Here is a 54,575-nt window from a genome sequence, read left to right as displayed (position 1 = left end):
CCACCGCCAATGCCTTCTTCCGGGAACGCCGCTACATCGGCAGCGGCGACCGCCGGTCCGTGGCCGAGCGCGCCTGGGGTGTGCTGCGCCAGCGCCTGCGGCTGGACTGGCATCTCGCCGCCGGCGGCATGCCGGCCACGCCCCGCCTGCTGGTCATGGCCTATCTGCTGCTGGTGGAGCGCTGGGACCGCCAGGGCGTGCTGCAGGCCTTCCCCGGCGGCCGCTTCCACGCCGGGCCGCCCGATCCGGGCGAGATGAGTGTCATCGAAGCCCTGGACGGCCACCCCCTCATCGACCCGGAGATGCCGGAGGGCCCGCGCCACAACCTGCCCGATTGGGCCCTGCCGGGCTACCGCGCGCGCTTCGGCGACGAGCTGCCGGCGGCGGCGGCGGCGATGGACGAGGCCGCGCCGCTCGACCTGCGCGCCAACCTGCTGCGCGGCACGCGGGAGGAGGCGAGGGCGGCACTCGCCGCCGAGGGCATACCGGCCGAGCCGATGCCCTGGTCGCCCTGGGGCCTGCGCGTGCCGGACCGCCGCCCGATTCTGGCCAGCAAGGCCTTCACCGAGGGCCTGATCGAGATCCAGGACGAGGGCAGCCAGCTCATCGCCCTGCTGACCGGCGCGAGGCCCGGCATGCGCGTCGCCGACTACTGCGCCGGCGCCGCGGGCAAGACGCTGGCGGTGGCGGCGATGATGGGCAATCGTGGCCGCATCACCGCCTGCGACGTCTCGGCCACCCGGCTGGAGGGCGCCGCGCGCCGCCTGCGCCGCGCCGGGGTCGACAATGCCGAACGGCACCTCCTGGCGCCGGGCGATCGCTGGGCCCGGCGCCGCGCCGGCCAGTTCGACCGTGTGCTGGTGGATGCTCCCTGCACCGGTGCCGGCACCTGGCGCCGCAACCCCGACGCGCGCACGCGGACCACGGCGCGCGATCTCGGGGAACTGATCACGAAGCAGCGCGCGATCCTCGATACGGCCGCCGAACTGGTTCGCCCCGGCGGCAGGCTGGTCTACGCTACCTGCTCGGTTCTCCCGGAGGAGGATGGGATGCAGGTGCAGGAGTTCCTCTCCCGCCATGCGGGTTTCGTGGCGGTGCCGCTCGCCGAGGCGTGGCGCGAGACCATGCCGGAGGCGGGGCCGCCACCCTGCGAGGGGCCCTGGATGGAACTGGCCCCTCACAGCCACGGCACGGACGGCTTCTTCGCCGCCGTCCTGCAGCGCCAGGCCTGACGAGGCATCGCCGATAGGAGAGGAGGCAAGCGGGATGATCAACATCCGCCGTGCCCGCCCGGCCGATGCCGCCGCCATCGCCGCCGTGCACGTCGCCACCTGGCGCACCTCCTATCCGGGGCTCCTGCCGGACACCTACCTCGCCACGCTCTCCGTGCAGCGCATCCTGCCCTTCTATCAGCGGGCGCTGGTCGAGCGGCGCGATGGGGAGGCGATGTTCGTGGCGGTTGCGACGCCGGCCGAGACGGGGAGCGCGCCGGCCGTCGTCGGCTTCGCGCTCGGCGGCCGCTGCCGGCACCCTGGGCTGGCACAGGGCGAGATCGAGTTGCTCTACGTCCTCGATGACTGGCGCGACCTCGGGCTGGGGCGGCGCCTGATGCGCGCGACGGCCGCCCATCTTTCCGCCATCGGCTGCGGCTCGGCCATGCTGTGGGTTCTCAGCGAGAATCCCTCGCGCTGGTTCTACCGCCATCTGGGCGGCCGCAACGTCGGCGCGGACGAGATCCACTTCGCCGGTCGATCGGTGCGCCGGACGGCCATGCTCTGGGACCCGATCGAGCTTCTTCTCGCCGCCACGGCCCGTGCCGACCGAGCTTAGGCCTGGGGGCGGCGCCGGTCCGGCCGAGTGGGCCTGTGGCATATCCGCATCACTCCTTTGAAGCTTTTGCGCCACACCCTCCGTCATGGTTGACGCTGGACCTCGCTGCCGGTTCTCTTGCAAGAAGAAGGGGTTGCGAGGAGTCTCACCGCCATGGGCCGCGCCTGACCATGAACACGATCACGCGCGCGCAACTGGCCGAGGCCATCTATGCGCAGGTCGGTTTGTCGCGAAACGAAAGCGCCGCCCTGCTCGAGGACGTGCTGGAGCGCATCTCCGCCGCCCTGGAGGGGGGGAAGGCCGTGAAGATCTCGGCCTTCGGGACCTTCTCGGTGCGGCAGAAGGGCATGCGCGTGGGCCGCAACCCGAAGACCGGGGTCGAGGTGCCGATCATGCCGCGCCGCGTGTTGTCCTTCCGGCCAAGCCAGGTGTTGAGGGCCCGCCTGAACGGCGAGACCGTGTCCGCGATTGACGAGTCCTGATCCCGCTTCGCCCCGCCGGCCCCTGGCCGCGCCGAAGCGCTGAGGAATGCCAGCGATGAACGATGGGGTGACGCCGATGCGCGAGGATGCCGACACGCCGGGCCGCCTGCGTAAGGCGCCCACGGCTTTCCGCACCATCAGCGAGGTGGCCGAGGATCTGCAGATCCCGCAGCATGTCCTGCGGTTCTGGGAGACCAAGTTCCCGCAGCTCAAGCCGCTGAAGCGCGGCGGGGGCCGCCGTTACTATCGTCCCGAGGATATCGCGCTGCTGCGCCGGATCGGCGATCTGCTCTACACGCAGGGCTACACGATCAAGGGCGTGCAGCGCCTCCTGCGGGATGCCGGGAGCGATCTGCCCGAGGCCGACCTGCCCGAGGGCGAGGGGCCGGGGGACTCCGCCGCGCCGGGCCTGCGATCGATCCTGGCCGAGCTGGAAGGCCTGGCGGAGGAGTTGCGGACCCTGGCCACGCCGCCTCGCTGAGGGCAGCAGGGCCCGACGCCATTTTTCCCCGGCGGCGAGGCTTGAGGCAGCGGGGCGCCGATGCTATGCCCCGCCGCAACGGAACGTAGCGCAGCCTGGTAGCGCACTTGTCTGGGGGACAAGGGGTCGTGGGTTCAAATCCCGCCGTTCCGACCATTCCCCGCCATCCCGACCACATCAGGATCCGGCCTGCCGCCGCCGTCAGGCGACCAGATCACGGGCCGCTGTCCTCGCGATGCTGGCGGCCCGGGCCGCATCGGCCACCGCCGTATCGATCGCGCGGATATTGCCGGCCACCATCGCCACCGCTTCCGAGGCCTGGCGAATGTTGTCCGACACATCGCGGGTGACCGCGTTCTGCTCCTCCACCGCCGAGGCGGTGACGGCGACGGATTCCCGGACCAGGCCGACCGAGTCGCGGATGGTGCCGATGGTCGCCGCCACGTCCTGCGCCGTTCCCTGGATGGAATCGATTTCCCGGCTGATCTGCTCGGTGGCGCGTGCGGCCTGATTGGCCAGGTTCTTGACCTCGCTCGCGACCACCGCGAAGCCCTTGCCGGCCTCGCCGGCCCTGGCCGCCTCGATCGTCGCGTTCAGTGCCAGCAGGTTGATCTGCCCCGCGATGTCGCGGATCAACCCGACGATCCCGTTCATGGCCTGCGAGGCGCTGGCCATCGCCTCCGTGCTGCGGCTGACCGCGACGGTCTGGTCATGCGCGTTCTCCGCCGCCTGGCGGGACTGGCTCATGCTGCGCGCGATCCCGGCGATCGAGGCGGCGAGCTGCTCCGCGCTGGCCGCCACCATCTGGACATTGCCGAAGGTCTGGCCGGCGGCCTGCCCCGCCGAGCCGGCCTCGCCGTTGCCGCGGCGGATCGCCTCCTCCACCTCCTGGAAGTTCTGCTCGATCAGCGTCTTCAGCCGGCCCAGCAACTGGCGCTGGGCGCTGATGTCGCTGGCGAACTTGACGACCTTCGTGGGCTTTCCGGCCTCGTCCAGGATCGGGTTGTAGGCGCCGTTGATCCAGATGTCCCGGTCGCCTGCGCCGATGCGGCGGAACTGGCCGGCCTGGGGGCGGCCCGCGCGCAGCGCATCCCAAAGGGCGGCGTAGGCGGGGCCGGCGCTCTCCGAGGGATCGACCAGCAGGCGGTGCGGCTTGCCCCGGATCTCCTCCAGCCGGTAGCCGACCAGCGCGAGGTAGTTCTCGTTGGCGTCCACCACCGTGCCGTCCAGGGACAGCTCCACCACGCATTGCGAGCGCCGGATGGCCTCGAGCTGGCCGCGGTAGTCGAGGTTCTGCAGGCGGATGGACGCATCGGCCCATTCGACGACATAGCCGGCATTGGCCTCGCCACCCGGAAGCGGCGAGACGATGAGGTCGAAGCGCCAGGAGGCCACGCTGATCGTCGCGCGGTGGCGCTGCCGCAACTGGCCCAGCAGCTGGCGCTGATGCGCCGGATTCCTGTGGAAGACGTCGATACTGCTGCCGACCAGCCGGTCCAGGGCGAAGGCCGGAAGCGCCTCGCGGAGTTCGGCCTCGGCCCGGGACAGGAGGGCCTTCAGCGCCGGGTTGATATGGAGGATCCTGAGATCCCGATCGGCAACCATGACATTCTGCTCAAGGGCGTCGAGGGCCATGAGCCGCAGATGGTCGCCCTTGTGCTGACGGGACCGGAACATCGTAGCGGATCCTTCGTAGGGGGCTAACTCCCGATGCCCCCGGTATGGACCCGCACGGGTTAAGGAAGGACTTCGCGGCCCCCGGTCACAGGCCGGAAAACAGATCCGTCGACAGGTAGCGCTCGGCGAAGGACGCGGCGATGCCCACGATCAGCCGTCCCTCCATCTCGGGCGCCTCGGCGAGTTCCAGCATGGCGTGCAGCACCGCGCCGGAGGAAATGCCGATGGGCAGTCCCTCGGTGCGGGCGCAGAGCCGCGCCGCGGCGAAGCTCTCGCGCTCGGTGACGCGGCGCACCGTGTCGATCTGCGCCAGGTCGAGCACGGCCGGGCGGAAGCCGGCGCCGATGCCCTGGATCTCGTGCGGGCCGGGATCGTCGCCCGAGAGGACGGCGGATTCGGCCGGCTCGACGCCGATGACGCGCAGCGCCGGCCGTCGCGGCTTCAGCTGGCGGCTGATGCCGGTCAGGGTGCCGCCGGTGCCGACCCCGCCCACCACCGCGTCCACCTCGCCCGCGGTGTCGGCCCAGATCTCCTCCGCCGTGGTCGCGGCATGGATGGCGGGGTTGGCCGGATTGTCGAACTGCCGCGGCATCCAGGCCTGCGGCGTGCCCGCGACGATGGCCTCGGCACGGGCGATGGCGCCGGTCATGCCCTGGCCGGCCGGGGTCAGCTCCACCTCGGCCCCCAGCAGGCGCAGCATCTTGCGCCGCTCCACACTCGCCCCGTCCGGCATGGTGACGATCAGCCGATAGCCGCGCGCGGCGGCGACAAAGCCGAGGGCGATGCCGGTATTGCCGGAGGTCGGCTCGACCAGCACGGATTCGCCCGGCCGGATCAACCCGTCCCTCTCGGCCTGCTCCACCATGGCGAGGCCGATCCGGTCCTTCACCGAGCCCAGCGGATTGAAGAATTCCAGCTTCATCGCCAGCCGCGCGCGCAGCCCCCGCGCCGCCTCGAGGCGGGGCAGGCGGACCAGCGGCGTCTGGCCGATGGTGTCGAGGATGCTGTCATAGATGCGGCCCGGCTTCGGCGAGGTTGCGGCGCCGGTGCCAGGGAGGGTGTTTCCTTCGGGCATAAGCGGATTATATCACGGATCGGAAGCGTGGTTCAGGGGTGATTCGATGCTGCTGCGGCGAGATCGGGCGATGACGGCTGTCTCCATCGTATTGGACGTTGCATTTCACGCGGGCCGGGGCAGCACGGTGCCCGCCGGCGACATCGCCGACCGGTTGAGCGAGGCGCGGCGCGGCATCGAGCCGGTGCTGCAGGCCCTGTCCCGCGCCGGCATCCTGGGCAGCACGCGCGGGCCGAAGGGCGGCTACCGGCTGGGCCGCGCCGCCCGCGACATCACCCTCGCCGATGTCGTGGCCGCCGTGCTGGCGCCGGACGGAACGCCGGAGCCGGAGGCGGCGCCGACCTCGGCGCTGCAGGCCCGGGTCATGCTGCCACTCTGGACCGAGCTGGAGGGCGCGGTGATGGAGGAGCTGTCGCGGCTCAGCGTGGCGGAGCTGCTGCGACGGGCCGCCGCGGCCGGCCTGCGCCGCCCGACCCCCGAGGCGCTCAATTTCGCCATCTAGGTCCGCCCGGGAGAAGGCCTTCCGGCTCCCCAAGCTTTTCTTGCGCTGCCGCCAAGGCCTCGTCATGCTCCGCAGCAACAGGATCGAAATTGATCCACGGAACGGACGAGAAAGCGGAGAGAGCCTCGGGTGCACGAAACCATCCTGGAGACGACAGGCCTGTCCAAGGAGTTCCTTGGCTTCAAGGCCGTCAGCGATGTTTCGCTGAAGGTCAGGCGCGGCAGCATCCATGGCCTGATCGGCCCCAACGGTGCCGGCAAGACCACCTGCTTCAACCTGCTCACGAAGTTCCTGCCGCCGACCCACGGGGCTATCCGCTTCGACGGCCGGGACATCACCAGCCTGAAGCCGGCCGATGTGGCCCGGCTCGGCCTGGTGCGGAGCTTCCAGATCTCGGCGGTCTTCCCGCACCTGACCGTGCTCGAGAACGTTCGCGTCGCCCTGCAGCGCGAGCGGGGGGCCAGCTTCGACTTCTGGCGGTCGGATGCCGTCCTGCGGCGCTACGACGCCCGGGCGCGCGAGCTGCTGGAGGATGTCGGCCTGTCCGGCTATGCCCACCTGACCGCCGGCCAGCTTCCCTACGGCCGCAAGCGCGCGCTCGAGATCGCCACCACCCTGGCCCTCGACCCGGTGATGATGCTGCTCGACGAACCCACCGCCGGCATGACGGCCGAGGACGTGGACCGCATCGTCGCCCTGGTGAAGCGGGTGGCGGAGGGGCGCACCGTGCTGATGGTGGAGCACAACCTCAAGGTCGTGGAAGGGCTGTGCGACACCATCACCGTGCTGACCCGCGGCCGCGTCCTGGCCGAGGGCGGCTATGCCGAGGTTTCGCGCAACCCGGAGGTCATCGCCGCCTATCTCGGCGCCGATCCCGGCATCTCGGGAGGACAGGCGCATGGCTGATCCGTTGCTGAAGGTCGAGAACCTGCAGGCCTGGTATGGCGAGAGCCACATCCTGCACGGTGTCGGCATCGAGGTGCGCGAGGGCGAGGTGGTCACGCTGCTCGGCCGCAACGGCGCCGGCAAGACCACCACGCTGCGGTCCATCATGGGGCTGGTCGGCCGGCGCAGCGGCAGCGTGCGCTTCGAGGGCCGGGAGATGATCGATGCGCGCAGCGACCGGATCGCCCGCGCCGGAATCGCGCTCTGCCCCGAGGAGCGCGGCATCTTCGCCAGCCTCGACGTGACCGAGAACCTCCTGCTGCCGCCGGTGGTCCGGCCGGGGGGGATGGATCTCGAGGCGATCTACACGCTCTTTCCCAACCTGAAGGAGCGGGCCCGCAGCCCGGGCACGAAGCTGTCCGGCGGCGAGCAGCAGATGCTGGCAATCGCGCGGATCCTCCGCACCGGTGCGCGGCTGCTGATGCTGGACGAGCCGACCGAGGGCCTCGCCCCGGTCATCGTGCAGCAGATCGGCCGCACCATCCGCGAGATCAAGCAGCGCGGCTTCACGGTGCTGCTGGTGGAGCAGAACTTCCGCTTCGCCCAGACCGTGGCCGACCGCCACTACGTCATGGAGCATGGCCGGGTCGTGGACGCCGTCAGCAATGCCGAGCTCGCCTCGTCCATGGACCGTCTGCACGAGTATCTCGGCGTCTGAGTGCCCGGCGCCGGGGCAGAGGTTCCCGCCACCAGAAGTATGGACGATGCCGTGCCTGACGGGCCGGAGATGCCCCATGCCACCCGCCCCGCGGGTCTCAACAGGGGAAAAAAGGGAGAGTCCGATGACACAAGACCGCCGCAGCCTGCTCAAGACCGCCGCCGCGGCCGCGCTGTTGCCCGGCCTCGGCGCCGGGCTGGCCGCCATGCCCCGCCCCGCCCGGGCGCAGCCGACGACGCTGAAGATCGGCGTGCTGAACGATCAGTCCGGCGTCTACCGCGAGGTGTCGGGCCCCACCTCGACGGCCTGCGTCCGCCAGGCCATCCAGGACAGCGGCATCGCCGCCAAGGGCGTCACGGTCGAGGTCGTGCAGGCGGACCACCAGAACAAGGCCGATGTCGGCTCGACCATCGTGCGCCAGTGGATCGACCGGGACGGCGTCGATGTCATCGTCGACGTGCCGAATTCGGCGGTGGCGCTGGCGGTCAACGGCATCGTCCGCGAGAAGAACAAGGTCTATCTGAATTCCACCGGCGGCACGACCGAGCTGACCGGGCGCCAGTGCAGCCCGAACACCGTCCACTGGACCTACGACACCTACATGCTGGCGCGGTCCACGGGCGGCGCCATGGTCAAGACCGGCGCCGACAGCTGGTTCTTCATCACCGCCGACTACGCCTTCGGCCACGACCTCGAGCGCAACACCACCGGCTTCATCCAGGCCGCGGGCGGCAAGGTGCTGGGCTCCGTGCGGCATCCGCTGCAATCGACCGATTTCTCCTCCTATCTGCTTCAGGCGCAGCAGAGCCGGGCCAAGGTGATCGGCCTCGCCAATGCCGGCACCGACACCATCAACAGTGTCAAGCAGGCGGCGGAGTTCGGCGTCACCCGGCGCGGCACCAAGATCGCCGTGCTGCTGATGTTCATCAACGATGTGCACAGCCTCGGCCTGAAGGCGGCGCAGGGGCTGGTCTGCACCGAGAGCTTCTACTGGGACCTCAACGACCGCACCCGCGCCTTCACCGAACGCGTTCGCGGGAGCCTCGCCGGCAACTACCCGGCCATGTCGCATGCCGGCTGCTACGCCTCGGTGCTGCACTACCTCAAGGCCGTGGCCGACATGGGCGCCCCGGCGGCCAAGGCCAGCGGCACCGATGTGGTCGCGCGAATGAAGGCCATGCCGACGGATGACGACGCCTTCGGCAAGGGCCGCATCCGCGAGGACGGGCGCAAGCTGCACCCGGCCTATCTCTTCGAGGTCAAGACCCCCGAGGAATCCCGCGGCCCCTGGGACTACTACAAGCTGCTGCAGACGACGGAGGCCGAGGAGGCCTTCCGCCCCCTCGCAGAGGGCAGCTGCCCGCTGGTCCGTAGCTGATCCTGCGGCCGGGCGCCCGCGCGGCCGGCCATCCCGCTCTCTTCTCGCCCAGGAAGCCCACCGGTGTTCGAAGATCTCCTGTTCCAACTCGAACTCGGCTTGCCGCAGGTCGTGCTCGGGCTGGTGAACGGCGCCTTCTACGCGCTGCTCTCGCTCGGCCTCGCCGTCATCTTCGGCATGCTGAACGTCATCAATTTCGCGCACGGCGCCCAGTTCATGATGGGTGCCTTCGTCGCCTGGATGCTGCTCAACTGGTTCGGCATCGGCTACTGGCCGGCGCTGATCCTCTCGCCGCTGATCGTCGGCGCCTTCGGCGTGCTGCTGGAGAAGACGATGATCAGCCGGCTCTACAAGCTCGATCATCTCTACGGCCTGCTGCTGACCTTCGGCCTGGCGCTGATCATCGAGGGGATCTTCCGCAACGAGTTCGGCTCCTCCGGCCTGCCCTATTCGCCGCCCGCCTCGCTCGCCGGCCCGCCGGTCGATCTCGGCTTCATGTTCCTGCCGAAGTACCGCCTCTGGGTCGTCGCCGCGGCGCTGGTCCTGAGCCTCGCCACCTGGCTGGTGATCGAGAAGACGCGGCTCGGCGCCTATCTGCGCGCGGCGACCGAGAATGCCGCGCTGGTCCAGGCCTTCGGTGTCAACGTGCCGCGGATGGTCACGCTGACCTATGCTGCGGGCGTGGCGCTCGCCGCCTTCGCCGGCGTGCTGGCGGCGCCGATCTACTCGGTCAATCCGCAGATGGGCTCGAACCTCATCATCGTCGTCTTCGCCGTGGTGGTGATCGGGGGCATGGGCTCGATCCTGGGCTCGGTGCTGACCGGCTTCGGCCTCGGCCTGGTCGAGGGGCTCACCAAGGTCTTCTATCCCGAGGCCTCCTCCACCGTGATCTTCGTCATCATGGCCATCGTGCTGCTGGCGCGGCCGGCCGGCCTGTTCGGGAGGGCCTGAACCATGGCCAGCCATGCCAGCACCATCGCCGCGCCGGTGGCGCAGGACGCGCCGGGCCTGCCGGGCCTCTCCGCGCTCGGCTTCAACCGGGCGCAGAGCATCGCCTTCCTGATCCTGCTCGCCCTGCTGATCGCCGGGCCGTTCTTCCTCTACCCCGTCTTCCTGATGAAGCTGCTCTGCTTCGCCCTCTTCGCCTGCGCCTTCAACCTGCTGATCGGCTATGTCGGGCTGCTCTCCTTCGGCCATGCCATGTTCTTCGGCATGGGCGGCTATCTCGCGGCGCATGCGGCCAAGGTCTGGGGCTTCACGCCGGAGCTGGCCATCCTGACCGGCGGCGCGGTGGGGGCCGGGCTCGGCGTGGTCGCCGGCTGGATCGCCATCCGGCGGCAGGGCATCTACTTCGCCATGATCACCCTGGCGCTGGCGCAGATGGTCTACTTCTTCTGCCTGCAGGCGCCCTTCACCGGCGGGGAGGACGGCATTCAGCGGGTGCCGCGCGGGGCGCTTCTCGGCGTCATCGATCTCGGCCGGGACATGAGCCTCTACTGGGTCGTCGCCGCCGTCTTCCTGGCCGGCTTCCTCTTCATCAACCGCGTGGTCCATTCGCCCTTCGGCCAGGTGCTGACCGCGATCCGCGAGAACGAGCCGCGTGCCATCTCCCTCGGCTACCGGGCGGACGACTACAAGCTGATGGCTTTCACCCTCTCGGCGACGCTGGCCGGCATCGCCGGTGGCACCAAGGCGCTCGTCTTCGGGATCGCCACGCTGACCGATGTCTACTGGGCCATGTCGGGCGAGGTGGTGCTGATGACGCTGCTGGGCGGCCTTGGCACGGTCTTCGGCCCGGTGGTCGGTGCCGCCGTCATCGTGACCATGCAGAACTACCTGGCCGAGTTCGGCGCCTGGGTGACGGTGATCCAGGGCGGCATCTTCGTCGCCTGCGTGCTGGCCTTCCGCGCCGGGATCGTGGGTGAGCTGGCGCGGTTGCTCAAAGTCCGGCTCTAACACTTAGCGCGGAGGGGCGAGACCGAGCCGCAGCGCCTGGTCGGCGATCAGCGCCAGCCAGGCGGTGAAGACCGCGCCCTGCAGCACCCAGGCGGTGTTGCCGTTGGCGAGGCCGGTGACGATCGGCGTGCCGAGGCATTGCGCCCCGGCCACCGCGCCCACCGCCGTGGTGGCGATGGCGAGCACGACCGCGACGCGCAGCCCGGCCTGGATGACCGGCAGGGCGAGCGGCAGCTCCACCCGCGCCAGGATGCGCCCCGACCCCATGCCGAGGCCGCGCGCGGCGTCCAGCACGGTGGCCGGCACGGCATCCAGCCCGGTCACCGTGCTCCGCATCACCGGCAGGGCGGAGTAGAGCACCAGGGCCAGCAGCGTCGGCGCCGCGCCGAAGCCGAGCAGGGGCAGGGCAAGCGCGATGACCGCCACGGGCGGGATGGCCTGGGCCAGCGCGAAGGCGGCGTCGAAGACCGGGCGCAGCCGGCGCCCCGCGCCGCGGGTGCAGGCGATGCCGGCGCCGAGCCCGATCAGCGTGGCCAGGGCAGCGGCGCCGAGCGCCAGCAGCAGATGTTCGAAAAGCAGCGCGAACCAGCCCTGGCTCTCCCAGACGGGCCGGGCGATCTCCGGGAACAGGGCGCGCCACAGGCCCGGCAGGCGCGGCGCCGCCCAGAGGGCGAGAAGAAAGCCCGCCAGGTTCACGCCCAGCCCCGCCAGCCCCGGCCGCCTCATGCCGCCCGCACCAGATCGGCCCAGTACAGGGTGCCGCCGCCATGCGGGCCGTCGGGGAGGACCGCCACCCGGTCGGCGCCCAGCTCCAGCATCAGCAGCAGCGCCTGCTTCAGGCTGGCCCCGGCCGGCAGCACGGGCAGGTCGTCCTCCGCGTCCTCCGGCTGTGCCAGGGCCTGGGCCGGGAGGGTGGCGAGGCGGTGGAAGGCCATGCTCTCCTCGCCGAAGAGGCGGCGCACGCTGCGCTCGCCGTCCTGCTCCATCACCTGGGCGGGCCGGCCCTGCGCGATCAGCCGGCCATCCTCCAGCACGGCCAGGAGGTCGGCCAGCGCCAGCGCCTCCTCGACGTCATGGGTGACGAAGAGGATGGTCTTGCCGGTCTCCCCATGGATGCGGCGCAGCTCCCGCTGGAGGTCGCGCCGGGTGCCGGGATCGAGCGCGGAGAAGGGCTCGTCCATCAGCAGCACCGGTGGGTCGGCGGCGAGCGCCCGGGCCAGCCCCACGCGTTGCGCCTGGCCACCGGACAGCTCGTGCGGGTAGCGGTCGCGGAAGCGGGCCGGGTCGAGCCCGACCAGCGCCAGCAGCGCATCCACCCGCGTGGCGATGCGCCCCGTCTCCCAGCCCAGCAGGCGCGGCACGGTGGCGATGTTCTCCGCCACCTGCCAGTGCGGGAACAGCCCGACCGACTGGATGACATAGCCGATCCCCCGGCGGAGCGTTTCCGGCTCGATCCCCGCCACGTCGCGTCCGCGCAGCAGCACGCGGCCGGCCGAGGGCTCGGCCAGCCGGTTCACCATCCGCAGGAGCGTGGACTTGCCCGAGCCGGATTCGCCCAGCAGCACGCAGAGCCTGCCCTTGGCCACCTCCAGCGTGACATGGTCCACCGCCGCCCGTTCGCCATAGCGCCGGGTCACCCCCTCGAAGCGGATCACCGGCCCGGACTCCCCGCCGCGCCGAGGCGGGCCTGCAGCGCCGCCAGCCCCGCATCCACCAGCAGGGACAGGGCCACGACCGGCATCACGCCGAGCAGGATCAGATCCGCGGCGAGCTGGCCGATGCCCTGGAAGACCAGCCGTCCCAGTCCGCCGCCGCCGATCAGCGCCGCCAGCGTGGCGAGGCCCACAGCCTGCACCGCCGCCAGGCGCAGTCCGCCGAGGATGACGCCGAGGCCGAGCGGCAGGCGCAGGCGCAGCAGGATCTGCCACGGCGTCATGCCCTGGCCCCGGGCGGCGTCGACCAGCGCGGGGGGCGCGACCCGCAGCCCCGCCAGCAGACCGCTGGCGAGCGGCAGCAGGAGATAGGCGGCGATTCCGAGCGTCGCGGGGGCGGCGCCGATGCCGCCGATGCCCCAGCTCCGCAGCGCCGGCCAGGTGGTGGCGAGGCTGGCCAGGGGCGCCATCAGCAGGCCGAAGAGGGCGATGGACGGCACCACCTGGAAGCCGTTGGCCAGGGTCATGAGCGCCATCTCGAGCCGCGGTTGCCGCAGGGCCAGGAGCCCGAGCGGCAGCGCCACCAGCAGCGCCAGCCCCAGCGCACCCCCGGCCAGCGCCAGATGGCCGACCAGCGCCGTGCGCAGCTCCTCGCCCCGCGCCTGACCCTCGCGCACCACCGACAGGCCGTCGAGCAGGCCGAGCGCCAGCAAGAGGCCGCCGCCGACCACCGCCAGGGCCAGGAAGCGGGACGGAGTCGCGCCCCGCCCGGCGGCGCAGCTTCCGGCACCGAGGGCCAGCAGCAGAACGGCCAGCCAGAAGCCCGCCGCCGGCATGGCGCGGGCCATGCGGGGCGCCTCCCCGAGCACCGCGCCGGCGCCCAGGCCGATCGCGCCGAGCAGCCCGGCGAAGGCCAGGGCGGCGGAAAGCTCGGCCCAGGGCAGGCCGCGCCCGCGCCGCGAGAGCAGCACCATGCCGAGGCAGCCTGTGAGGAAGCAGGCCACCGCGATGCCGGTGCCCGCCTGCATCGGTAAGGCCACGGGCCGGGGGCTCAACAGGCGGTTGGGCGCGAGGGAGATCCAGCCCAGCAGGAAAGGGCAGAGGGCGGCGAGCGCGGCCAGGATGGCCACCGCCAGGGCCTCGCGCGGCGGCGCGGGCCGGGCGCGGCCTTCCGGCACCGCCAGCGCCAGGGGACGCGGCATCTCAGCGGGCCGGGCCGAGGCCGCCGAGATGGGCGCGCGCCACCTCCTGCGCCGGCTGGCCCTCAACCACGATGCGGGCATTCAGCGTCTGCAGGGTCTCCAAGCCGAGCGAGGCGAAGACCGGATCGAGCCAGGCGGCCAGCTCCGGCAGGCGCTCGGCCACCGGGCGGCGCACCACCGGCGCCGGCCGGTAGACCACCTGCGCCCCCTTCGGATCGTCCAGCACCACGAGGTCGAGCGCCTGGATGGCGCCGTCCGTGCCGTACACCATGGCGGCGTTGACGCCGTTCAGCCCCTCCGCGGCGGCGCGCATGGTGACGGCGGTGTCGCCGCCGGAGAGAACCAGCAGCCGCTCCGGCGGCAGGGTGAAGCCATAGGCCTTCTGGAAGGCGGGAAGAGCGGCCGGGCTCTCGACGAACTCGGCCGAGGCGGCCAGCTTGAAGGCCCCGCCGGCGGCGAGATGCCGTGCCAGATCCGCCATGCCGGCCAGCTTCGCCTGCCGCGCCAGGTCACGCCGCACGGCGATGGCCCAGGTGTTGTTGGCCGCGGCCGGGCGCAGCCAGACGAGGTTGTTGCGCTCGGCATCCAGGGCCCGGACCTTGGCCGCGCCCTGCTCGGCGTCGTGCCAGGCCGGATCGGTTTCCATCTGGAAGAAGAACGCGCCGTTGCCGGTGTATTCCGGATAGATGTCGACCTCGCCGGCCAGGATCGCCTCGCGCAGGATGCGCGTCGGGCCGAGCTGAAGGCGCCGCCGCACGGCGACCCCCTTCGCCTCCAGAACCTGCGCGATCATCTCACCGAGGAGGGCGCTTTCCGTGTCCAGCTTGGAGGCGACGGTGACCGGCTGCCCGGTCTGGCCCCGGGCGGAGCGGGACATCGGGGTGAGCAGCCCCAATGGTAACCCGGCGGCCAGCGCGGCGGTCAGGAGGGTGCGGCGGGCGGGGCGGGAAGGGTTCACCGGGTGCTCTCCGATCGTTGGCCCACCGGTCGGCCTCCTTGGGGGGCCCTCTTGGGAGGCCGATGGGCATCATGACAGCGGCAACGCCTGAGCCGCCCGATGGTGGCGGCCCGTCATGCTGCCGGCTGGACGCGGCCGCTGCCAAGCCCGCGCGGCGGTGCGCCCTCCGGGGCGCGGCACACGTTTCCGGCACCGATGGGCACCGTGAGAGGCGGGGTTTTCCCTTGCGCTTTCCGGCGCCTGCGGCCTCAAACTGGCGGTATGCGCGCCGGTCCGCTTCTGTGCTCCCTGCTGCTGTCCGCCCTTTGCCCGGTACTGGCGCCGGCTCAGACGCTCGTCCAGACACCCGCGCCGGAGGCGCGACGGGGCGAGGTGGAGCGGCTGCTGGACGCCCTGCCGGCGGCGCCCGACGAGACGGCGGGCCGGGCGCTGGAGGCCCGCATCCGAGGGCTCTGGGCCCAGCAGGCCTCGCCGACGGTCGCGCTGCTGATGCGGCGTGGCCAGCGCAACCTGGAGACCGAGGCCGCCGGCGACGCCGTGGAGGATTTCGATGCCGCCCTGGTGCTGCAACCGACCTATGCCGAGGCCTGGCTGATGCGGGCGCAGGCGCTGCTGGTCCTGGGCGACCTCGCGGCGGCGACACAGGACCTGCGCCAGGCCCTGGTCCTGCAGCCGCGCCACTTCGGCGCCCTGACCCTGCTCTCGATGGTCCGGGAGCAGGCCGGCGATCGGGAGGGGGCGCTGCGGGCCATGCAGGAGGCCGTCTCCCTGCATCCCTGGATCAGCGGCGGGGCCGAGCGGCTGCGCGCCCTGCGCCGGCGGGCGCTGGGCGAGGACGCCTGAGCCGCCTGCCCCCTACTTCACCGTCGCGACCCGCAACGCATTGGTGGTGCCGGGCGTGCCGAAGGGCACCCCGGCGGTGACGACGATCTCCTGACCGCTCTGCGCGAAGCCCTCGGTCTGCGCCGCGCGCACCGCCTTCTGCACCATGTCGGTCATGCTGTGCGGCTCGTGCGAGAGCAGCGGATGCACGCCCCAGATCACCGCCATCCGCCGCGCCGTGGCCTCGCTCGAGGTCAGGCCCAGGATGGGACAGGCGGGGCGCTCGCGCCCGACGCGCAGCGTCGTGGACCCGGTGGCGGTGAAGGTGGCGATGGCCTCGGCGCCGATCGTCTCCGCGACCTGCCGTGCCGCCGCGGCGATGGCGCCGGCGGAATTCTTCTCCGGCGCCGGCCGGGCGGCATCGGTGATCTGCCGCCAGCCGCCGTCCTGCTCCACGCGGGAGAGGATGCGGTCCATCATGTTGACGGCCTCGTAGGGGTACTGCCCGGCGGCGCTCTCGGCCGAGAGCATCACCGCATCGGCGCCGTCGAACACGGCCGTGGCGACGTCCGAGGCCTCGGCGCGGGTGGGCGCCGGCGCGGTGATCATGCTCTCCAGCATCTGCGTCGCGACGACGACGGGCAGGCCGCGCGCCCGCGCCTCGCGCACGATGCGCTTCTGGATCAGCGGCACCTCCTCGGGCGGGCATTCGACACCGAGATCGCCGCGCGCCACCATCACGCAGTCGGTCTCGCCGAGGATGCCCTCCAGGTTCTCGACCGCCTGCGGCTTCTCCATCTTCACCATGACCCAGGCACGGCCATCGGCGATGCGCTTCGCCTCGGCGACATCCTCCGGGCGCTGCACGAAGGAGAGGCCGATATACTCGATGCCGAGCGGCAGCACGAAGTCGAGGTCGGCGCGGTCCTTCTCGGTCAGCGCCGGGATCGGCAGCGCCACGTCCGGCACATTGACCCCCTTGCGGTCGGAGAGCGGGCCGCCGACCAGGATCTCGGTCTCCAGATGGTCGTCCCGCTTGTGCAGGACGCGCAGCCGGAGCTTGCCGTCATCCAGCAGCAGGGTGGTGCCGATGCGGGCGGCATCGATGATCTCCGGATGCGGCAGCTGCACGCGGCGTACGTCGCCCGGCGTGGCGCTCAGGTCGAGGCGGAAGTGCTGGCCCGATTGCAGCTGCACGCGCCCGCCCTGGAAGCGCCCGACGCGGAGCTTCGGCCCCTGGACGTCGGCCAGGATGCCGATCGGGCGCCCGACCTTCTTCTCCAGCGCGCGGATCATCTGGATCCGCTGGGCGTGGTCCTCATGGCTGCCATGGCTGAAGTTGAGCCGGAAGACGTCTGCGCCGCCACGATAGAGACGCTCGATGACCTCCGGCGTGGAGCTGGCGGGGCCGAGCGTGGCGACGATCTTGGTGCGGCGGCGGCGGCGAAGCGGAATGCGCGGCGGCAAAGGCGGAAATCCTTCTGGAAGTCGGGCCGGAGGCGGATCGGGACCTCAGGCGATCAGGATGGCGCGGAAATCATTGACGTTGGTCAGGGTCGGGCCCGTCACGATGGTATCGCCCAGCGGGCTGAACAACCCGTGACTGTCATGTGACGCAAGCAGCGCCCGCGCATCCAGCCCGGCGGCGGCCGCCCGCGCCAGCGTGTCGGGCGTGGCGATGGCGCCGGCATTGTCCTCCGAACCGTCGATCCCGTCGGTGTCCCCCATCAGCGCCCAGAGCTCCGGCGCGCCGGCGGCGGCCAGGGTAAAGCCCAGCAGCGCCTCCAGGTTGCGCCCGCCCCGGCCGCTCCTCTGGCCGGGGCGGAGAGTGACGGTGGTCTCGCCGCCCGAGAGCAGCACGGCGGGGGCGGGCAGGGGGTGGCCATGGGTGCGGACGCTGCGGGCGATGCCGGCCAGCACGGTGCCGAGCACGCTGGCCTCCCCCTCCAGCGCGTCGCCGAGCAGCAGCGGCGTCAGGCCGAGCGCGCGGGCCTCGGCGGCGGCGGCCTCCAGCGCCCTCTGCGGCGCCGCGATCAGACGGAAGGTAGCGCGGTCGAAGCAGGCGTCGCCGGGCTTCGGCGTCTCCCCGGCGGCGGCCTCCAGATGCGCGGCCACGGCGGGCGGGAGGTCGATGCCGTAATGCGCCACGATGGCGCGCGCCTCGGCGAAGGTCGAGGGATCGGGCACGGTGGGGCCGGAGGCGATCACCGCCGGGTCGTCGCCCGGCACGTCGGAGATGGCGAGCGTCAGCAGCCGGGCCGGCGCCGCCGCGGCCGCCAGCCGTCCGCCCTTGATGGCGGAGAGATGCCGGCGGACGCAGTTCATCTCCTGGATGGTGGCGCCGGATGCAAGCAGGGCGCGGTTCACCGCCTGCTTGTCCGCGAGCGTCAGGCCGGCCGCGGGCAGCGCCATCAGTGCCGAGCCGCCGCCCGAGATCAGCGCCAGCACCAGATCCTCGGGGCCGAGGCCCTGGACCGCGGCCAGCACCCTCGCCGCCGCCGCCTCGCCCGCCGCGTCCGGCACCGGGTGGCTCGCCTCCACCACCGCGATGCGGCGCGTCGGCACGGCATGGCCGTAGCGGGTGATCACCAGCCCCGACAGCGCCACCTCCGGCCAGGCCGCCTCCACGGCCGCCGCCATCACCGCCGCCGACTTGCCGGCGCCCACCACCACCACCCGCCCCGCCGGGGGAGCCGGAAGGTGGCCGGCCAGGATGGCGCGCGGATCGGCGGCGCGGACGGCCGCGTCGAACAGGCGGCGCAACGCGTCGCGGGCGGTGTCGTCGGTCCAGCTCATGCGGCATCCCCCGGGAATCCTCGCCGCCATACTGGCCCGAAGCCCCGCCGCGCGGAAGGCGGGGGGCTCAGGCCGCTGTGCCGAGGCGGGCGGCGACCTCGGCGGGCGGCAGCCGAACCAGCGTCTCATAGTCGCCGAGCAGGGCCTTGGTCATGGCGGAGGTGGTGAAGGTCCTGTCACCGATGGCGCGCACCGGCGTCACTTCGGCCGCCGTGCCGGCCAGGAAGGCCTCGCTGGCGCGTGCGATCTCCTCCGGAGCGATGCGGCGCTCGACCACGTCGATCTGTCGGCGCCGCGCCAGCGCCATGACGCTCCGCCGCGTGATGCCGTCGAGGAAGCAGGACGGCTCCGGCGTGTGCAGCGCGCCGTCCATGACGAAGAAGATGTTGGCGCCGGTCGCCTCGGCCACATCGCCCTTGAAGTCGAGCATCAGCGCGTCGTCGAAGCCTTCCTCCTCCGCCGCGTGCTTGGCGAGCGTGCCGATCATGTAGAGGCCCGAGGCCTTGCTGGCCGTGGGCGCGGTGTCCGGCGCCGGCCGCCGCCAGCGCGCCATGCCGAGGCGGATACCGCGCAGGCGGTCCTCGCCGAAGAGGTTGGGCCAGGCCCAGGCGGCGATGGCGAGATGGATGCGCGTGTCGCGCGCCGCGATGGCGAGCCGCTCCGAGCCGCGCCAGGCGACGGGGCGGAGATAGCCATCGCTCAGGCCGTTGCGGGACAGCACCTCCCGGCAGGCGGCGTCGATGGCCTCGGCGGACCAGGGAATCTCGAAGCCCAGCAGGCGGCCGGAAGCCAGCAGCCGCTCGGTGTGCGCGCGCAGACGGAAGATATTTCCGCCATAGGCCCGTTCGCCCTCGAAGACCGCGCTGGCATAATGCAGCCCGTGCGACAGAACGTGCAGGCCGGCCTCCCGCCAGGGCACCATCCTGCCATCGAACCAGATCCAGCCGTCACGATCGTCGAAGGGGACCAGACTCATGTTCATGCTCCTTGAACCATTGAGTAAGAAATTTTATTTCCTTATCAGCTAAAGGAGTAAAACTATCGGCAATAATATGTCAACAAATCTGACCAAACGGGGACGCATGCCAGGAATGCCCGAGACACCGGACGCCAAGCCCGTGGGCGCCGGCCGCCAGCTCCTTTTCCTGCGCGAGGAGGAGTTGCGGCTGGCACAGGATCTACTTTTCTTCGGCTATCGCGACTTCACGGCGGGGCCGGACGCGCTGCTGGCCGAACTCGGAATGGGCCGCGCACATCATCGTGTGCTGCATTTCGTCGGCCGCCGTCCCGGCATCACCGTGGGTGACCTGCTGGCTATTCTCGGCATCACCAAGCAGTCGCTGGGCCGGGTGCTGACGCCGCTGGTCGAGGAGGGCTACGTTGTCCAGACGCCGGGCCGGAACGACCGGCGCCAGCGCCTCCTCTCCCTGACCGAGGCGGGGCAGGCGCTGGAACGCCGGCTGTTCGAGCGGCAGAAGGAGTGGGTGATGCGGGCCTATCGCGAGGCCGGGCCGGTGTCGGTGGAGGGCTTCCGCCGGGTGATGCGCGGCCTGATGGGTGAGGATGCGCGGACGCAGCTCGACCGCGCCCTGCCCGAGACCCGGCCGGTGCCGCCTGGAGGCGCGGGATCGAGGAAGGTCGCATGAGCCAGCCTGGCAGCGCGCCGGCCGCCCTGCCGGCCGCGGGCGCCGAACCGCATCTGCTGGTCGTCGATGACGATGCCCGGCTGCGCAACCTGCTGCAACGCTTCCTGGCCGAGCAGGGCTTCCGCGTCACCGCCGCGGCGGACGCCGCCGTGGCCCGGCAGGCCCTGCAGTCCATGGCCTTCGACCTGCTGGTGCTCGACGTGATGATGCCGGGGGAATCCGGCCTGGAGCTGACCGAACGCCTGCGGCGCGAGGGGCATGAGGTGCCGATCCTGATGTTGACCGCCGCCGGCGCGCCGGACGACCGCATCGCCGGCTTCGAGCACGGCGCGGACGACTATCTGGCCAAGCCCTTCGAGCCGCGCGAGCTGGCGCTGCGCATCCGCACCATCCTCAAGCGCGCCGCGCCGGCGCTGCCGGCCAACCTGCCGCTGGCCCCGGTGCAACTCGGCGCGCACTGGTTCGACCCGGAGCGGGGAGAGCTGCGCGGCCAGGACGGCACGCAGCGCCTGACGGGCGGCGAGGCGGCGCTGCTCTGCGCCCTGGCCCGACGCGCCGGCGAGGTGCTGACACGCGAGGAGATCGCCGCCGCCCTGGGCACGCCGGAGGCCGGCGAGCGCGCCATCGACGTGCAGGTCACCCGCCTGCGGCGCAAGATCGAGCCCGATCCGCGCGAGCCGCGCTTCCTGCAGACCGTCCGGCACCGGGGCTATGTGCTGAGGCCCGGAACCTGAGCGCGATGCGCATGATGCCGCCGTTGCGCCGCCTGCTGCGGGCGCCGCTGCGGGCCCTGGGCGCGCCGCTGCGGCTGATCCTGCCGCGCGGCCTGCTCGGGCGCGCCCTGCTCATCATCCTGCTGCCGCTGCTGATCCTTCAGGGCGTGGCGCTGCAGCTCTTCTATGGCGGGCATCTCGACGTCATCTCGCGGCGCCTCGCCGGCGGCGTCGCCGGCGATGTCGGCATGGTGGTCGAGCTGCTGTCGCGGCATCCGCTGGAGAGCGAGCGGGGCTGGATCTTCCGCGAGGCCGCCTGGCGGCTCGACCTGTCGCTGGCCTTCGAGCCGGGGGCGGTGATCGCGCCCGGCGCCGCGCGCCAGAGCTGGCTGCCGATCCTGCCGCTGGAGGGGGACCTGAACCAGGCGCTGCAGGAGCGCGTCGGGCTTCCCTTCGACACCGACTGGCAGAGCGACCCGCGCAGCGTGATCATTCGCGTGCAGATGCCGGACGGGCTGCTGCATGTCGAGGCGCCTCGCAAGCGCCTCTTCTTCGGCACGCTCTACCTTTTCGTCATTTGGCTGGTGGGCACCTCGCTGCTGCTCTTCATCGTCGCCGCGCTGTTCATGAAGAACCAGGTGCGCGCCATCCGCCGGCTGGCCAGCGCGGCGGAGGCCTTCGGCGTCGGGCGGGAGGTGGGGCCCATCAAGCCGGAGGGCGCCCGCGAGGTGCGTCAGGCGGCGGCCGCCTTCAACCAGATGCAGAGCCGCATCCGCCGCTTCATCAGCCAGCGGACCGAGATGCTGGCCGGCATCAGCCACGATCTGCGCACGCCGCTGACGCGGCTGCGGCTCGGCCTCGCCATGTTGCCGCCCGGCGCCGAGGAGGACGCGGCCGCCATGACCGAGGATGTGGCGGAGATGGACCGGATGATCGCGACCTACCTCACCTTCGCGCGCGGCGAGGGGCTGGAGCAGTCGCAGCCCGCCGATCTGGCGGAGATGGTGCGCGACCTTGCCGAACGGGCCCGCAAGGACGGCGCGGCGGTGTCCGTGGACACGCCGGAGGCGCTGGTCCTGCCGGTGCGGATCGACGCGCTGCGGCGCTGCCTCGGCAACCTGCTGGACAATGCCCGCCGCCATGCCCGGCGCATCGCCGTGGCGATCGACGAGACCATGCGCCAGGAAGGCGGACGGGCACCGGGGCGCTGGGTGCAGATCACCGTCGATGATGACGGGCCCGGCATTCCCGAGGTGTCGCGCGAGGAGGCGTTCAAGCCCTTCACCAGCTTCTCGAGCGGCGGCACCGGGCTGGGGCTGGCCATCGCGCGCGACATCGCGCGCGCCCATGGCGGCGATATCTCCCTTGAGGCCAGTCCGCTCGGCGGGCTGCGGGCGCGGGTGCGTCTGCCGGCATGAGGTGAGGGGCGGCCCCGGGCCTGGCGGCCCGGGGCCCGGGCGATTCAGCCCGGCTTGGACATGATGCCCTTCACCTCGTCCATCGCCTCGGCGAAGCGCCTGTTCAGCAGGCCGAGCGCCTCCGCGTTCGACTTCTGGATCAGCTCGGCGATCTCCTGGATGTTCGACACCGCCTTGCCGTATGTGGACTTCAGCAACTCGGCCTGGCGCGCCGCCTTGTCCTGCGGGTCGCCCTCGGCGGTGACGCTCTGCATCGCCTGGGTCATCTCCTGCATGGATTGCTGCAGGATCTCCATATGCCGGCGGGCGACGGCCTGGGCGCCCTCGATCGCGATCCGGTTGGCCGCCGAGAGGGCCTCGAAGTTCCGACGCTGCGCCGCCGCCAGGGCCTCGGCATCGGGCATGGCGGGGAGCCTGAACTCCGAGAGCATTCGCATGATGTCCGTCTCCGGGCCCGAATTCTTGGCGTCAGACATGGTCGCGTCCCTTCTCTGTTCCTGCGGGTCTTGTGTGCCGGCCATCTCCGCCAGGAGGCGGGATGCCCTCAGGCGGCGGCGCCTCCCGCGGCGGCGGCCTCCTCCGGCTGGGCGCCGCCCAGGCGCAGCAGGCGGGCGGCGCGGTCGGCTTTGTCCAGGGCGCGGTCGAGCGCCGCCATGGTCGGGCCGAGATCCATGCTGTCGTCGCGCTCCCAGGCGTGCAGGGTGGCGAGCCAGACGGTCACCAGCCCCTTGGTCCGCAGCAGCCCGGCGGGGCCGCAGGCGCCGAGCCGCGCCGCCTCCAGCATCCAGGCCATCGAGCCGGCCAGGACCGGGGCCAGGGCGAGGGCCAGGGCCGGGTTGCTCCGCATCTCTCGCCCCAGGCGGAGAATGCCGGCGCGGTGCGGCTGCAGCAGGTCGATGCGTCGCATGAGGGCATCGAAGAGGAGGTCGCGCGGGGTCCCGTTGGGATTGAGGCCGGCATCGCGCAGAACGGCCTGATCGACGAGCCGCGCATGCAGGCAGAGCAGGGCGAACTTGCCGGGCACCCGTCCGCGCAGCGCTTCCAGCGTGATGCCCGCGCGCCCGGCCAGGTCCTGCAGGCCGAAGCCGTTCCAGCCGCGCTCGGCCACCAGCGGCCAGAGGGCATCGATCAGCGCCTCGTCGCGGATCGGGGATTGCGTGTCGTTCATGCAGGGAGTGTGGGCCCGCCGGCCGGTTTCGCCAATGGGGCGTCCGGCCGGAATGCCCGGGAAAATCGCCCGGCCTATCCGGCCAGTTCGCGCGAACGCTCGGTGGCGGCGGCGATGGCCTCCGACATCAGGCGGGGCCAGGCCTCGGGTGCCATCAGCACGGCGAGCGCCCGTTCGGTGGTGCCCTTGGGGCTGGTGACGTTGCGGCGAAGCTCGGCGGCATCCAACGGGCTGGCGGCCAGCAGCGCGCCGGAGCCGGCGACGGTGCGGCGGGCCATGCGGCGCGCCAGATCCGGCGGCAGCCCCTGGGCGACGGCAGCCTGCTCCATCACTTCGGCGAGCAGGAAGACATAGGCGGGTCCGCCGCCCGAGACGGCGGTGACGGCATCGAGCAGGCCTTCCCGCTCCACCCAGGCGACCTCGCCCACCGCCGCCAGCAGCGCATCGGCGAGCTGGCGCTGGGGTTCGGTCACGCCCGGTCCGGCGCAGGCGCAGGTGAAACCCTGCCGCACCGCCGCCGGCGTGTTGGGCATGGCCCTGACCAGCCGGGCGTCACCTCCGAGCAGGCCGGCCAGCCCCGCCACGGTCTTGCCGGCCATGATGGAGAGGAACAGGGTTTCCGGCCCGGCGAGGCGGGCGAGGGCGGGCAGCGCCGCCTCCGCCTGCTGCGGCTTGGTGGCCAGCACCACGGCGGCCGGGCGGAACTCCGCCGGCAGCGCCGCGGCCTCGGCCAGGCGGGTGACGCGGCCGGCGAAGGCGGCGGTTGCCTCGCCATGCGGCTCGATCACCACCACCCGCTCCACGCCGCGCTCCAGCCAGCCCTGCAGCATGGCGCCGCCCATCTTGCCGCAGCCGATCAGCAGGATCGGCGGCAGCGGGGCCGGAGGGGCGGCGGCCTCCTCGTTCATGCCTCGCCGACGCAGTCGAGCATGGCGGCGGACAGCGCCTCGGCCGGCGGCTTGCCACCCCAGAGCACGAACTGGAAGGCGGGGAAGAACCGCTCGCATTCGGTGATGGCGATGTCCACCATGTCCTCCAGGCTTTCCGCGCTGGCGCCGGAGGCGCCGCGCAGCAGCACGGCATGGCGGTAGACGGGGGTTCCGTCATCGCTGTCGATGCCGAAATGGCCGATCCAGAGCTTCTCGTTGGCGAGCGCCAGCAGTTCGTAGAGCGGGCCGCGGCGGTTGGCCGGCACCTTCAGGTCGAAGGCGCAGGTGAAATGCATGGCGCTGATCTCCTGCGACCAGGAGAAGAACAGGCCGTAGTCGCACCACTTGCCGGGAACCTCCACGGCCATCTCGCCATCGGAGCGGCGTTCGAACACCCACTCATTGGCGGCCACGATCTGCTCCAGGACGTCGAGCGGGTTGATTGCACGCTCGCGGTCGACGGTTTGCAGGCCGGACATCGCGGCACCTCCTTCCCGGGTCGAGGGGGACAGGGCCACCCAGATCTTGGGTGAAGCCAAATGCCCGCACCACAATGGATTGCTTATCGCGCCGGCAATTCCCGCCGCAAGAGCGAAGAGACGAGTCTCCTGCTGCGGCGCAAGGTTTTTTTGGCGCTGCAGCATGCCGGTGACACAGGCCGGCCATCCCGCCGCGGCGGGGGGCCTGGATACGGGGTCGGGAAGCCCTAAGCTGGCCGGCATGTCCGCCGACTCCGCCAGCCTGGCCGCCCCCGCGCTCGCCGCCCGCCGTGAACGGGGCATCGGCCTCGCCTGCGCCCTGGGCGTGCTGGCGATCTGGACCGGCTTCATCCTCTCCGCCCGCCTCGCCACCCAGCAGAGCCTGCTGCCCTGGGACCTGGCGGCGCTGCGCTATCTGGGTTCGCTGCCGGTCGGGCTGGCCATGGCCGCGGCCTTCGGCTTGCCACGCCTTCCCTGGCGCCGCACCCTGGCGCTGATGGCGACCGCCGCCTTCGGCTTCCCCTTCGCCGCCTATGTCGGAACCCGCTACGCCCCCGCCGCGCATGGCGGCGTGCTGATGACGGGCCTGCTGCCCTTCGCCACGGCGCTGCTGGCGGCCCTGGTGCTGGGCGAGGGCTGGAGCCGGCGGCGCCTGCTGTCGCTCGGCGTGGTCGGGCTGGGCATCGGCCTGCTGGCCCTGGGCAGCCTTGGCCTGCACCCCGGCGCCTGGCGGGGGGATCTGATCTTCCTGCTGGGCTGCCTGTCCTGGGCGGCCTTCACCGTCATGCTCCGGCTGTGGCGCGTGCCGGCCACCGCCGCGGCCACGATCCTCGCCCTCTACCCGCCGCTGCTCTACCTGCCCCCCTGGCTCCTGCTGCGCGGCCTGCCGTTCGAGGGCGTAGGAGGGCTCACCCTGGCCTATCACCTGGTCTACCAGGGTGTCCTGGCCGTGGCGGTGGCGGGCTTCCTCTTCACCCGGGCCGTGACCGCGCTGGGGGGCGCCACGACAACGACCATCACCGCCCTGGTGCCCGCGCTGGCGGCGCTGCTGGCCTGGCCGCTGCTGGGCGAGCCCCTGGGCGCGGCCGGGCTGCTCGGCGTCGTGCTGGTCTCGGCGGGCATGATGCTGGGCGTCCTCGGCGGCGGGCGCTGAGCCGTGCAGCGCCTCCTGCTGCGGCCCTTCGCGCCGCGCCCGGGAGACCCGGACGGCAATGCCGCGCGGATCGCCGCCGCCCTGCGGCAGGCCGCGGGGGCCGATCTGCTGGTCCTGCCGCGCGCGGCGCTGACCGGCGCGCCGCTCGGCGACCTCGGCCGGCAGCCGGATTTCCTGGCCGGCTGCGAGGCCTGCCTGCGGCGCCTCGCAGCGCTCACCGCCGGCGGCGGGCCGGGCCTGCTGCTGGGCGCGCTCTGGCCAGAGAGGGGGCCGGACGGCGAGGCGGCGCGGGAGGGCGCGGTGCTGATCGATGGCGGCCGCATCCTGGCCCGGCGCGCCACCCACGCGCCGCCCGGCGCAACGCCGGATCCGCCCGTGCCGGCGCCAGGGCTGGCACCCGGTCCGGCGCCGGGGCCGATGGCCTTTCGCGGCCTTCGCCTCGGCGTCCTGACCGGCGCCGATGCCGAGGACCCTGCCGTGGCCGAGACCTTGGCGGAGACCGGCGCCGAACTCCTGCTCCACCTGCGGGCGCGGCCCTTCGACGGCGCGCCACCGGACGGCGCCATCGATCGTGCCGTGGCGCGGGTGGTGGAGACTGGCCTGCCCTGGCTGGCGCTCGGCCTGCTGGGCTCGGCCGAGGGGCTGATCTTTCCCGGCGGCGCCTTCGCGCTGAACGCCGATCGGCGTCTGGCGGCGCGCCTGCCGGACTTCACGCCGGAGGCCCTGCCGGTCACGCTGGAGGCGGAAGCCGGCGGCTGGCGGGCCGGGATGGCGCCGCTGCCGCCGGAGGAGACGGCGATGGACCGGCTCTGGCGGGCGCTGTGCTGCGGCCTGCGGGCGGAGATCCGGGCGGGCGGCCATGACGGCATCACCGTGGCGACGGAGGGCGAGGCCGCCCCGCTGCTGGCCGCCCTGGCGGCGGCCTGCGCTCCGGACCGGCCAGGGCTGCGCCAGCCGGAGCCGCGCCAACCTGGGCCGCGCCACCCTGGGCCGCGCTGGCCGCTGCGGCTCCACGGCCTCGACAAGACCGCCATGGCCCTGGAGCTCCGGGCTGTGGGCGGATCAGGGGCGGGGGCGGGGGAGGGCTTCGCGCCCCTGCGGGATCTGTGGCGCGGCGAATGGGCGGCGCTGGCCCGGGCGCGCGGCCTGCCGGCACCGCCCGCCGATGCGGCCCTGGAGGCGGTCCTCGAGGCCCTGCTGCGGGGCGAGAAGGGTGTGGACGCCATCGCCGCCGGGGGATACGACCCCGCCGGGGTGCGGTCGCTGTGGCGGCGGATGCTGGCGGCCGAGGCCGCGCGGCGCCGGGCGCCGCCGGGGCTGCGGCTGAGCGGGCGGGCCTTCGGCCATGACCGGCGGTATCCGCCGGCGCTGCCCGGCCCCGATGAACCAGATGAATGGGCGTGACGGCATGAGCGGCGATTTCGACACCACACTCTTCGCGCCGCAGGGCGGGTTCAGCGTGCATATCCGCGACCTCTCCGGGGCCAATGGCGCCGAGCCGCTGGAGACGGTGCGCGGCTTCCCGAGCCTGGCCCAGGCCAATGCCTTCGCCCGGCGCTATGTGCGCGACAGCATCGAGCGCTGCCGCGCCCCTGACCTGACGCCGGAGGAGGTGCTGGCCGCGTGGTTCGCCTTCGGCGAGGATGCCGAGGTGGTCGGGGCCGGGGACAGCCAGGGCTGGCAGAGCGGCGGCGAGATCCGCGGCTTCGCCGCCGAGCCCTGCCGCGACGCGGAGGAGCGCAACTGGCGCGTGCTCGACCCCCGCCGCCAGGAGGATGAGGACGGCGAGGCGGGAGAGGAGGCGTGAGGCTCCGATTCGCTCCGAGCCCCACGGGCTATCTCCACGTCGGCAATGCCCGCGTCGCGGTGGCCAACTGGCTGCTGGCGCGGCGGCATGGCGGCCGCTTCATCCTGCGCCTTGATGACACCGACATCGGGCGCAGCAAGCCGGAATACGCCACGGCCATCGAGGAGGACCTGCGCTGGCTCGGCCTCGACTGGGACGAGAGCTTCCGCCAGACCGACCGGCTGGAGCGGTACGCGGCGGCGGCCGAGCGGCTGAAGGCGAGCGGCCACCTCTACCCCTGCCTCGAGAGCGAGGAGGAGCTGCGCTTCAAGCGTGAGCAGCGCCAGCGCCAGGGCCGGCCCCCGGTCTACGACCGCGCCGCCCTGAAGATGACGCCGGAGCAGCTGCAGCGCGCCCTCGACAACGGCAAGCAGCCCTACTGGCGCTTCCGGCTGTCGCTCCGCACGGTGGAATGGCAGGACGGGGTGCTGGGCCGGCGGCAGGTCAAGCTGCCCGCCATCTCCGACCCGGTGCTGATCCGCGCCGACGGCTCCTTCCTCTACACCTTCACCTCGGTAGTCGACGATCTGGAGACCGGCATCACAGATATCCTGCGCGGCGAGGACCATGTCACCAACACCGGCGTGCAGATCGATATCCTGGAGGCGCTGGGTGGCCGGGCGCAGGGCAGGCCGGGCGCCCTCCGCTTCGCCCATCTGCCGCTGCTGACCGATGCCGAGGGCGGCCAGCTCTCGAAGCGGCTCGGCTCCATGGGCCTGCGCCAGTTGCGGCGGGACGGCATCGAGCCCGCCGCGCTGGTGGGCTATCTGGCAAGCCTCGGCTCCTCACGCGATCCGGTCGCCGCCGCGCCGGCGGAACTGGCGGGCGACTTCGATCTGAGCCGCTTCTCGCGCAGCGCCGCCCGCTTCGATCCCGCCCAGCTCCTGGCGCTGAACCGCCGCCACCTGCACGGGCTGGACTTCGCCGCGGTGCGCGACCGCCTGCCCGAGGGCGCCGACGAGGCCTTCTGGCTGGCGGTGCGCGGCAATCTCGACCTGCTGGCCGAGGCGCGCGACTGGTGGGCCGTGGCGCGCGAGCCGATCGAGGTGCCGGCGCAGCCGGAGGAGGCGGAGTTCCTGCGCGCCGCCCTGGCCTGCATGCCCCCCGGTCCCTGGGACGAGACGAGCTGGGGCCACTGGACCCGTGCCCTGGGCGCCGCGACGGGCCGCAAGGGCAAGGCACTGTTCCTGCCGCTGCGCCGGGCCCTGACCGGCGAGGAGCACGGGCCGGAGCTGCGGCTCTTCCTGCCGGTGATCGGGCCGGAGCGCGCGGCCGAGCGGCTCCGGGCGGCCGCGTGATCGCCGTCATCGGCGCCTCCGGCCGCTCGGGGGCCGCGCTCTGCAAGGCGCTGGCGGCGCGCGGGCTGGAGTATGTTCCAGTGGTGCGCGATCCGGCGCGCTGGGCGGCGCTGGGCCTGGGCGGGACGCCGCGCGTCGCCCGGCTGGAGGATGCCGGCGCGCTGCGCGCCGCGCTGGCTGGTGTCGGGCGGGTGGCGAGCTGCGCGCATGCGCGCTGGACCCCGGCCATCCTGGCGGCGGCGCCGCCCGCGGCGCAGCTCGTGCTGATGGGCTCCACCCGCCGCTTCTCGCGCTGGCCGGACGCACATGGGGACGGCGTGCGGGCCGGCGAGGCCGCCTTCCTGGCCGGGGCGCATCGCGGCGTGATGCTGCACCCGACGATGATCTACGGCGCCCAGGGCGAGAACAACGTGCAGCGGCTGGCCGCGCTGCTGCGCCGCCTGCCGGTGGCGCCCCTGCCGGGGGGTGGCCGCGCCCTGGTGCAGCCGATCCATCAGGGCGATGTCACCGCCAGCCTGCTTGCCGCCCTGCTGCGCGACTGGCAGGGGCGGCAGGCCCTGGTCGTGGCCGGGCCGGAGCCGCTGGCCTATCGCGACTTCCTGGCCGCGGTGGCGGCGGCGGCCGGGCTGCGCATGCGGCCGGTCCTGCCGGTGCCTGCGGCGCCGCTGCGCCTCCTGGCGCGCCTGAGCGCGCGGCTGCCCGGCCTGCCGGAGATAGGCCCCGACGAGATCCGCCGGCTGACCGAGGACAAGGCCTTCGACATCGGCCCGATGCGGCGGGAGCTTGGTGTCTCGCCGCGGTCCCTGACGGCCGGCCTGTCCGAGACCTTCGGGGCGGCCTGACCGGACTGCTTTTCTAGCCGGGCGCCGCGTTCCGCCAGCGGGCGGCGGCGGCGTCGTCGCCGGCACGGGCCTCGACCCAGCGTTCCCGGCCATCGGCGAATTCCTCACGCTTCCAGAAGGGGGCGCGGGTCTTCAGCCAGTCGATGAGGAAGGCGCAGGCCTCCAGCGCGGCGGCGCGATGCGCGCTGGCCGCCAGCACCAGCACGATCGGCTCGCCCGGCAGGATGCGCCCGACGCGGTGCACCACGGTGCAGCCGGTCAGAGGCCAGCGTGCCTCGGCCTCGGCGGCGATGGCAGCGAGCGCCCGCTCGGTCATGCCGGGATAGTGCTCCAGCACCAGGGCGGCGATGCCGTCATCGGCGCGGCAGAGGCCGAGGAAGCTCGCGATGCCGCCGACGTCCGCCCGGCCGGCCGAGAGGGCGGCGCTCTCCCGGCCCAGGTCGATCGCCGCCTCCTGCACGCGGATTGTCGGCATGGCTCAGCCGCCCGTCACGGGGGGGAAGAAGGCGACCTCGTCCCCCGCCGCGACCGGCTGCCCCCGCCCGCAGAACTCCTGGTTCACCGCCGCGCGGATCTGATCCGCCTGCGCGAAGGCGGCGGCGTGACCGGGGCTGCGCCCGGCGAGCCAGCGCATGAGCCCCTCCACGTCCCGCACCTCGGCCGGGGGCTCCAGCCGCTCCTCGGCCAGGCCGACCTTCTGCCGCACCCAGGCGAAATACAGGATCTGCATGGTCAACGCGGCGTCGGAACCTGGGTGATGCTGCCATCGGCGCCGAGCAGGGTGGTGGTGCCGCCCTGCTGAGTCGCGATCCCCGAGCCGCCGCCAGGCAGGTTGTAGGTACGGTAGGCCGGTCCGCCGCCGCTGGTCACGGCCGGGCCGTTCGGCGTCTGGATCACCTGCCCGTCATAACGCGGCACGGGCGCGGCGGCGGGCGGCGGGGGCGGCGCCATCAGCGTCATCGGCGCCTGCTGGTCCACCATGCGGCGGCCCACCGTGGTGCCGGGCTCCAGCAGCGCGGGGGGCGTGGAGGAGCCCCGGCGCGGCGGCGCGGCCCGCGGCACCGTCGCGGAATCGGCCGCGTCGGGCCGGAAGGGGGTGTCGGGCGTCGCCAGCGTGGTGCGCTCCGGCTCGCCCTCCGGCCAGACATTTCCGGCCACCGGCAGCAGCGGGTCCATCGCGACATCGACGCCGAGGATGCGCTGCGCCGTCAGGCTGTCCGAAGGCACCACCACCTGCTCGCCGGTCAGGATCTGGGCGCAGCCGCCCAGGCCGAGCAGCAGGGCCAGTCCGAGGGGGCGCACCCTTCCGGAACTCCCCGCCGCGATGCGTGTCGGCTGGCTCATGACGGCTGCTCCTGGCTCGTTCTCATGCTGACGAAGATGCGGTGGCGGGCGCCCTGGCTCAAGGCCGGGAGAGTTCCTTCGTGCCCGCGACCGGCTGGTCCGGCCGGGTGAGCCGGGCCGTGTCCTGCGCCTCCGCATGGCGCAGCCCGGCGCGCAGGTAGTCCCAGCCGGTCACCAGGGTCAGGATCGCCGCCAGCCAGAGCAGCGCCTCGCCGATGGCGCTCACCGGAAGGAGGCCCAGGCCGATCACCGAGGCACCCGTATCGCCGGCCAGCAGCACGCCCAGGGCGGTCATCTGCACGCCGGTCTTCCACTTGGCCAGGCGCGTCACCGGCAGGCCGACGGCCAGGCCGGCGAGATACTCCCGCAGGCCCGAGACCAGGATCTCGCGCAGCATGATGACGATGGCCGGCAGCAGCCCGAGCAGCGACAGGCGCGACAGGCCGGCCAGCAGCATCAGGGCGGCAGCGACCAGGAGCTTGTCGGCGATCGGGTCCAGCATGCGGCCGAAGGCCGAGATCAGCTGCCGCTCGCGCGCGATCTTGCCGTCGAAATAATCGGTGATGGCGGCGATGGAGAAGACGGCGCAGGCGCCGAGATCCGCCCAGGGCGCCTGGAGCGCGGCCAGCAGCACCAGCAGCGGCACCGCGGCGATGCGGGAGAGTGTCAGCAGGTTGGGCAGGTCGGTCGGCAATTCAGTGTCTTCCCGGTGGGGCCGCGCGGGGCTTTCCCAAACTAGCCGTCATGGCGCCAGGGTGGAAATGCTCATGGATGCGGGCGGCCATGGCCGGGCCGACGCCCGGGCAGTTGCGCAGGTCCTCGAGACCCGCCTGGCGCACGCCGCGGGCCGAGCCGAAATGGTTCAGCAGGCGCCGCTTCAGGGCGGTCCCGATGCCGGGGATCTCGTCCAGCTCGCTGCGGCTGATCGCCTTGGAGCGGCCGGCGCGGTGGGTGGTGATGGCGAAGCGGTGCGCCTCGTCGCGCAGCCTCTGCAGGTAGTAGAGCACCGGATCGCGCGGCGGCAGCTGCAGGGGCGCCGCGCCGGCCCGGTGGAACCATTCCCGCCCGGCGTCCCGGTCCGGCCCCTTGGCCACGGCCACCAGCGGCAGGTCGCCCAGGCCGAGCTCGGCCATCACCTCGCTGGCCGCCGAGAGCTGCCCGGCGCCGCCATCGATCAGCACGAGGTCCGGCCAGCCTTCCCCCGTCCGCTCCGGATCCTCCTTCAGGGCGCGGCCGAATCGGCGCTCGAAGACCTCCCGCATCATGGCGAAGTCGTCGCCGCCGCCGCTGGCCATCCGGTCGCCGCCGCCGGCGGCGCGGGTCTCGGCCGCCGCGCCCGGCACCTCGGCCAGGATCGGCGGCGGAATGCGCGGCCGGGCCGTGCCCTGGATGGCGTACTTGCGGTACGCGCTCTTCAGGAAGCCCTCGGGCCCGGCCACCACCATCACGCCATAGGCATGGCTGCCCTGGATATGGCTGTTGTCGTAGATCTCGATGCGGCGGGGCGTCTCCGGCAGGTCGAAGAGGCGGGCCACGCCCTCCAGCAGGGCGGCCTGGGCGGTGCCTTCCGCCAGGCGGCGCTCGAGCGCCTCGCGCGCGTTGGTCGCGGCATGCTCGACCGCGGCGCGCTTCTCGCCCCGCTGCGGCCGGTGCAGCTCGACCTTCCGCCCGGCCTTCAGGCTCAGCGCCTCGGCGATCAGCGCCGCGTCGGCCACCTCGTGCGAGAGCAGCACCAGCGGCGGCGGCGGCAGGTCGTCATAGAGTTGGGCGAGGAAGGCCGAGAGCACCTCGGCCCCCTCGGCATCGTCCCGGGCATGGGCGGGGAAGAAGGCGCGGTTGCCGTTGTTGCGGCCGCCCCGGAAGAAGAACACCTGGACGCAGGACTGGCCGGCGATCTGGTGCAGCGCCACCACATCGGCATCGCCGACGCCCTCCAGGTTGATGCTGTTCTGCCCCTGCACATGGGTGAGGCCGCGGATCCGGTCGCGAATCGCCGCGGCGCGCTCGAACTCCAGGGCTTCCGCGGCCTGCTCCATCTCGGCGGCCAGCCGCTTCTGGATCGACGGCGTCTCGCCGGAGAGGAACTTGCGGGCATCGCGCACCAGGCCGGCATAGTCCTCGGCCCCGATGCGCCCGGTGCAGGGCGCGGAGCAGCGCTTGATCTGGTAGAGCAGGCAAGGCCGGTCGCGGCTCTCGAACACCGTGTCGCGACAGGAGCGCAGGAGGAACACCTTCTCCAGCGCGGTGATGGTCTGGTTCACCGCCCAGGCGCTGGCGAAGGGCCCCCAGTAGCTGGCGCCCTTGCGCTTCTCGCCGCGATGCTTGGCGATCTGCGGAAACGGGTGGTCCTCGGTCAGAACCAGCCAGGGATAGGACTTGTCGTCCCGCAGGACGATATTGAAGCGCGGCCTCAGCCGCTTGATCAGGTTGGCTTCCAGCAGCAGCGCCTCGGCCTCGCTGCCCGTGGTGATGATCTCCATCCGCCGCGTGGCATGCACCATGCGGCGCAGCCGCTCCGGCAGCCGGGCGATCTGCGTATAGGCGGTGACGCGCTTCCTCAGGCTGCGCGCCTTGCCCACATAAAGGGCATCTCCCTTGCCATCGAGCATGCGGTAGACGCCCGGGACGAGCGGCATGGTGGCCAGGGCGGCCTCGATCACCGCCAGCCCCTCCATCACCGGCCCCTCGGCGGACAGGCCGGCGGACGGGGAGGGATCGGGCACGGCCTCGGGCGCGGCGGGCGGGTCGCTCGGCTGCTGCATCGGTGGGGTCAAGCACGCCGCAGGACGCGGCTCAAGGGGCGGGGGCGGCGGGGCAGTTTCCCACAAATCCTGTGGATAACCTTGTGGATGGATGGTGGGTGACCATAGCTAAATGGCTGTCATCTGCGGGTCACATGACGTTGCCTAAGCTTTGGGCAAAAAGGTAAGTCGCTGTTTTTGCTTGGCAAGAGGGAAAATTTATCGTTTAGGCCCGGTCAAGCATATTCTTGCTGTTGACGGCACGAGGAGGGTGGACTGTGGCTTCGGCGCGGTGGACGAAATTTTGTCCGCGCTCACGCCCGAGGCAAAAAACGATCCTTTTCGCGAGCTTCGGCGGTGACGTTGCGGCGGATGGGGAGCGGTTTGTCCACCGCTCCTGGGGAAAAGCCTGTGGACGATGGGGTGCCAAACGAAAACTTCGCTGACCGTCACACCGTTCTTCCCGATTGCCGCGCCGATGGGCAGGTGGCCGGCCGGGCCTTGCGGGGGTCAGCGCCGCAGCCGCTCCACCGTCACGCCCACGCCGCCGACATCGGCGATGATGTCCGGCTTCTCCACCGTCACCCGGACGGCCCGCACCCGCTCCACCTCCAGCACCGCCAGGGCGATCCGCTCGGCCAGGGTTTCCGCCAGCCGGACATGGCCGGAGAGCGCGATGCGGCGCGCGGTATTGGCCACCGCCTCGTAGTCGACCACGCGCTCCAGCCGGTCGGCGCCCTGGCCATGCGGCGCGGCGTCGTCCTCCGCCAGCAGTTCGATGTCGATCAACACCCGCTGCGGCTCGCGCTCCTCCGGATGGATGCCGAGCCGGGCCGCGACGGCGAGGCGCCGGACGAAGACACGGCGCAGCCCGCGCGCGGCGTCGGGGTGGTAGCTCATTCGGACTGCCCCGCGCCGCGGGCGGGCGACCATTGCAGGTGCTGCCCGCCATCGAGGGCGATCATCTGCCCGGTCATGGCCGGCAGGGCGAGGATGGCAAGCACGGCGCGCGCCACCTCCTCCGGCCCGGTACCACGGCTGAGCGGCGTGCTGGCGCATTGCGCCGCGAACTGCTCCGGGCTCTGGCGCGGGCTGGGCAGGGCCGGGCCGGGGCCGATGCCGTTCACCCGGATGCGCGGCGCCAGCGCCAGCGCCAGGCTTTGCGTCAGCGCCCAGAGCCCCGCCTTGGACAGGCTGTAGCTGACGAAATGCGGCGTCAGGGACCAGACCCGCTGGTCCAGCAGGTTGATCGCGACCCCCTCGGCCGTGTCGGGGAGGGCGCGGGCCAGGGCCTGGATCAGCACGAAGGGCGCGCGCAGATTGGGCTCCAGGTGGCGGTCCCAGCTCTCCCGCGTGGCGTCGTGCCATTCGTCGCGCTCGAAGACCGAGGCGTTGTTGACCAGCACGCCGACCGGGCCGAGCGCGGCGGCGGCGGCCGGCAGCAGCGCCGCCACCTCCGCCTCGCGCGACAGTTCCGCGGTTAGGACCACGGCGCGGCGGCCTAGCGCCCGCACCGCCTCGGCCACCGCCTCGGCCTCCGGTGCAGGGGCACGGGTCTGCAACGCGACATCGAAGCCGGCGCCGGCGAGCGCCAGGACGATGCCCCGACCGATCCGGCGCGCGCCGCCGGTGACCAGGGCCACCCGCGGGATGCTCTCTGGAATCTGCATGAGGCACAGATGGCGGGGACAGCGGGCGGCGTCCAGCCTATATCCTGCTGTCGTCGCTCCGGACCGGACGGCAGCAGGAGTTCCGCATGCCCGCACCCCTCATCGCCCGCTGGACGGACTGGCACGGCCAGGGTGTGGAGCATCTGGTGCTGCGGCAGAGCTCGGGCCTGCGCCTGGTGCAGTCGGTGGTGATCGGGCCCGGCACGGCGGCCTGGCAATACGCCCTGGTCTGCGACCTCGGCTGGCGGACGCGCTCCGCCCGGCTGCACCGCATCGGGCAGGATCTGGCGGTCGAACTGCGCGCCGACGGGCTGGGCCGCTGGACGGACGGCGTCGGCCGGCCCCTGCCCGAACTGCAGGGCGTGCTCGACCTCGAGATCGGCGTAACACCCTTCACCACCACGCTCGCGCTCCATCGGCTGGGCCTGCGGAGCGGCGAGACGGCGAGCCTGGCCATGGTGCAGCTCGACGCGGACCGCCTCGTCTTCCGCCGCGTGGAACGCCGCCTGGCCTGCCTCGACCGCGGACGTCGCTACCGCCTCGACACGCCGGAGGAGACGGAGTTCGAGGTGGAAGACAATCTGCTGGTGACCGCCTGGCCGGGGCGCTTCCGGCGCCTGGTGCCGCAGCCGGCCTGACCCGCTCGGCCTGCCGGGGTGGCCGCCGGCGAGAATTGCCATCTCCTCCCGCCGCCCCATCTCTGCGTCATGGAACGTCCCTGCATCAAGGTTTGTGATTTCGACGAGCAGAGCGGTTGGTGCCGCGGCTGCGGCATGACCAAGCCGGAGCGCAAGGCGTGGAAGCGGGTTCCCGCCTATCGCGAGGCGATCCTGACCGGCCTCCCGGCCCGGCTGTCGGCCATGGAGATGGCCGGACATGTCGTCGGGGAGGCCGCGAAACGGAGGAAATCGGATAAGGCTTAGAGGGGCGGGGCCGGGCCGGATTCGCTCAGGTCTTTCGAAGCCGTCAGGGAAGAGGGAAGCCAGGGTGTCGCCAGGACAAGATCACCTTTCCTTCCTCCAGGGTGGCGGCGAGATGGGCGGGCGCATCCGCGCGAAGGACTGGACCGCCACGCCGCTGGGCCCGCCCGAGGCCTGGCCGCCGACACTCCGCACCCTGCTGGTCGTGATGCTCGGCACGCCGCAGCCGATGTTCGTGTCCTGGGGGCCGGATCGCATCATCATCTACAATGACGGCTATGCGCCGATGCTCGGCCTGAAGCAGGGCTGGGCGCTCGGGCGGCGGTTCGAGGAGGTCTGGCACGACATCATCGCCGATGTCGGCCCGATCATGGACCGCGCCTATGCGGGGGAGGCCAGCTACGCCGACGATCTGCGGCTGACGATGCACCGCAACGGCTTTCCCGAGGAAGCCTACTTCGTCTTCTCCTACATCCCCATCCGCGACGATTCCGGTCAGGTCGCGGGGATGCTCTGCACCTGCCTCGAAACCACGCGGCGCGTGATGGCGGAGCGCCGCCAGGCCTTTCTCTCGGAGCTGAGCAACCGCCTGCAGCAGGACCAGGATGTCGAGGTCGTCATTTTCGGCCTGGCGGAGAGGATGGGACAGGCCCTCTCGGCCGACAGGATCGGCGCCGCGAGCCTCGACCGTGATGGCTGGATCCGTATCGAGCGCGAATGGAGCGCCCACCGGTCCAGCGGGCTGGGGGAGCACCGCATCGGCACGGGTGGCACCCGCCTGCTGGAGACGCTGCGGGGCCAGGACATGCTGGCGGTCGGGGAGGTGGAGACGGACGCCCTCATGGCCGAGGTCGCTCCGCAACTGCTGCGGAACGGCGTGCGCGCGGCCCTGTTCTTCCTCCTGGCCCCCGAGGGGCGCCCGCCGGCCATCCTCTATGCCGCCAGCGGGCGCGCGCGCCGTTGGGAGGAGGCCGACCTGGCCCTGTTCCGCGAGGTCGGCCGGCGGGTGCGGGGCGTCGAGGAGCACCGGCAGGCGGCGGCCCGCCTGCGCGAGAGCGAGGAGCGGTTCCGGGAGGTGGCGGACAGCGCGCCGGTGCTGATCTGGGCGATGGACGCCGGCGGCGGCATGACCTTCCTCAACCGCCGCTTCGAGATCACCTTCGGCCTGCCGGTCGCCGAGCTGCGGGAGCAGGACTGGCTGGCGCGGCTCCATCCGGAGGACCGGGAGCGCGTGCGGAAGAGTTTCGGGCGGGCATGGCAGGCGCGCCGGCATTACCGCCAGGAAGTCCGCGTGACGGATGGCGCCGGGCGGGTCCGCTGGTTCGATTGCCAGGCGCTGCCCCGCCACCAGGGCGAGGCCTTTCTCGGCTACCTCGGCACGGCGGCGGACATCACCGAGGCACGCCTCGCCGCGGACGAGCTGGAGCGGCGCATCGCCGATCGCACCGCCGAGCTGCGCCGCGCGGAGGAGGCTCTCCGGCAGTCCCAGAAGATGGAGGCGATCGGCCAGCTCACCGGCGGTATCGCCCATGATTTCAACAATCTGTTGCAGGGTATTCAGGGATCGCTTGAGCTGGCGCAGCGGCAGCTCCGCAGCGACCGCCATGTGGAGCGTTTCCTGGAAGGGGCGATCGCCTCGGCGCGGCGGGCCTCCTCCCTCACGCACCGGCTGCTGGCCTTCGCCCGCCGGCAGCCCATCGATCCCCGGCCGGTCCAGGCCAATGACCTCCTGGCCTCCATGGCGGACATGCTGCGCCGGACCATCGGAGAGGGCATCCGGCTGGAGCTCGACCTGGCGCCGGACCTCTGGCTCACGCGGTGCGACGTGAACCAGCTTGAGAACGCCATCCTCAACTTGGCGATCAACGCGCGGGACGCCATGCCGGACGGGGGCGTGCTGCGCCTGGCGACGCGATGCCGGCCGGGCGGCGGGACGCACGGCGAGAGCATCGTCATCGGTGTCTCCGACACCGGCCGCGGCATGCCGCCCGAGGTGCTGGAGCACGCTTTCGAACCCTTCTTCACCACCAAGGAGCCCGGCCGTGGCACCGGCCTCGGCCTGTCGATGATCTACGGCTTCGCCCGCCAGTCGGGCGGCGCCGCCCACATCGAATCGAGCCCCGGCCAGGGCACCACGGTCCATCTCCTGCTGCCCCGCCATCACGGCGTGCTGCCGCCGGCGGCGGCCGAGGCGGAGGCCGTGCCCGGTGGCAGGGGCGAGGTGGTCGCCGTGGTGGAGGACGAGCCGGTGGTGCGGGCGCTGGTGCTCGAGGTGCTGGCCGATCTGGGCTACGAGGCCCGGGTGGCGGAGGATGGCCCCGGCGGGCTGCGGCTTCTGCGCGAGGCGAGGAGGATCGACCTCCTGATCACCGATATCGGCCTGCCGGGCCTCCAGGGCCGGCGGCTCGCCGCGGAGGCGCGGCGCCAGCGCCCGGGCCTGCCCGTCCTGCTGATGACCGGCTATGCCGAGGTCGCCGCCAGCGCCGACGGCTTCCTCGAGCCGGGCATGGAGATGCTCACCAAGCCCTTCGCCATCGCCGCGCTGGCGCGCCGCGTGCAGGCCATGCTGGCGGGCGGCCGCCCCGATCGGCCGCCACCGGAGGGCCCGCGCCCGCTCAGCCCAGCGCCGCCTTTCGCACCTCCTCCCGGATCTCCCCCATCAGCCGGGCCTTGAGCGCGCCGAATTCCGGTGCCGTCTTCACCGTCCAGTCGCGGGGATAGGGCAGGGGGACCGCCACCTCCGCCTTCACCCGGCCCGGCCGGGCCGACATCACCAGGACGCGGTTGGCGAGGAAGATGGCCTCGTCGATGTCATGCGTCACGAACAGCACGGTCTTGCGGGCCTCGGGCCGGTCGCTGCCCCAGACCTCCAGCAGAAGCTCCTGCATCAACTCGCGCGTCTGGTGATCGAGCGCGCCGAAGGGCTCGTCGAGCAGCAGGATCTCGGGATCGTTGGCCAGCGCCCGCGCCAGGGCGGTGCGCTGCTGCATGCCGCCGGAGAGCTGGCGTGGCCAGTGGTTCTCGAAGCCCCGCAGGCCGGTCCGGGCGATGAAGCGGGCGGCGGTCTCGCGCATCTCGGCCTCGGGCAGCTTCCGCTCGCGCAGGCCGAAGCGGATGTTCTGCTCCACCGTCAACCAGGGGAAGAGCGTGTAGGACTGGAAGACCATGCCGCGGTCGGGCCCTGGCCCGCTGACCCGGCGGCCATTGAGCGTGACGCTGCCGCCCGTCGGCCGGTCGAGCCCGGCCACGATCCGCAGCAGGGTGGACTTGCCGCAGCCCGAGGGCCCCAGGATGGAGACGAACTCGCCGGGCGCGACGTCGAGGTCGGTCGGCTGCAGAGCCAGGGTCGGCGCGTTGCCGCCCTGGCCGGGAAAGGTGCGGGTCAGGCCGCGGACCGAGAGCGCCATCACAGCGCCGCCCAGCGGAACAGGCGCCGGTTCAGCGCCTTGAAGAGGAAGTCGGTGACCAGCCCGATCAGGCCGATGACGACGATGCCGAAGATCATCTGGCCGGTATCGAGCAGGCGTTGGCTGTCCATGATCATGTGGCCGATGCCGCTCTGCGCCCCGATCAGCTCGGCGACGATGACATAGGTCCAGGCCCAGCCGAGCACCAGGCGGAGCGCCTCCATGACCTGCGGGGCGGCGGCGGGGATGATGACCCGCCGCAGGATGCCGCTGCCCTTCGTGCCGAGGGTATAGGCCGCCTCCACCAGGTCGCGCCGCGTGCCGCCGGCGATGACGGCCACCATGATGACGATCTGGAAGACGCTGCCGAGGAAGATGACCGAGAGCTTCTGCGCCTCGCCCACCCCGGCCCAGAGGATGAGGAGCGGGATGAAGGCCGAGGCCGGAAGGTAGCGGGCGAAGGAGATGAAGGGCTCGAAGAAGGCCTCGACCGGCTTGTAGGCGCCCATCAGCAGCCCGAGCGGCACCGCGAGCAGGGCCGCGAGCAGAAAGCCCCCCACCACGCGCCAGACGGTCATGCCGATGTCGCCGGCGAAGTTGTACTCGGTGAACAGCGTCCAGCCGGCGGCCAGCGCCTGCCCGGGCGAGGCCAGGAAGAGCGGCTGCACATAGCCGCCATAGGTGACGAGGCCCCAGAGGCCGAGGAACAGGAGGAAGAAGCCCAGGCCCAGCGCGGCGCGCAGGGGGGCGGAGACGGGTTTGAGCGGTTCCAAGCGGCCTCGCGGAGGATGGGGTCGGGCGGGACGGGGAGGGGGGCCGGCCGGCGGCCCCGCCATGGCCTCAGCCGAGGAAGCGCGTGTCGAGCAGCTTCGCCAGGTCCGGCGACTGGCGCACCACGCCCGCCTCCTTCTGCACCTCCAGCGCCTTGGTCATGAACTTCGGCAACTCGTCGGCGACATAGGCGCGGTTCTTCGCCGCGTCCTGCCATTCGATGAACTGCGCGCTGGCCCTGAAGGCCTCGGCGCTCTGGTTCACGCGCTTGCCCATGATCTCGTGCGATGTCGCGGGTTCGCGCGCGATCATCGCCAGCGCGTCGTACCAGCTCTTGATCACCGCCTTCACCGCCGGCTCGTTCTTCGCCACGAAGTCGGGCGTGAAGGCGAGGGTATCGACGACGCAGGGATAGTCGTTCGTGGTGGCAAGGATGCGGCCCTTGTCCTCGCCCATGCCGCGAACCTGCGAAAGGTAGGGCTCATAGGTCGAACAGGCGTCGAACTGCCCGGCGACGAAGGCCTGCGCGGCCGGCTGCGGCGCCAGCGTCGCGGCCTGCACCTCCTTCACCGACATGCCGTTCTCGCGCAGCATATAGGCGAGCACGAAATAGGGCGTGGTGCCGGGGCCGTCGACCGCGACGGTCCTGCCCTTGAGCCCCGCCCAGCCGCCGATGGAGGGCCGCACCGCGATGCCGTCGCCCCCTCTCGACCGGTCGAGCACCAGCACCTGCACCAGCGGCATGGTGCTGCCCCAGAGGATCATGGTGTCGACCGTGGTGACGACGCAGTTCAGCGCGCCGGCGGCCAGGGCCAGGTTGCGCTCGCGCTGCGGCACGAAGCGGGTCTCCACCTCGACGCCATTCGCCCGGAACAGCCCGGCCTGCTCGGCGAGGGTCAGCGGCGCGAAGCCGGTCCAGCCCGACATGCCGATGGTGATCCTGGGCATGGCCTGCGCACGCAGGACAGCGGGAAGGGCGAGCGCGCCGGCGGCGGCGCCCAGGAACAGGCGGCGTTGCATGGATCTTTTCTCCTCAGGGCCTGGCGGCCTCTCCCGGGTGGCAGCCTAGAGCAGATCCCGCCCGGATGGAATCGCCGGCTCAGACGGGGGCGTTCGCCGGGCCAATGCGTTGGAAGGGAGGCCGGAAGGCGCCGCGCCGCCCAGTAGCGCGAGCCTCCAGAAAATCTTCCGGCTGTCAGCGATTCCTTCATGGGTGAGGAACAGAATAGGCACATCCAGAACGGAGCGCTCAGCCATGGTTCAGAATGAACCCCGCATCACCCGCCTCACCGTCCTCGATCCGCGTCAGGCCGGATGGTCCCAGGCGGTGATCGCCGCCGCCGCCGACACCATGGTGCAGGTGCTGGACAGCCGGCGCGACGGCCTGCGCCAGGTCCTGGAGCTGGCGGCGGAGCTGGCGCCGCTCGAGATCATCGACCTGCCCGAGCATGGCGGCGCCGGCCGCATCGTCCTGGGCACCTGCATCCTGGACGCGCAGAGCCTTGGCGGCCAGGAGGACCTTCTGGAAGAGTTGGGCCGCTGCCTGACGCCGGACGGCACGCTGCGGATCGGCGGCAGCAACGCCGGCGGCAGCGTCGGCGCGCGGCTGATGGCGATGCTCGCCCGTGCCCTGGGCCGCGATGTGCGCGCGCCCGGAGCGCGCCGCGCCCAACCGGGCATGCCCATCGCCTGGGCCGGGCCCGGCCTGCCCGGCAGCCCGCGTGCCCTCCTGCATTGAAGGAATGTCCACGGCTCCGGCGTCCCAGGACGCCCGCGCGAAGCGTTGTCCTCCGGGGGATGGGGCGGATGCCGCTGACCCCCTCCGACGCGGTGCTGTGTCCGCTTGCCGGCAGCCCCTCGCCCTTCTAGGGGCAGCCCAGCCCGCAGGAGACGTGGCCGCGCACGCGTAACCCGTGTCCCCGCGCCTGGGCCGCCACCGGCCCGAGGCGCCGCAGGCTCTTCTCGACTGAGCAGTTGATGTTCCTCTGCGAGAGGCCTTCTGGCGCCGGACCGACAGCCGAGCCGGCGGCATCCATCAGGGCGACACGAAGCCGCCCGTCTCGATGCCCGTCGGCCCGACCTCCACCACGCCCACCGGCGGGGGCCCGCTCACGAGGCCGCCTCCGCGGCGAAGGTCACCAGCTCGGTCCCTTCCTCCACCATCTCCTCGGCCTGATGGCGCACGCTTTCCACGCAGCCATCCATGGGCGCGCGCAGCGTCAGCTCCATCTTCATGGCCTCGATCACCACCAGGGGCGCGTTCTTCGCCACGACGTCGCCGGGCCGCACCAGCACGCGGGCCACGCGGCCCGGCACGGGGGCCCGGACCCGGTCGTTGCCCGCCGTCTCCGTTCGTGGCGGCGCCAGCGGGTCCACAACCTCCAGCACATGGTTGCGGCCCTTCAGCACCACCGTCAGCGTTGCGCCCTGCCGCACCACCCGCAGGCGGCGCGCCACGCCATCCAGCAGCAGAACCGATCCGTCTTGCTCCTCCGCGAGCTCGGCTGTCACCGGCCCGCCGGGCAGATCCAGCCGATAGCGCCCCGCGGCCATGGGGCGGGCGCGGATGGCAACCCGCTCGTCGTCAGCCTGCCGGATGTGCAGGTCCTGGTAGCCCTCCCCGTTCATCCGCCACGCATCGGCCTGCGCCCAGGGGGACCACGGGTCGCCGTCGCCGGCCCGCGACGCCGCCTGCTGATCCTTTAATGCCGTGAGAGCCGCGGCCGCCCAGACGATGGCATCGTCAGTCCGGGCCGCCGCCACGGGCATGAGCGCGGCCGCGTGGCGCGCGATGAAGCCGGTGTCCAGTTCCGCGGCCGCGAATGCCCCATGCCCGGCGATGGCGCGGAGCAGTTCCAGGTTCGTCTGCAGGCCGACCACCTCGTACTCCGCCAGCGCGGCGGCCAGACGCCGGACGGCGGCGGGGCGGTCCTCGCCCCAGACCGCCAGCTTGGCGATCATGGGATCGTAGTTGGGCGTGATGCTGTCACCCTGGCGCACGCCGGTGTCCACCCGGACCTCGCCCGGCACTTCCCCGGGCTGACGCAGGTGGGTCAGGGTGCCCACGGCGGGCATGAAGTCCCGCGCGGGGTCCTCGGCGTAGACGCGCGCCTCGATCGCGTGCCCGTGCAGCCGGAGACCGTCCTCCCGCACCGGCAGGGGCTCGCCGCACGCCACGCGGAGCTGCCATTCCACCAGGTCCAACCCGGTCACCATCTCCGTCACCGGATGCTCGACCTGCAGCCGGGTGTTCATCTCCATGAAGAAGAAGGCGTCGCCCTCGGCGATGAACTCCACCGTGCCCGCGCCGACATAGCCGACGGCCCGCGCCGCGGCGACGGCGGCCTCGCCCATCGCCCGGCGCCGCATCGGGTCCATGCCGGGGGCGGGGGCCTCCTCGATCACCTTCTGGTGCCGCCGCTGGATGGAGCAGTCCCGCTCGAACAGCGAGAGCGTGTTGCCCTGCGTGTCGGCGAAGACCTGGATCTCGATGTGCCTGGGACGCGTCAGGTACTTCTCGATCAGCACGCGGTCGTCGCCGAAGGAGGCCAGCGCCTCGCGCTTCGCGCCCTCGATGGCGGCCTCCAGCTCGCCTGCCGCCGGGACAATCCGCATACCCTTGCCGCCGCCCCCCGCTGAAGCCTTGATCAGCACGGGATAGCCGATCCGCCCCGCCTCCCGCGCCAGCAGCGGCAGATCCTGCGCCTCCCCATGATAGCCCGGCACCAGCGGCACGCCGGAGCGCTCCATGAGCGCCTTGGATTCCGCCTTCGAGCCCATGGCGCGGATGGCCGATGCGGGCGGGCCGATGAACACCACGCCCGCCTCGCCGCAGGCCGCCGCGAAGTCGGCATTCTCCGACAGGAAGCCGTAGCCCGGGTGGATCGCCTCGGCGCCCGATCGGCGCGCGACCTCCAGGATGTGCTCGCCCACCAGGTAGCTCTGGCGCGCGGGCGCGGGTCCGATGGGCCAGGCTTCGTCGGCCAGCCGGACGTGCCGGGCCCCGGCATCGGCCTCGGAATAGACCGCCACGGTCGCCACGCCGAGGCGCCGGGCCGTGGCGATCACGCGGCAGGCGATCTCGCCGCGGTTGGCGATCAGGATCTTGCGGAACATGGGCTTTCCCTCCCTCAGCCCTGCCGCCAGGCGGGCGGGCGCTTGCCAAGAAAGGCGGCAATGCCTTCCCGCCCCTCGGCGGAGGCCCGGCGCGAGGCGATGCGCCGGCCTGTTTCCTCCCCCAGCGCCGCGTCCACCGGCCGTCCCCCGCACAGGAAGACGAGGTCCTTGGCGTCGGCCTGCGCGCCCGGGGCGCCCTGGAGCAGGACGATGCTGCTCATCGGCCCGCTCTCACATCCGGAACACGCCGAAGCGCGTCGGCTCGATCGGTGCATTCAGGCTGGCGGAGAGGCCGAGCGCGAGGACACGCCGCGTGTCCGCCGGGTCGATCACCCCGTCATCCCAGAGGCGGGCGCTGGCATAGTAGGGGTGCCCCTGCCGCTCGTACTGCTCGCGGATCGGCGCCTTGAAGGCTTCCTCCTCCTCGGCCGACCAGGTGCCGCCGCGGCCCTCGATGCCGTCGCGACGCACGGTGGCCAGCACGGCGGCGGCCTGCTCGCCACCCATCACGCCGATGCGGGCGTTGGGCCACATCCACAGGAAGCGCGGCGAATAGGCACGGCCGCACATGCCATAGTTCCCGGCCCCGAAGCTGCCGCCGATGATGATCGTGAACTTCGGCACGGCGGAGGTGGCCACCGCCGTCACCATCTTGGCGCCGTCCTTGGCGATGCCGCCCGCCTCGTACTTCCGGCCCACCATGAAGCCGGTGATGTTCTGCAGGAACACCAGCGGGATGCCGCGCTGGGAACACAGCTCGATGAAATGCGCGCCCTTCTGCGCGGATTCCGAGAACAGGATGCCGTTGTTGGCGACAATGCCGACAGGATAGCCCCAGATGTGGGCGAAGCCGCAGACCAGCGTCGGGCCGTAGAGCCGCTTGAACTCGTCGAACGCGCTGCCGTCCACCAGGCGGGCGATCACCTCTCTGACATCATAGGGTGTGCGCGCGTTGGCGGGCACGACGGAATACAGCTCCTCGGGCGCGTAGCGTGGCGGCTCGGGCTGGCGCAGCGCCAGCGCGGGACGCTTCACCGTGTTCAGCCCCGCCACCACCCGCCGCGCGATGCCGAGCGCGTGCGCGTCGTTCTCCGCGAAATGGTCGGTGACGCCGGAGATGCGGCTGTGCACCTCCGCGCCACCCAGTTCCTCGGCGCTCACCACCTCGCCCGTGGCCGCCTTCACCAGCGGCGGCCCGGCCAGGAAGATGGTGCCCTGGTTGCGCACGATGATGCTCTCGTCGCACATCGCGGGCACGTAGGCGCCGCCCGCGGTGCAGGAGCCCATCACCACCGCCACCTGCGCGATGCCCTGCGCCGACATATTGGCCTGGTTGAAGAAGATGCGCCCGAAATGGTCGCGGCCGGGGAACACCTCGTCCTGGTTCGGCAGGTTGGCGCCGCCGCTGTCCACCAGGTAGATGCAGGGCAGCCGGTTCTGCTGCGCGATCTCCTGCGCCCGCAGGTGCTTCTGCACTGTCAGCGGGAAATAGGTGCCGCCCTTCACCGTGGCGTCATTGGCCACGATCATGCATTCCCGCCCCGCCACGCGGCCGATGCCGGTGATGATCCCGGCCGACGGCACCTCGTCGCCATACATCCCGTGCGCGGCGAACTGCCCGACTTCCAGGAACGGCGAGAGGGGATCGATCAACGCACGGATACGGTCGCGTGGCAGCAGCTTGCCGCGCGATACGTGCCGTTCACGCGACACCTGCCCGCCGCCGAGGCGAACCCGCTCCGCCTGCGCGCGAAGGTCCTCCACCAGCGAGCGCATGTGGCGCGCGTTCGCGGCGCATTCCGGCGAGCGCGCGTCCAGCTCCGTCTGCAGCACCGCCATCAGCTCCTCCCCGCCGTCATCGGCACCGTGAGCGGCCCTGTTCTTCCATGCCGCCTTCGTCGCGCGCTGCCCTGTGCGGTCACTTCCCGGTCCCCCTGTCGATGGCGCCCCGTTCGCGCAGCGCCCGGATTGCCTCCTCAGAGTAGTTCAACTCGCGCCGGAGGATGTCCGCCATGTGCTGGCCCAGCAGCGGCGGCGCGGCCAGCGGCGCCTGCGGGCTGCCGGGGAACCTGATGGGGCGCCCGAGCACCCGGACCGCGCCCAGGCTCTCATGCGGCACCTCCACCACCATCTCGCGCGACCGCGCATGCGGGTGGGACAGCGCTTCCCGCACGCCGAGCACCGGGGCATGCGGAACGTCATGCGCCTCCAGGATGGCCTGCCATTCCGCGACCCTGCGCGTGCGGGTGCGGGCGCCGAGGCCGAGGCGCTCCAACACGCCCGGGCGGAAGTTCTCGATCAGCACGTCAGGTCCAGCACCCGAAGCCCCGCGAGCGGGCCTCCCCATGCGACGGCCTCGTCCCTGGCCGTGGCGCCCTGCTGCATCGGTTGATCCACGACGGTTCCCTCCCACACCGGCCTACTGCGCGGTCAGCCCCAGATTCCGCACGATCGGCTCCCAGATGGCACGGTCCCGCCGCATCAGCGCCACCAGGCCGGCGGGTGTCCGGCGCGGCCGGCGCTCCGCCTCGCCAGGTTCCACCAGGCCAACTCCCATCGGGACTGTCACTGGAGTGTAGGCTTCGGCCGCGCATGATCTGCCGGAAGAATCGCCGAGGGCCCACCCATGGACACATCTGCTCGCTCCACCACCGGACCCGACGGGGAGCGAGAAGCGCCGGCGCGGAGCTCCTTTCTCGAGATCCTGCTGGTCTTCCTTCGTCTCGGGCTGACCTCGTTCGGCGGGCCGATCGCCCACATCGGGTACTTCCGCGAGGAGTTCGTCATCCGGCGCCGCTGGATCGACGAGACGGGGTATGCCGATCTCGTGGCCCTTGGACAGTTCCTGCCCGGCCCGGCCAGCAGCCAGGTCGGCTTCGCGCTCGGTGTGCTGCGCGGCGGCCTGCCGGGAGGCGCGGCGGCATGGCTCGGCTTCACCATGCCCTCCGCGCTCGTGATGCTGCTGGCCGCCTACGGGGTCGATGCCCTGACCGGCGGCGCGGGCGCGGGCGTCGTGCATGGCCTGAAGCTGGTGGCCGTCGCCGTGGTGGCGCAGGCGGTCTGGGGCATGGGAAGTGGCCTCTGCCCGGACCGACCCCGCGCCACCCTGGCCGTCCTGGCCACCATTGCCCTGCTTCTCCTTCCTTCGGCAGTGACCCAGCTGGGCGTCCTCCTGGTCGGTGCCGTCATCGGCCTGGCCTTGTACCGCCACGTGGCGGCGGCGGGATCCGACGTCAACCTGCCCTTCCGGGTGCCGCGCGCCGCCGCGCTGTCCGCCCTTGCGCTGTTCCCTGTTCTGCTGGTCGGCCTGCCGCTTCTGGCGGTGGCAACCGGGTCGCATGCCGTGGCGACGGTGGACGCCTTCTATCGTGCCGGCTCCCTGGTCTTCGGGGGTGGCCATGTGGTGTTGCCGCTGCTGGAGCGGGCCATGGTGCCGGCTGGCTGGATCTCGGCGGATGGTTTCCTGGCAGGCTACGGCGTCACCCAGGCCGTGCCCGGCCCGCTCTTCACCTTTGCGGCTTTCCTCGGCGCGGCGCAGGCCCTTTGGCCCAATGGCGTGCCGGGCAGCCTCCTTGCGCTCCTGGCGGTGTTCCTGCCCGGGATCCTGCTGATGTACGGCATGCTGCCCTTCTGGGATGCCCTGCGGGGGCGCCCGGGCGCGCGTGCCGCCCTGATGGGCGTGAACGCCGCCGTGGTCGGCATCCTGGCGGCAGCGCTGTTCGACCCGATCTGGACGTCGACCGTTCGGACTCCGGCGGACTTCGCGGTCGCGCTGACGGCTTTCGCCGCGCTGGTCCTTTGGCAGGTTCCGGCGTGGCTGGTGGTGGTGATGACCGGTATCGCGGGCTGGGCGGTATCCACCCTGCTCGGCGGCGCGTGAGGAGGCTCACCCCGTTGTCGGCAGGCGATCGCAGGCCTTCCGCCGGCTTCTTCGGCCCCGCTGTCTGCCCTCAACCCGCCGCGTCATGCCCGGGAGTGAGATACTCCGTCACCATGGCCACTTCCGCGGCACAGCCCGTGATGACCGCGACGCGCTGGTGCAGGCTCGTCGGCACGATGTCGAGGATGCGGCCGGTGCCGTCGATGGCCGCGCCGCCCGCCTGCTCGATGATCATGCCCAGCGGGTTGGCCTCGTACATCAGCCGCAGCTTGCCCGAACGGCCCGGCTCCCGCGCGTCCCAGGGATAGAGGAAGATGCCGCCGCGGGTCAGGATGCGCTGCACGTCGGCCACCATGGACCCGGTCCAGCGCATGTTGAAATCCACGCCGCGCGGCCCGTCCTTCCCGGCGAGGCAATCCGCGACGTAGCGCTGCACGCCCGGCGCCCAGTGCCGCTGGTTGGACATGTTGACGGCGAACTCCCGGTACCCGGCGGGGATGGTGATGTTCGGCTGCGTCAGCACCCAGGAGCCGACCTCGCGGTCCAGGGTGAAGCCGAACACGCCCTTGCCGAAGGTCAGCACCAGCGTGGTCTGCGGGCCGTAGATGGCATAGCCCGCCGCCGCCTGCTGCCGCCCCGCCTGGAGAAAGTCGGCCTCCGTGACGGCACGCCCGGATGCCTCCTCCGGCGCCTTCAGCACCGAGAAGATGGTGCCGACGCTCAGATTGACGTCGATGTTGCTGGAGCCGTCGATCGGGTCGTAGACCAGCAGGTATTCGCCCTTGGGGTAGCGGTGCGGGATGGGGTGGATGGCCTCCATCTCCTCGGAGGCCAGGGCGGCCAGGTTGCCGCCCCACTCGTTGGCGTCCAGCAGGATGTCGTTGGCGATGACGTCCAGCTTCTTCTGCACCTCGCCCTGGACGTTCTCCTGGCCGAGGCTGCCGAGCACGCCGCCGAGCTCGCCCTTGTTGATGGTGTGGCTGATCGCCTTGCAGGCGCGGGCGACCACCTCGATCAGCAGGCGAAGCTGCGGCGGCAGGTCGCCGCCCTCCCGTTGCTGCTCGATCAGGAAGCGGGAGAGGGTGACGCGCTGCATCCGGTCGGTTCCTTCAGGCATTGGCGTAGCGACGGCCCTGGGCCGCAAGGGCGAGCACCACCGCGCCCAGGACACCGGACAGGACCGACCCGGCGATGACGCCGATCTTCACGGCGTCCTGCATCCCGGGTTGGTCCGGGAAGGCCAGCAGGCCGATGAACAGGCTCATGGTGAAGCCTATGCCGCAAAGCAGCGCCGTGCCGTAGAGTTGCAGCATCGTCGCGCCCGCCGGGGCCGCGGCCAGCCCGGCGCGCAGGGCCAGCCAGGTGCCGCCGAAGATGCCGAGCTGCTTGCCCAGGAACAGACCGGCGGCCACGCCGATGGACACCGACCCCATCGCCACCTCCGGCGCCACGCCGCCGAAGGACACGCCCGCATTGGCGAAGCCGAAGATGGGCAGGACGATGAAGGCCACCGGCAGGTGCAGTGCGTGCTCCAGCCGGTGCAGCGGCGAGATGGTCGTGTCGTCCGGCATGCCCTTGCGGTTCCGCAGCGGGATGACCAGCGCCAGCACCACGCCCGCCAGGGTGGCATGCACGCCCGACTTCAGCACCAGCATCCAGAGCAAGACGCCGAGCGCCAGGTAGGGCCAGAGGCGCGTCACCCCCGCCCGGTTCAGGCCGATGAGCAGGGCCACCACCCCGGCCGAGCCGCCCAGCATCGGGAGCGACAGCTCGGCGGTGTAGAACACGGCGATGATCAGGACGGCGCAGAGGTCGTCGAGGATGGCCAGCGCGGCCAGGAACACCTTGAGGGAGGCGGGCACGCGCGGCCCCAGCAGGGACAGCACGCCAAGCGCGAAGGCGATGTCCGTGGCCGCGGGCACGGCCCAGCCCCGCAGGGCTTCGGCATTGCCGAGGTTGAAGGCGACGTAGACCAGCGCCGGGACCGCCATGCCGCCGAGTGCCGCGATGCCGGGCAGGATACGGCGGCCCCAGGTGGCCAGCTGGCCGTCCAGCATCTCGCGCTTGATCTCCAGCCCGACCATCAGGAAGAACAGCACCATCAGGGCGTCGTTGATCCAGTGCAGCAGGCTGAGCGGGCCGATATAGGCGCGCAGGGCAGCTTGGTAGCCCGGTGCCGCACCGGAATTGGCAACCAGGAGGGCGAGGGCCGAGGCGAACATCAGCACCAGCCCACCGGAGGCGCTGTGGTCGAGGAAGGAGCGGAACAGGGAGGGCTTGCGCCCCGTTGCCTGAATGGTGTCGGCTTCTGGCACGGCGGGAACCTCGTGGTGCTCGGCGAAGGCGAATAGCCACACCCGGTCCCCGGGGAGAAATCGGAAGTTCTGCCTTCCCTTATAGAAATTCTCTATAAGTCGGCCATGCCCCGCATCCAGCAGCTCCGCTACCTCGTGGCCATCGCCGACACCCTGAGCTTCAGCCGGGCCGCCGAAGCCTGCCACGTCACGCAGCCGACGCTGAGCATGCAGGTGAAGGAAATGGAGGACCGGCTGGGCGCCCGGCTGATCGAGCGCACACGCGCCCGCGTCATCCTGACGCCGGCCGGCGCCGAGATCGCCCGGCGGGCCAGGACGATCCTGGCGGAAGTGGAGGACATCCGGGAGATCGCGCGGCGGGACGATCCCGAGGCGCTCCAGGGCACCCTGCTGTTCGGGGTCGTTCAGACCGTCGGCGCCTATGTTCTCTCGGTCGCGATGCCCACCCTCAAGGCCGGGTTCCCGAACCTGCGCATCGGGGTCCGCGAGGACCGCATGGAGAACCTGCCCGAGAAACTCTCCGACGGCACCTTCGAGGCCCTGCTCATGGCGGACGAGCCTGTCCACGCCGATTTCACCTCGGTGCGGCTCCTGCGGGAACCGCTGCACGTCGTGCTGCCATCGGATCACCGGCTGGCCGGATGCAAGATGATCGACCCGGAGGACCTCGCGGGAGAGACCATCCTGACGATGGAGCGCGGGCATCGCATCCACGACCCCATCGCGGCGCTCTGCGAAAGGGTGGGCGCGATCCCTGCACGCGACTACGCCGGCACGACGCTGGACACGCTGCGCCTGATGGTGGCGACCGGCATGGGCATCACCCTGCTGCCAGCGCTCTACGTCCGGTCCGACGTTCTGCGGGAGAAGCTCGTCGTCGCCCGCCCGCTGTCGTCCGGGGCACCGGTCAGGAACCTCACCATGTCCTGGCGCAGCACCTCTCCCCGGCACAGGACCTACGCCCTGCTGGCCGCCAGCATCAGGGAGTGCATCGCGCCGTGGGGGTTGGAGAAGCAAGGCAACCCGGTCTCGTAGTGTGTCGGCTGGCCACGACAGGCCGCCCTAGCGCGGCTCCTGTCCATGCGGGCCGGGCAACCTGTCCCCCGGCAACTGCTCGGCGGCGGGCGCGGATCCGTCGCCATCGCCGAGCGCCTTCTGCATCAGCACAGTGTCGAGCCAGCGTCCATGCTTCCGCCCCACTGACCGCAACGTGCCGGTCAACTCGAAGCCGAACGCCCTGTGGAGGCGAATTGACGCCTCGTTCGCGCTGTCGCCGATGACGGCCACCATCTGCCGGTAGCCGAGCACGGTGCATTCCTCGATCAACGCTCGAAGCAGGCGGCGGCCGATACCGCGGCCCCGGGCCTCCTCCTTGATGTAGACCGAGTTCTCCAGCGTATTCCGGTAGGCCGGCCGAGGTCGGTAGGCGCCTGCATAGGCATAGCCGATCACGCTGCCGTCGGCGCCTTCGGCGACAAGATAGGGAAGGCCGCGCTCCAGGATGGCGGTCCGGCGCTGCCGCATGTCCTCCGCCGACGGTGCCTCCGTCTCGAACGTGGCGGTGCCATGGAGCACGTGGTGCCGGTAGATGGCGGCGATTGCGTTCATGTCGGCCTCCGTGGCGGGCCTGATGGTTACCGCGGCGGGCTGGCCGGCAGGAGCGGCTATGTTCGGAGCGGTCACGAAAGCCTCATCTTTGTTCGGGGTGGCGATCAGCGGCGTCGAAGCGCATGGGGCAACAGTACCAGCACCATCAGGATGTTCAGCCCGGCAGCCGCGCACAGCACGGCCAGCGTGGTGGAGGCGCCGAAGCCGTCCAGCAGCCAGGCTCCCAGAAAGGGCGAGGCGGCCTGCGCGACCAGGGTCGGCATGGCGATGCGTCCCATCAGCACGGCGTAACCTTCCTGGCCGAACAGGGCCAGCGGCACGGTGCCGCGGGCGATGGAGCGGATGCCGCTGCCCATGCCGTACAGGACGATGCCCGCCGCCGCGACCCCCGGCGCGCCGGCCAGCATGCCGAGCCCGACCGCCACCAGCACCGCGGAGACGAGCAGGCTCCAGATCGGGTGCGTCTTCCTGCCGAAGAGCATCTCCAGCAGGCGGGCGCCGACCTGGGCCGGGCCGATCAGCGTGCCCAGGGCAACGGCGGTCCCCAGCGCCAGTCCTTGCGACTGCAGCAGCGTCAGCAGGTGGACGGACAACACGGTCATGATGACCGCCGCCAGGGTGAACCCCGCCGCCAGCATGAGGAAGGCGTAGCGCTGGCCCGCCCGCACATGGCCCGGCGCCGAGGCGGCCCTGGCGGCCGTGGGTGCCGTGGCGGGCTTGGCGGCTTCGCGCGGCACGCCGAGCAGGTAGAGCGGCAGCACGACCGCGAGGTGGAGGGCGGCATAGGTCAGGCAGGCGCCGCGCCAGCCCAACTGGTCCACCAGCAGGGCGCTGAGCGGCCAGCAGACCGTGCTGGCGAAGCCGCCGAACAGGGTGAGGTGGGTGATGGCCGGGCGCGCCTGCTCGCCGTAAAGCCGCCCCAGCGTCGAGAAGGCCGGGTCGTAGAGCCCGGCGCCCATGCCCAGGCCAAGGACCACCCAGGCCAGCACGAAAACGGGCAGGCCGGGCGCCAGTCCGAGCAGGAGCAGGCCGCCGGAGAGCAGGGCGGCGCTGGCGGCGAGCACGGGGCGGCCGCCGCGCCGGTCGATGAAATGGCCGATGCGCGGCGACACCAGGCCGGACACCAGCATCCCGACCGAGAGGGCGCCCATGATCCAGGTCAGTGGCCAGCCGGTGTCGGCGGCGATCGGCCCCGCCAGCACCGCCAGCAGGTAGTAGGAGGACCCCCAGGCCAGGATCTGGCCGACACCAATGGCCGAGACGACCGCCAGCCGGTTCCGGCGCGCCGCCGCAGGGGAAGGGGAAGCGTCTTCCGGCATCGTCGCCTGGCTCATCCGGCTGCGCCGGCCGGCGCGGTCAGCGGCGCAGCCGCGGCGGAACAGCGGGAAGTCATCTGGCGGTCTCCGCGGGGCTGCCCCGGCGGGCGATGCAGGAAGTCGCGGCGAGGCTCAGCATCGGCAGGTCCCCTTGGCCCGGTCCGTGAAGTCCGGGGAAGGGCGGGCGGCGCGGAGGGCAGGTTCCCTGGACATGGAAGCAGGCTATGCCTTGGGGGCCAGGTATCAAGGCGGCTTTACGCCGAAGCGTTCCCGCCCTGTGCCTTCTCCGGAAAGGGAATGGAGACGATCATATAACGGCGCGCACTTAGATGGACTGCGCACGCCGTAACCCTTTGATCTGCGGCGTGCGCCTCTGCACGTTCCACGGACAGGCGCACGGCTTTCTTCAGACCCAGAGCCACCGAGTGCGCCAATCCCGAGACCAGAAAATCTGCCAACAATGTCAGGGTGTTAATGGCTTGGCGATGGTGAGTTCTTCGAAGCCTGCCGCGCGCGGCAAGTTGTGGTGCCGGACGAGGTAGGAACGCGAGCAGCTGAAGCCGAAGCATCCACTATGCGGC

Annotated in this window: 57 protein-coding genes and 1 tRNA gene (1 of these 58 running past the window's edge); 26 read left to right on the top strand and 32 right to left on the bottom strand. The window is 72.0% G+C overall.

Annotated elements, in window-relative coordinates:
- The 5 genes from D9598_RS17730 to D9598_RS17710 form a co-directional block, all read left to right on the top strand.
- Positions 1–1,232, top strand: the 3' portion of a protein-coding gene (locus D9598_RS17730; protein ID WP_198367885.1) for an RsmB/NOP family class I SAM-dependent RNA methyltransferase. It extends 79 nt beyond the left edge of the window; 1,232 of the gene's 1,311 nt are visible here — the last part of the coding sequence; its start codon lies off the left edge, out of view; the stop codon is at positions 1,230–1,232.
- 34 nt (positions 1,233–1,266) lie between these two features.
- Entirely contained in the window at positions 1,267–1,830 is a 564-nt protein-coding gene (locus D9598_RS17725; protein ID WP_198367884.1) for a GNAT family N-acetyltransferase, read from the top strand.
- Positions 1,831–2,000: 170 nt separating this feature from the next.
- Positions 2,001–2,312, top strand: a complete 312-nt coding sequence (locus D9598_RS17720; protein ID WP_198367883.1) for an integration host factor subunit alpha — start codon at positions 2,001–2,003, stop codon at positions 2,310–2,312.
- A gap of 55 nt (positions 2,313–2,367) precedes the next feature.
- On the top strand, positions 2,368–2,793 hold the full coding sequence (locus D9598_RS17715; protein ID WP_198367882.1) for a MerR family transcriptional regulator: 426 nt from the start codon (positions 2,368–2,370) through the stop codon (positions 2,791–2,793).
- A 79-nt stretch (positions 2,794–2,872) separates the two neighbouring features.
- Positions 2,873–2,949: transfer RNA gene (locus tag D9598_RS17710), tRNA-Pro, on the top strand.
- 45 nt (positions 2,950–2,994) lie between these two features.
- Here D9598_RS17710 and D9598_RS17705 read toward each other — a convergent pair.
- Positions 2,995–4,470 carry a PAS domain-containing methyl-accepting chemotaxis protein gene (locus D9598_RS17705; protein WP_198367881.1) on the bottom strand — a complete coding sequence of 492 codons (1,476 nt, stop codon included), beginning with the start codon at positions 4,468–4,470 and terminating at the stop codon, positions 2,995–2,997.
- A gap of 85 nt (positions 4,471–4,555) precedes the next feature.
- Complete coding sequence (gene cysK / locus D9598_RS17700) at positions 4,556–5,545, bottom strand: cysteine synthase A (protein WP_198367880.1); 990 nt, start codon at positions 5,543–5,545, stop codon at positions 4,556–4,558.
- Between the two features lie 46 nt (positions 5,546–5,591).
- Here cysK and D9598_RS17695 point away from each other — a divergent pair, with 46 nt between their 5' ends.
- From D9598_RS17695 to D9598_RS17670, 6 genes are all read left to right on the top strand, one after another.
- The gene (locus D9598_RS17695) at positions 5,592–6,047 is read left to right on the top strand and encodes an Rrf2 family transcriptional regulator (RefSeq protein ID WP_198367879.1); all 456 of its coding nucleotides are present in this window, start codon (positions 5,592–5,594) and stop codon (positions 6,045–6,047) included.
- A 129-nt stretch (positions 6,048–6,176) separates the two neighbouring features.
- A complete protein-coding gene (locus D9598_RS17690) occupies positions 6,177–6,953 on the top strand; it encodes an ABC transporter ATP-binding protein (RefSeq protein WP_198367878.1) in 777 nt (258 codons plus the stop codon).
- Positions 6,946–7,650 (top strand): ABC transporter ATP-binding protein, encoded by a 705-nt coding sequence (locus D9598_RS17685; protein ID WP_198367877.1) that lies wholly within the window; start codon positions 6,946–6,948, stop codon positions 7,648–7,650. Before D9598_RS17690 ends, D9598_RS17685 begins: the two co-directional genes overlap by 8 nt.
- A 124-nt stretch (positions 7,651–7,774) precedes the next feature.
- Positions 7,775–9,028, top strand: a complete 1,254-nt coding sequence (locus D9598_RS17680) for an ABC transporter substrate-binding protein (protein ID WP_198367876.1) — start codon at positions 7,775–7,777, stop codon at positions 9,026–9,028.
- A gap of 63 nt (positions 9,029–9,091) precedes the next feature.
- Positions 9,092–9,979 carry a branched-chain amino acid ABC transporter permease gene (locus tag D9598_RS17675; RefSeq protein ID WP_198367875.1) on the top strand — a complete coding sequence of 296 codons (888 nt, stop codon included), beginning with the start codon at positions 9,092–9,094 and terminating at the stop codon, positions 9,977–9,979.
- Positions 9,980–9,982: 3 nt separating this feature from the next.
- Positions 9,983–10,984, top strand: coding sequence for a branched-chain amino acid ABC transporter permease (locus tag D9598_RS17670; protein WP_198367874.1), 1,002 nt, complete (start codon positions 9,983–9,985; stop codon positions 10,982–10,984).
- 3 nt (positions 10,985–10,987) lie between these two features.
- Here D9598_RS17670 and D9598_RS17665 read toward each other — a convergent pair whose 3' ends face one another.
- Genes D9598_RS17665 through D9598_RS17650 form a run of 4 tightly spaced genes read right to left on the bottom strand, consistent with a single transcriptional unit; the run spans position 10,988 to position 14,715 of the window.
- Complete coding sequence (locus D9598_RS17665) at positions 10,988–11,710, bottom strand: ABC transporter permease (protein ID WP_198367873.1); 723 nt, start codon at positions 11,708–11,710, stop codon at positions 10,988–10,990.
- Entirely contained in the window at positions 11,707–12,639 is a 933-nt protein-coding gene (locus D9598_RS17660; protein ID WP_198367872.1) for an ABC transporter ATP-binding protein, read from the bottom strand. Before D9598_RS17660 ends, D9598_RS17665 begins: the two co-directional genes overlap by 4 nt.
- On the bottom strand, positions 12,636–13,838 hold the full coding sequence (locus D9598_RS17655) for an ABC transporter permease subunit (RefSeq protein ID WP_198367871.1): 1,203 nt from the start codon (positions 13,836–13,838) through the stop codon (positions 12,636–12,638). Before D9598_RS17655 ends, D9598_RS17660 begins: the two co-directional genes overlap by 4 nt.
- 1 nt (position 13,839) lies before the next feature.
- Positions 13,840–14,715, bottom strand: a complete 876-nt coding sequence (locus D9598_RS17650) for an ABC transporter substrate-binding protein (protein WP_198367938.1) — start codon at positions 14,713–14,715, stop codon at positions 13,840–13,842.
- Between the two features lie 342 nt (positions 14,716–15,057).
- Between D9598_RS17650 and D9598_RS17645 the strand changes: the two genes are divergently transcribed.
- Positions 15,058–15,639 (top strand): tetratricopeptide repeat protein, encoded by a 582-nt coding sequence (locus D9598_RS17645; protein WP_198367870.1) that lies wholly within the window; start codon positions 15,058–15,060, stop codon positions 15,637–15,639.
- A gap of 12 nt (positions 15,640–15,651) precedes the next feature.
- Here the strand turns inward: D9598_RS17645 and pyk are convergent, their stop codons facing one another.
- The 3 genes from pyk to D9598_RS17630 all read right to left on the bottom strand — a co-directional run bounded on the left by pyk (position 15,652) and on the right by D9598_RS17630 (position 19,390).
- Complete coding sequence (pyk, locus tag D9598_RS17640; protein ID WP_198367869.1) at positions 15,652–17,085, bottom strand: pyruvate kinase; 1,434 nt, start codon at positions 17,083–17,085, stop codon at positions 15,652–15,654.
- Between the two features lie 45 nt (positions 17,086–17,130).
- A complete protein-coding gene (locus tag D9598_RS17635) occupies positions 17,131–18,414 on the bottom strand; it encodes a glycerate kinase (protein ID WP_198367868.1) in 1,284 nt (427 codons plus the stop codon).
- Between the two features lie 67 nt (positions 18,415–18,481).
- Positions 18,482–19,390 (bottom strand): branched-chain amino acid aminotransferase, encoded by a 909-nt coding sequence (locus D9598_RS17630; protein ID WP_198367867.1) that lies wholly within the window; start codon positions 19,388–19,390, stop codon positions 18,482–18,484.
- Between the two features lie 115 nt (positions 19,391–19,505).
- Here D9598_RS17630 and D9598_RS17625 point away from each other — a divergent pair, with 115 nt between their 5' ends.
- The 3 genes from D9598_RS17625 to D9598_RS17615 are packed head-to-tail and all read left to right on the top strand — an operon-like array spanning position 19,506 to position 22,191.
- Positions 19,506–20,060, top strand: a complete 555-nt coding sequence (locus D9598_RS17625; protein WP_198367866.1) for a MarR family winged helix-turn-helix transcriptional regulator — start codon at positions 19,506–19,508, stop codon at positions 20,058–20,060.
- Entirely contained in the window at positions 20,057–20,794 is a 738-nt protein-coding gene (locus D9598_RS17620) for a response regulator (protein ID WP_198367865.1), read from the top strand. Before D9598_RS17625 ends, D9598_RS17620 begins: the two co-directional genes overlap by 4 nt.
- 11 nt (positions 20,795–20,805) lie before the next feature.
- Entirely contained in the window at positions 20,806–22,191 is a 1,386-nt protein-coding gene (locus D9598_RS17615) for an ATP-binding protein (RefSeq protein ID WP_370592077.1), read from the top strand.
- Between the two features lie 44 nt (positions 22,192–22,235).
- Here D9598_RS17615 and D9598_RS17610 read toward each other — a convergent pair whose 3' ends face one another.
- From D9598_RS17610 to D9598_RS17595, 4 genes are all read right to left on the bottom strand, one after another.
- Positions 22,236–22,667: a phasin family protein gene (locus D9598_RS17610; RefSeq protein ID WP_232477403.1), complete on the bottom strand. Its 432-nt coding sequence runs from the start codon at positions 22,665–22,667 to the stop codon at positions 22,236–22,238.
- A 68-nt stretch (positions 22,668–22,735) separates the two neighbouring features.
- Positions 22,736–23,359: a TetR family transcriptional regulator gene (locus D9598_RS17605; protein ID WP_198367863.1), complete on the bottom strand. Its 624-nt coding sequence runs from the start codon at positions 23,357–23,359 to the stop codon at positions 22,736–22,738.
- A 74-nt stretch (positions 23,360–23,433) separates the two neighbouring features.
- Complete coding sequence (gene proC, locus D9598_RS17600) at positions 23,434–24,267, bottom strand: pyrroline-5-carboxylate reductase (protein ID WP_198367862.1); 834 nt, start codon at positions 24,265–24,267, stop codon at positions 23,434–23,436.
- Positions 24,264–24,767: a YbjN domain-containing protein gene (locus D9598_RS17595; RefSeq protein ID WP_198367861.1), complete on the bottom strand. Its 504-nt coding sequence runs from the start codon at positions 24,765–24,767 to the stop codon at positions 24,264–24,266. The genes proC and D9598_RS17595 overlap by 4 nt, the downstream gene beginning before the upstream one ends.
- 241 nt (positions 24,768–25,008) lie before the next feature.
- Here D9598_RS17595 and D9598_RS17590 point away from each other — a divergent pair, with 241 nt between their 5' ends.
- From D9598_RS17590 to D9598_RS17570, 5 genes are read left to right on the top strand one after another with little or no spacing between them, the layout of a single operon-like run.
- The gene (locus tag D9598_RS17590) at positions 25,009–25,920 is read left to right on the top strand and encodes an EamA family transporter (protein ID WP_198367860.1); all 912 of its coding nucleotides are present in this window, start codon (positions 25,009–25,011) and stop codon (positions 25,918–25,920) included.
- A gap of 3 nt (positions 25,921–25,923) precedes the next feature.
- Positions 25,924–27,324, top strand: a complete 1,401-nt coding sequence (locus tag D9598_RS17585; protein WP_198367859.1) for a hypothetical protein — start codon at positions 25,924–25,926, stop codon at positions 27,322–27,324.
- Positions 27,302–27,727, top strand: a complete 426-nt coding sequence (locus tag D9598_RS17580; RefSeq protein WP_232477402.1) for a hypothetical protein — start codon at positions 27,302–27,304, stop codon at positions 27,725–27,727. The genes D9598_RS17585 and D9598_RS17580 overlap by 23 nt, the downstream gene beginning before the upstream one ends.
- A complete protein-coding gene (gene gltX, locus D9598_RS17575; protein WP_198367858.1) occupies positions 27,724–29,064 on the top strand; it encodes a glutamate--tRNA ligase in 1,341 nt (446 codons plus the stop codon). Before D9598_RS17580 ends, gltX begins: the two co-directional genes overlap by 4 nt.
- Positions 29,061–29,906: an NAD(P)H-binding protein gene (locus D9598_RS17570; RefSeq protein WP_198367857.1), complete on the top strand. Its 846-nt coding sequence runs from the start codon at positions 29,061–29,063 to the stop codon at positions 29,904–29,906. Before gltX ends, D9598_RS17570 begins: the two co-directional genes overlap by 4 nt.
- A 13-nt stretch (positions 29,907–29,919) precedes the next feature.
- On the opposite strand, the gene D9598_RS17565 is transcribed toward D9598_RS17570, so the two are convergent.
- The 7 genes from D9598_RS17565 to D9598_RS17535 form a co-directional block, all read right to left on the bottom strand.
- The gene (locus D9598_RS17565) at positions 29,920–30,381 is read right to left on the bottom strand and encodes a molybdenum cofactor biosynthesis protein MoaE (protein WP_198367856.1); all 462 of its coding nucleotides are present in this window, start codon (positions 30,379–30,381) and stop codon (positions 29,920–29,922) included.
- Between the two features lie 3 nt (positions 30,382–30,384).
- Positions 30,385–30,636 (bottom strand): molybdopterin converting factor subunit 1, encoded by a 252-nt coding sequence (gene moaD / locus D9598_RS17560; RefSeq protein ID WP_198367935.1) that lies wholly within the window; start codon positions 30,634–30,636, stop codon positions 30,385–30,387.
- A gap of 2 nt (positions 30,637–30,638) precedes the next feature.
- On the bottom strand, positions 30,639–31,250 hold the full coding sequence (locus D9598_RS17555) for a hypothetical protein (RefSeq protein ID WP_198367855.1): 612 nt from the start codon (positions 31,248–31,250) through the stop codon (positions 30,639–30,641).
- Between the two features lie 58 nt (positions 31,251–31,308).
- Positions 31,309–31,944 carry a CDP-diacylglycerol--glycerol-3-phosphate 3-phosphatidyltransferase gene (pgsA, locus tag D9598_RS17550; protein WP_198367854.1) on the bottom strand — a complete coding sequence of 212 codons (636 nt, stop codon included), beginning with the start codon at positions 31,942–31,944 and terminating at the stop codon, positions 31,309–31,311.
- Position 31,945: 1 nt separating this feature from the next.
- Complete coding sequence (uvrC, locus tag D9598_RS17545; RefSeq protein ID WP_370592076.1) at positions 31,946–34,012, bottom strand: excinuclease ABC subunit UvrC; 2,067 nt, start codon at positions 34,010–34,012, stop codon at positions 31,946–31,948.
- A gap of 489 nt (positions 34,013–34,501) precedes the next feature.
- Complete coding sequence (locus tag D9598_RS17540; protein ID WP_232477401.1) at positions 34,502–34,891, bottom strand: dihydroneopterin aldolase; 390 nt, start codon at positions 34,889–34,891, stop codon at positions 34,502–34,504.
- Positions 34,888–35,661, bottom strand: coding sequence for an SDR family oxidoreductase (locus D9598_RS17535; RefSeq protein ID WP_198367852.1), 774 nt, complete (start codon positions 35,659–35,661; stop codon positions 34,888–34,890). The genes D9598_RS17540 and D9598_RS17535 overlap by 4 nt, the downstream gene beginning before the upstream one ends.
- 86 nt (positions 35,662–35,747) lie before the next feature.
- Here D9598_RS17535 and D9598_RS17530 point away from each other — a divergent pair, with 86 nt between their 5' ends.
- From D9598_RS17530 to D9598_RS17520, 3 genes are all read left to right on the top strand, one after another.
- Complete coding sequence (locus tag D9598_RS17530; RefSeq protein ID WP_198367851.1) at positions 35,748–36,299, top strand: putative glycolipid-binding domain-containing protein; 552 nt, start codon at positions 35,748–35,750, stop codon at positions 36,297–36,299.
- Between the two features lie 69 nt (positions 36,300–36,368).
- The gene (locus tag D9598_RS21200; protein ID WP_255528794.1) at positions 36,369–36,584 is read left to right on the top strand and encodes a DUF1289 domain-containing protein; all 216 of its coding nucleotides are present in this window, start codon (positions 36,369–36,371) and stop codon (positions 36,582–36,584) included.
- A gap of 64 nt (positions 36,585–36,648) precedes the next feature.
- The gene (locus tag D9598_RS17520; RefSeq protein WP_198367849.1) at positions 36,649–39,255 is read left to right on the top strand and encodes a PAS domain S-box protein; all 2,607 of its coding nucleotides are present in this window, start codon (positions 36,649–36,651) and stop codon (positions 39,253–39,255) included.
- Here D9598_RS17520 and D9598_RS17515 read toward each other — a convergent pair.
- From D9598_RS17515 to D9598_RS17505, 3 genes are all read right to left on the bottom strand, one after another.
- On the bottom strand, positions 39,197–39,988 hold the full coding sequence (locus D9598_RS17515) for an ABC transporter ATP-binding protein (RefSeq protein WP_198367848.1): 792 nt from the start codon (positions 39,986–39,988) through the stop codon (positions 39,197–39,199). The two genes, D9598_RS17520 and D9598_RS17515, sit on opposite strands and share 59 nt — an antisense overlap.
- Positions 39,988–40,761: an ABC transporter permease gene (locus D9598_RS17510; protein ID WP_232477398.1), complete on the bottom strand. Its 774-nt coding sequence runs from the start codon at positions 40,759–40,761 to the stop codon at positions 39,988–39,990. The genes D9598_RS17515 and D9598_RS17510 overlap by 1 nt, the downstream gene beginning before the upstream one ends.
- A gap of 67 nt (positions 40,762–40,828) precedes the next feature.
- A complete protein-coding gene (locus D9598_RS17505; protein ID WP_198367846.1) occupies positions 40,829–41,779 on the bottom strand; it encodes an ABC transporter substrate-binding protein in 951 nt (316 codons plus the stop codon).
- 235 nt (positions 41,780–42,014) lie between these two features.
- On the opposite strand from D9598_RS17505, the gene D9598_RS17500 reads away from it, so the two are divergent.
- On the top strand, positions 42,015–42,497 hold the full coding sequence (locus D9598_RS17500) for a DUF4347 domain-containing protein (protein ID WP_198367845.1): 483 nt from the start codon (positions 42,015–42,017) through the stop codon (positions 42,495–42,497).
- 371 nt (positions 42,498–42,868) lie between these two features.
- Here D9598_RS17500 and D9598_RS17495 read toward each other — a convergent pair whose 3' ends face one another.
- From D9598_RS17495 to D9598_RS21425, 5 genes are all read right to left on the bottom strand, one after another.
- Positions 42,869–44,875, bottom strand: coding sequence for an acetyl/propionyl/methylcrotonyl-CoA carboxylase subunit alpha (locus D9598_RS17495; RefSeq protein WP_198367844.1), 2,007 nt, complete (start codon positions 44,873–44,875; stop codon positions 42,869–42,871).
- Positions 44,876–44,889: 14 nt separating this feature from the next.
- A complete protein-coding gene (locus D9598_RS17490) occupies positions 44,890–45,096 on the bottom strand; it encodes a hypothetical protein (RefSeq protein ID WP_232477397.1) in 207 nt (68 codons plus the stop codon).
- A 10-nt stretch (positions 45,097–45,106) separates the two neighbouring features.
- Complete coding sequence (locus tag D9598_RS17485; protein ID WP_198367843.1) at positions 45,107–46,714, bottom strand: carboxyl transferase domain-containing protein; 1,608 nt, start codon at positions 46,712–46,714, stop codon at positions 45,107–45,109.
- 79 nt (positions 46,715–46,793) lie between these two features.
- Entirely contained in the window at positions 46,794–47,180 is a 387-nt protein-coding gene (locus D9598_RS17480; RefSeq protein WP_370592075.1) for a CoA transferase, read from the bottom strand.
- Positions 47,181–47,294: 114 nt separating this feature from the next.
- Positions 47,295–47,417, bottom strand: a complete 123-nt coding sequence (locus D9598_RS21425) for a hypothetical protein (RefSeq protein ID WP_255528790.1) — start codon at positions 47,415–47,417, stop codon at positions 47,295–47,297.
- A gap of 84 nt (positions 47,418–47,501) precedes the next feature.
- Between D9598_RS21425 and chrA the strand changes: the two genes are divergently transcribed.
- On the top strand, positions 47,502–48,755 hold the full coding sequence (gene chrA, locus D9598_RS17475) for a chromate efflux transporter (protein WP_198367841.1): 1,254 nt from the start codon (positions 47,502–47,504) through the stop codon (positions 48,753–48,755).
- Positions 48,756–48,825: 70 nt separating this feature from the next.
- Here chrA and D9598_RS17470 read toward each other — a convergent pair whose 3' ends face one another.
- Both D9598_RS17470 and nhaA read right to left on the bottom strand, forming a co-directional pair.
- Complete coding sequence (locus D9598_RS17470; protein WP_198367840.1) at positions 48,826–49,851, bottom strand: class 1 fructose-bisphosphatase; 1,026 nt, start codon at positions 49,849–49,851, stop codon at positions 48,826–48,828.
- A 13-nt stretch (positions 49,852–49,864) separates the two neighbouring features.
- The gene (gene nhaA / locus D9598_RS17465; protein WP_370592074.1) at positions 49,865–51,070 is read right to left on the bottom strand and encodes a Na+/H+ antiporter NhaA; all 1,206 of its coding nucleotides are present in this window, start codon (positions 51,068–51,070) and stop codon (positions 49,865–49,867) included.
- Positions 51,071–51,175: 105 nt separating this feature from the next.
- On the opposite strand from nhaA, the gene D9598_RS17460 reads away from it, so the two are divergent.
- Positions 51,176–52,105, top strand: coding sequence for a LysR substrate-binding domain-containing protein (locus D9598_RS17460; protein WP_198367839.1), 930 nt, complete (start codon positions 51,176–51,178; stop codon positions 52,103–52,105).
- A gap of 27 nt (positions 52,106–52,132) precedes the next feature.
- Here D9598_RS17460 and D9598_RS17455 read toward each other — a convergent pair whose 3' ends face one another.
- Together D9598_RS17455 and D9598_RS17450 are read right to left on the bottom strand one after the other, a co-directional pair.
- The gene (locus D9598_RS17455; protein ID WP_370592073.1) at positions 52,133–52,753 is read right to left on the bottom strand and encodes an N-acetyltransferase family protein; all 621 of its coding nucleotides are present in this window, start codon (positions 52,751–52,753) and stop codon (positions 52,133–52,135) included.
- Between the two features lie 29 nt (positions 52,754–52,782).
- Positions 52,783–53,997, bottom strand: a complete 1,215-nt coding sequence (locus tag D9598_RS17450; protein WP_232477395.1) for an MFS transporter — start codon at positions 53,995–53,997, stop codon at positions 52,783–52,785.
- Positions 53,998–54,575: the final 578 nt, after the last annotated feature.

The organism is Roseomonas sp. KE0001, assembly GCF_016107285.1.
In the GTDB taxonomy this organism is placed as follows: Bacteria; Pseudomonadota; Alphaproteobacteria; order Acetobacterales; family Acetobacteraceae; genus Pseudoroseomonas.
This window is presented reverse-complemented; position numbering and strand designations above follow the sequence as displayed.

What these genes read in the sequence shown, in the direction of transcription:
- D9598_RS17605 (WP_198367863.1), bottom strand. Translation starts at nt 23,359, where the DNA reads ATGAACGACACGCAATCCCCGATCCGCGACGAGGCGCTGATCGATGCC.
- D9598_RS17685 (WP_198367877.1), top strand. Translation starts at nt 6,946, where the DNA reads ATGGCTGATCCGTTGCTGAAGGTCGAGAACCTGCAGGCCTGGTATGGC.
- D9598_RS17490 (WP_232477397.1), bottom strand. Translation starts at nt 45,096, where the DNA reads ATGAGCAGCATCGTCCTGCTCCAGGGCGCCCCGGGCGCGCAGGCCGAC.
- D9598_RS17495 (WP_198367844.1), bottom strand. Translation starts at nt 44,875, where the DNA reads ATGTTCCGCAAGATCCTGATCGCCAACCGCGGCGAGATCGCCTGCCGC.
- D9598_RS17450 (WP_232477395.1), bottom strand. Translation starts at nt 53,997, where the DNA reads ATGCCGGAAGACGCTTCCCCTTCCCCTGCGGCGGCGCGCCGGAACCGG.
- D9598_RS17650 (WP_198367938.1), bottom strand. Translation starts at nt 14,715, where the DNA reads ATGTCCCGCTCCGCCCGGGGCCAGACCGGGCAGCCGGTCACCGTCGCC.
- D9598_RS17610 (WP_232477403.1), bottom strand. Translation starts at nt 22,667, where the DNA reads ATGTCTGACGCCAAGAATTCGGGCCCGGAGACGGACATCATGCGAATG.
- D9598_RS17460 (WP_198367839.1), top strand. Translation starts at nt 51,176, where the DNA reads ATGCCCCGCATCCAGCAGCTCCGCTACCTCGTGGCCATCGCCGACACC.
- D9598_RS17535 (WP_198367852.1), bottom strand. Translation starts at nt 35,661, where the DNA reads ATGCAGATTCCAGAGAGCATCCCGCGGGTGGCCCTGGTCACCGGCGGC.
- D9598_RS17565 (WP_198367856.1), bottom strand. Translation starts at nt 30,381, where the DNA reads ATGCCGACAATCCGCGTGCAGGAGGCGGCGATCGACCTGGGCCGGGAG.
- D9598_RS21200 (WP_255528794.1), top strand. Translation starts at nt 36,369, where the DNA reads ATGGAACGTCCCTGCATCAAGGTTTGTGATTTCGACGAGCAGAGCGGT.
- D9598_RS17485 (WP_198367843.1), bottom strand. Translation starts at nt 46,714, where the DNA reads ATGGCGGTGCTGCAGACGGAGCTGGACGCGCGCTCGCCGGAATGCGCC.
- D9598_RS17715 (WP_198367882.1), top strand. Translation starts at nt 2,368, where the DNA reads ATGAACGATGGGGTGACGCCGATGCGCGAGGATGCCGACACGCCGGGC.
- D9598_RS17540 (WP_232477401.1), bottom strand. Translation starts at nt 34,891, where the DNA reads ATGAGCTACCACCCCGACGCCGCGCGCGGGCTGCGCCGTGTCTTCGTC.
- D9598_RS17620 (WP_198367865.1), top strand. Translation starts at nt 20,057, where the DNA reads ATGAGCCAGCCTGGCAGCGCGCCGGCCGCCCTGCCGGCCGCGGGCGCC.
- D9598_RS17720 (WP_198367883.1), top strand. Translation starts at nt 2,001, where the DNA reads ATGAACACGATCACGCGCGCGCAACTGGCCGAGGCCATCTATGCGCAG.
- D9598_RS17655 (WP_198367871.1), bottom strand. Translation starts at nt 13,838, where the DNA reads ATGCCGCGTCCCCTGGCGCTGGCGGTGCCGGAAGGCCGCGCCCGGCCC.
- D9598_RS17695 (WP_198367879.1), top strand. Translation starts at nt 5,592, where the DNA reads ATGCTGCTGCGGCGAGATCGGGCGATGACGGCTGTCTCCATCGTATTG.
- D9598_RS17615 (WP_370592077.1), top strand. Translation starts at nt 20,806, where the DNA reads ATGATGCCGCCGTTGCGCCGCCTGCTGCGGGCGCCGCTGCGGGCCCTG.
- D9598_RS17555 (WP_198367855.1), bottom strand. Translation starts at nt 31,250, where the DNA reads ATGAGCCAGCCGACACGCATCGCGGCGGGGAGTTCCGGAAGGGTGCGC.
- D9598_RS17680 (WP_198367876.1), top strand. Translation starts at nt 7,775, where the DNA reads ATGACACAAGACCGCCGCAGCCTGCTCAAGACCGCCGCCGCGGCCGCG.
- D9598_RS17515 (WP_198367848.1), bottom strand. Translation starts at nt 39,988, where the DNA reads ATGGCGCTCTCGGTCCGCGGCCTGACCCGCACCTTTCCCGGCCAGGGC.
- D9598_RS17635 (WP_198367868.1), bottom strand. Translation starts at nt 18,414, where the DNA reads ATGAGCTGGACCGACGACACCGCCCGCGACGCGTTGCGCCGCCTGTTC.
- D9598_RS17505 (WP_198367846.1), bottom strand. Translation starts at nt 41,779, where the DNA reads ATGCAACGCCGCCTGTTCCTGGGCGCCGCCGCCGGCGCGCTCGCCCTT.
- D9598_RS17725 (WP_198367884.1), top strand. Translation starts at nt 1,267, where the DNA reads ATGATCAACATCCGCCGTGCCCGCCCGGCCGATGCCGCCGCCATCGCC.
- D9598_RS17645 (WP_198367870.1), top strand. Translation starts at nt 15,058, where the DNA reads ATGCGCGCCGGTCCGCTTCTGTGCTCCCTGCTGCTGTCCGCCCTTTGC.
- D9598_RS17630 (WP_198367867.1), bottom strand. Translation starts at nt 19,390, where the DNA reads ATGAGTCTGGTCCCCTTCGACGATCGTGACGGCTGGATCTGGTTCGAT.
- uvrC (WP_370592076.1), bottom strand. Translation starts at nt 34,012, where the DNA reads ATGCAGCAGCCGAGCGACCCGCCCGCCGCGCCCGAGGCCGTGCCCGAT.
- D9598_RS17500 (WP_198367845.1), top strand. Translation starts at nt 42,015, where the DNA reads ATGGTTCAGAATGAACCCCGCATCACCCGCCTCACCGTCCTCGATCCG.
- D9598_RS17470 (WP_198367840.1), bottom strand. Translation starts at nt 49,851, where the DNA reads ATGCAGCGCGTCACCCTCTCCCGCTTCCTGATCGAGCAGCAACGGGAG.
- chrA (WP_198367841.1), top strand. Translation starts at nt 47,502, where the DNA reads ATGGACACATCTGCTCGCTCCACCACCGGACCCGACGGGGAGCGAGAA.
- D9598_RS17580 (WP_232477402.1), top strand. Translation starts at nt 27,302, where the DNA reads ATGAACCAGATGAATGGGCGTGACGGCATGAGCGGCGATTTCGACACC.
- cysK (WP_198367880.1), bottom strand. Translation starts at nt 5,545, where the DNA reads ATGCCCGAAGGAAACACCCTCCCTGGCACCGGCGCCGCAACCTCGCCG.
- moaD (WP_198367935.1), bottom strand. Translation starts at nt 30,636, where the DNA reads ATGCAGATCCTGTATTTCGCCTGGGTGCGGCAGAAGGTCGGCCTGGCC.
- D9598_RS17665 (WP_198367873.1), bottom strand. Translation starts at nt 11,710, where the DNA reads ATGAGGCGGCCGGGGCTGGCGGGGCTGGGCGTGAACCTGGCGGGCTTT.
- D9598_RS17705 (WP_198367881.1), bottom strand. Translation starts at nt 4,470, where the DNA reads ATGTTCCGGTCCCGTCAGCACAAGGGCGACCATCTGCGGCTCATGGCC.
- proC (WP_198367862.1), bottom strand. Translation starts at nt 24,267, where the DNA reads ATGAACGAGGAGGCCGCCGCCCCTCCGGCCCCGCTGCCGCCGATCCTG.
- D9598_RS17530 (WP_198367851.1), top strand. Translation starts at nt 35,748, where the DNA reads ATGCCCGCACCCCTCATCGCCCGCTGGACGGACTGGCACGGCCAGGGT.
- D9598_RS17625 (WP_198367866.1), top strand. Translation starts at nt 19,506, where the DNA reads ATGCCCGAGACACCGGACGCCAAGCCCGTGGGCGCCGGCCGCCAGCTC.
- D9598_RS17590 (WP_198367860.1), top strand. Translation starts at nt 25,009, where the DNA reads ATGTCCGCCGACTCCGCCAGCCTGGCCGCCCCCGCGCTCGCCGCCCGC.
- D9598_RS17670 (WP_198367874.1), top strand. Translation starts at nt 9,983, where the DNA reads ATGGCCAGCCATGCCAGCACCATCGCCGCGCCGGTGGCGCAGGACGCG.
- D9598_RS17595 (WP_198367861.1), bottom strand. Translation starts at nt 24,767, where the DNA reads ATGTCCGGCCTGCAAACCGTCGACCGCGAGCGTGCAATCAACCCGCTC.